This window comes from Clostridium sp. DMHC 10, from assembly GCF_001270375.1.
Taxonomy (GTDB): domain Bacteria; phylum Bacillota; class Clostridia; order Clostridiales; family Clostridiaceae; genus Clostridium_S; species Clostridium_S guangxiense.
Genome location: NZ_LGVB01000015.1, coordinates 3,114,259 through 3,171,929 on the forward strand (window position 1 = coordinate 3,114,259; position 57,671 = coordinate 3,171,929).

Annotated in this window: 67 protein-coding genes, 2 tRNA genes, 1 pseudogene and 1 riboswitch (2 of these 71 only partly in view); of the genes and pseudogenes, 35 read left to right on the forward strand and 35 right to left on the reverse strand. The window is 31.6% G+C overall.

The genetic code is table 11. The features are described 5' to 3' along the window. A protein-coding gene (locus AGR56_RS16965) for a hypothetical protein (protein ID WP_053243197.1) crosses the window boundary here: on the reverse strand, positions 1 to 326 show its 5' portion. The gene continues 1 nt to the left of window position 1, outside the view; 326 of the gene's 327 nt are visible here — the first part of the coding sequence; the start codon lies at positions 324 to 326; its stop codon straddles the left edge of the window (only 2 of its three bases are visible, at positions 1 to 2). 335 nt (positions 327 to 661) lie between these two features. Next, positions 662 to 767: riboswitch (THF riboswitch) on the forward strand. Positions 768 to 834: 67 nt separating this feature from the next. Here AGR56_RS16965 and AGR56_RS16975 point away from each other — a divergent pair. The 3 genes from AGR56_RS16975 to AGR56_RS16985 all read left to right on the forward strand — a co-directional run bounded on the left by AGR56_RS16975 (position 835) and on the right by AGR56_RS16985 (position 2,876). Further along, positions 835 to 1,434, forward strand: a complete 600-nt coding sequence (locus tag AGR56_RS16975) for a folate family ECF transporter S component (protein WP_053243199.1) — start codon at positions 835 to 837, stop codon at positions 1,432 to 1,434. Positions 1,435 to 1,605: 171 nt separating this feature from the next. Further along, positions 1,606 to 2,397 carry a thymidylate synthase gene (locus AGR56_RS16980; RefSeq protein ID WP_053243200.1) on the forward strand — a complete coding sequence of 264 codons (792 nt, stop codon included), beginning with the start codon at positions 1,606 to 1,608 and terminating at the stop codon, positions 2,395 to 2,397. Continuing rightward, on the forward strand, positions 2,397 to 2,876 hold the full coding sequence (locus AGR56_RS16985; RefSeq protein ID WP_053243201.1) for a dihydrofolate reductase: 480 nt from the start codon (positions 2,397 to 2,399) through the stop codon (positions 2,874 to 2,876). Before AGR56_RS16980 ends, AGR56_RS16985 begins: the two co-directional genes overlap by 1 nt. Before the next feature lie 87 nt (positions 2,877 to 2,963). Here AGR56_RS16985 and AGR56_RS16990 read toward each other — a convergent pair whose 3' ends face one another. From AGR56_RS16990 to AGR56_RS17005, 4 genes are all read right to left on the reverse strand, one after another. Continuing rightward, positions 2,964 to 4,358 (reverse strand): MFS transporter, encoded by a 1,395-nt coding sequence (locus tag AGR56_RS16990; protein WP_053243202.1) that lies wholly within the window; start codon positions 4,356 to 4,358, stop codon positions 2,964 to 2,966. A gap of 84 nt (positions 4,359 to 4,442) precedes the next feature. Continuing rightward, positions 4,443 to 4,745 carry a helix-turn-helix domain-containing protein gene (locus AGR56_RS16995; RefSeq protein ID WP_278279675.1) on the reverse strand — a complete coding sequence of 101 codons (303 nt, stop codon included), beginning with the start codon at positions 4,743 to 4,745 and terminating at the stop codon, positions 4,443 to 4,445. Then, a complete protein-coding gene (locus tag AGR56_RS17000) occupies positions 4,706 to 5,122 on the reverse strand; it encodes a hypothetical protein (RefSeq protein ID WP_053243204.1) in 417 nt (138 codons plus the stop codon). The genes AGR56_RS16995 and AGR56_RS17000 overlap by 40 nt, the downstream gene beginning before the upstream one ends. 75 nt (positions 5,123 to 5,197) lie before the next feature. Next, positions 5,198 to 7,552, reverse strand: a complete 2,355-nt coding sequence (locus AGR56_RS17005; RefSeq protein WP_053243205.1) for a hypothetical protein — start codon at positions 7,550 to 7,552, stop codon at positions 5,198 to 5,200. 302 nt (positions 7,553 to 7,854) lie between these two features. On the opposite strand from AGR56_RS17005, the gene AGR56_RS17010 reads away from it, so the two are divergent. The 5 genes from AGR56_RS17010 to AGR56_RS17030 are packed head-to-tail and all read left to right on the forward strand — an operon-like array spanning position 7,855 to position 11,565. Then, positions 7,855 to 8,127 carry a hypothetical protein gene (locus AGR56_RS17010; protein WP_053243206.1) on the forward strand — a complete coding sequence of 91 codons (273 nt, stop codon included), beginning with the start codon at positions 7,855 to 7,857 and terminating at the stop codon, positions 8,125 to 8,127. After that, a complete protein-coding gene (locus AGR56_RS17015) occupies positions 8,120 to 8,386 on the forward strand; it encodes a hypothetical protein (RefSeq protein ID WP_157055800.1) in 267 nt (88 codons plus the stop codon). The genes AGR56_RS17010 and AGR56_RS17015 overlap by 8 nt, the downstream gene beginning before the upstream one ends. Beyond that, positions 8,322 to 9,215, forward strand: coding sequence for an ABC transporter ATP-binding protein (locus AGR56_RS17020; protein WP_198150074.1), 894 nt, complete (start codon positions 8,322 to 8,324; stop codon positions 9,213 to 9,215). Before AGR56_RS17015 ends, AGR56_RS17020 begins: the two co-directional genes overlap by 65 nt. Before the next feature lie 14 nt (positions 9,216 to 9,229). Then, the gene (locus AGR56_RS17025) at positions 9,230 to 9,859 is read left to right on the forward strand and encodes an ATP-binding cassette domain-containing protein (RefSeq protein WP_242851585.1); all 630 of its coding nucleotides are present in this window, start codon (positions 9,230 to 9,232) and stop codon (positions 9,857 to 9,859) included. Next, positions 9,856 to 11,565, forward strand: coding sequence for an ABC transporter ATP-binding protein (locus AGR56_RS17030; protein ID WP_053243210.1), 1,710 nt, complete (start codon positions 9,856 to 9,858; stop codon positions 11,563 to 11,565). Before AGR56_RS17025 ends, AGR56_RS17030 begins: the two co-directional genes overlap by 4 nt. Before the next feature lie 97 nt (positions 11,566 to 11,662). Here AGR56_RS17030 and AGR56_RS17035 read toward each other — a convergent pair whose 3' ends face one another. The 27 genes from AGR56_RS17035 to AGR56_RS17160 all read right to left on the reverse strand — a co-directional run bounded on the left by AGR56_RS17035 (position 11,663) and on the right by AGR56_RS17160 (position 27,199). After that, the gene (locus AGR56_RS17035; protein ID WP_053243211.1) at positions 11,663 to 12,910 is read right to left on the reverse strand and encodes a glycoside hydrolase family 13 protein; all 1,248 of its coding nucleotides are present in this window, start codon (positions 12,908 to 12,910) and stop codon (positions 11,663 to 11,665) included. Next, positions 12,907 to 13,722 (reverse strand): carbohydrate ABC transporter permease, encoded by an 816-nt coding sequence (locus tag AGR56_RS17040; protein ID WP_231016483.1) that lies wholly within the window; start codon positions 13,720 to 13,722, stop codon positions 12,907 to 12,909. The genes AGR56_RS17035 and AGR56_RS17040 overlap by 4 nt, the downstream gene beginning before the upstream one ends. Next, on the reverse strand, positions 13,722 to 14,597 hold the full coding sequence (locus tag AGR56_RS17045; protein ID WP_053243213.1) for a sugar ABC transporter permease: 876 nt from the start codon (positions 14,595 to 14,597) through the stop codon (positions 13,722 to 13,724). Before AGR56_RS17045 ends, AGR56_RS17040 begins: the two co-directional genes overlap by 1 nt. A gap of 112 nt (positions 14,598 to 14,709) precedes the next feature. After that, positions 14,710 to 15,993 carry an ABC transporter substrate-binding protein gene (locus AGR56_RS17050; RefSeq protein WP_053243214.1) on the reverse strand — a complete coding sequence of 428 codons (1,284 nt, stop codon included), beginning with the start codon at positions 15,991 to 15,993 and terminating at the stop codon, positions 14,710 to 14,712. Positions 15,994 to 16,173: 180 nt separating this feature from the next. Next, the gene (locus tag AGR56_RS17055; RefSeq protein ID WP_053243215.1) at positions 16,174 to 17,121 is read right to left on the reverse strand and encodes a LacI family DNA-binding transcriptional regulator; all 948 of its coding nucleotides are present in this window, start codon (positions 17,119 to 17,121) and stop codon (positions 16,174 to 16,176) included. A 505-nt stretch (positions 17,122 to 17,626) separates the two neighbouring features. Beyond that, positions 17,627 to 18,013, reverse strand: coding sequence for a hypothetical protein (locus AGR56_RS17060; protein WP_053243216.1), 387 nt, complete (start codon positions 18,011 to 18,013; stop codon positions 17,627 to 17,629). A 50-nt stretch (positions 18,014 to 18,063) separates the two neighbouring features. Next, the gene (locus tag AGR56_RS20480) at positions 18,064 to 18,237 is read right to left on the reverse strand and encodes a hypothetical protein (RefSeq protein ID WP_157055801.1); all 174 of its coding nucleotides are present in this window, start codon (positions 18,235 to 18,237) and stop codon (positions 18,064 to 18,066) included. A gap of 81 nt (positions 18,238 to 18,318) precedes the next feature. Beyond that, positions 18,319 to 18,612 (reverse strand): hypothetical protein, encoded by a 294-nt coding sequence (locus AGR56_RS17065; RefSeq protein ID WP_053243217.1) that lies wholly within the window; start codon positions 18,610 to 18,612, stop codon positions 18,319 to 18,321. Positions 18,613 to 18,656: 44 nt separating this feature from the next. Beyond that, complete coding sequence (locus AGR56_RS17070) at positions 18,657 to 18,860, reverse strand: hypothetical protein (protein WP_053243218.1); 204 nt, start codon at positions 18,858 to 18,860, stop codon at positions 18,657 to 18,659. A 68-nt stretch (positions 18,861 to 18,928) separates the two neighbouring features. Continuing rightward, positions 18,929 to 19,297, reverse strand: a complete 369-nt coding sequence (locus tag AGR56_RS17075; RefSeq protein ID WP_053243219.1) for a hypothetical protein — start codon at positions 19,295 to 19,297, stop codon at positions 18,929 to 18,931. Between the two features lie 14 nt (positions 19,298 to 19,311). After that, positions 19,312 to 19,968 carry a metallophosphoesterase family protein gene (locus tag AGR56_RS17080; protein ID WP_053243220.1) on the reverse strand — a complete coding sequence of 219 codons (657 nt, stop codon included), beginning with the start codon at positions 19,966 to 19,968 and terminating at the stop codon, positions 19,312 to 19,314. Beyond that, the gene (locus AGR56_RS20485; protein WP_157055802.1) at positions 19,961 to 20,134 is read right to left on the reverse strand and encodes a hypothetical protein; all 174 of its coding nucleotides are present in this window, start codon (positions 20,132 to 20,134) and stop codon (positions 19,961 to 19,963) included. The genes AGR56_RS17080 and AGR56_RS20485 overlap by 8 nt, the downstream gene beginning before the upstream one ends. Positions 20,135 to 20,168: 34 nt before the next feature. Next, positions 20,169 to 20,375 (reverse strand): hypothetical protein, encoded by a 207-nt coding sequence (locus tag AGR56_RS17085; protein ID WP_053243221.1) that lies wholly within the window; start codon positions 20,373 to 20,375, stop codon positions 20,169 to 20,171. A gap of 24 nt (positions 20,376 to 20,399) precedes the next feature. Then, on the reverse strand, positions 20,400 to 20,693 hold the full coding sequence (locus tag AGR56_RS17090; RefSeq protein ID WP_053243222.1) for a hypothetical protein: 294 nt from the start codon (positions 20,691 to 20,693) through the stop codon (positions 20,400 to 20,402). A gap of 5 nt (positions 20,694 to 20,698) precedes the next feature. Next, positions 20,699 to 20,947, reverse strand: coding sequence for a hypothetical protein (locus tag AGR56_RS17095; protein ID WP_053243223.1), 249 nt, complete (start codon positions 20,945 to 20,947; stop codon positions 20,699 to 20,701). 62 nt (positions 20,948 to 21,009) lie between these two features. Next, positions 21,010 to 21,570 carry a hypothetical protein gene (locus tag AGR56_RS17100; RefSeq protein ID WP_053243224.1) on the reverse strand — a complete coding sequence of 187 codons (561 nt, stop codon included), beginning with the start codon at positions 21,568 to 21,570 and terminating at the stop codon, positions 21,010 to 21,012. A gap of 78 nt (positions 21,571 to 21,648) precedes the next feature. After that, positions 21,649 to 21,921, reverse strand: coding sequence for a hypothetical protein (locus tag AGR56_RS17105; protein ID WP_053243225.1), 273 nt, complete (start codon positions 21,919 to 21,921; stop codon positions 21,649 to 21,651). Continuing rightward, the gene (locus AGR56_RS17110; RefSeq protein WP_053243226.1) at positions 21,914 to 22,093 is read right to left on the reverse strand and encodes a hypothetical protein; all 180 of its coding nucleotides are present in this window, start codon (positions 22,091 to 22,093) and stop codon (positions 21,914 to 21,916) included. The genes AGR56_RS17105 and AGR56_RS17110 overlap by 8 nt, the downstream gene beginning before the upstream one ends. A gap of 152 nt (positions 22,094 to 22,245) precedes the next feature. Then, the gene (locus AGR56_RS17115; RefSeq protein ID WP_053243227.1) at positions 22,246 to 22,746 is read right to left on the reverse strand and encodes a hypothetical protein; all 501 of its coding nucleotides are present in this window, start codon (positions 22,744 to 22,746) and stop codon (positions 22,246 to 22,248) included. A gap of 185 nt (positions 22,747 to 22,931) precedes the next feature. Further along, positions 22,932 to 23,207: a hypothetical protein gene (locus AGR56_RS17120; protein ID WP_053243228.1), complete on the reverse strand. Its 276-nt coding sequence runs from the start codon at positions 23,205 to 23,207 to the stop codon at positions 22,932 to 22,934. A gap of 297 nt (positions 23,208 to 23,504) precedes the next feature. Further along, the gene (locus tag AGR56_RS20490; protein ID WP_157055803.1) at positions 23,505 to 23,663 is read right to left on the reverse strand and encodes a hypothetical protein; all 159 of its coding nucleotides are present in this window, start codon (positions 23,661 to 23,663) and stop codon (positions 23,505 to 23,507) included. A 15-nt stretch (positions 23,664 to 23,678) separates the two neighbouring features. Continuing rightward, complete coding sequence (locus tag AGR56_RS17130) at positions 23,679 to 24,965, reverse strand: helix-turn-helix transcriptional regulator (RefSeq protein ID WP_053243230.1); 1,287 nt, start codon at positions 24,963 to 24,965, stop codon at positions 23,679 to 23,681. Positions 24,966 to 25,287: 322 nt separating this feature from the next. Beyond that, on the reverse strand, positions 25,288 to 25,521 hold the full coding sequence (locus AGR56_RS17135) for a hypothetical protein (RefSeq protein WP_053243231.1): 234 nt from the start codon (positions 25,519 to 25,521) through the stop codon (positions 25,288 to 25,290). 256 nt (positions 25,522 to 25,777) lie between these two features. Next, complete coding sequence (locus tag AGR56_RS17140; protein WP_053243232.1) at positions 25,778 to 26,083, reverse strand: hypothetical protein; 306 nt, start codon at positions 26,081 to 26,083, stop codon at positions 25,778 to 25,780. Between the two features lie 142 nt (positions 26,084 to 26,225). Next, positions 26,226 to 26,861, reverse strand: coding sequence for a hypothetical protein (locus tag AGR56_RS17145; protein ID WP_157055804.1), 636 nt, complete (start codon positions 26,859 to 26,861; stop codon positions 26,226 to 26,228). 173 nt (positions 26,862 to 27,034) lie between these two features. Then, a tRNA-Val gene (locus tag AGR56_RS17155) sits at positions 27,035 to 27,110 on the reverse strand. 14 nt (positions 27,111 to 27,124) lie between these two features. Further along, positions 27,125 to 27,199, reverse strand: a tRNA-Glu gene (locus AGR56_RS17160). Between the two features lie 595 nt (positions 27,200 to 27,794). Here AGR56_RS17160 and AGR56_RS17165 point away from each other — a divergent pair. Beyond that, positions 27,795 to 29,573: a YhgE/Pip domain-containing protein gene (locus AGR56_RS17165; protein WP_242851520.1), complete on the forward strand. Its 1,779-nt coding sequence runs from the start codon at positions 27,795 to 27,797 to the stop codon at positions 29,571 to 29,573. Next, positions 29,564 to 30,118: a YhgE/Pip family protein gene (locus AGR56_RS22320; protein ID WP_242851521.1), complete on the forward strand. Its 555-nt coding sequence runs from the start codon at positions 29,564 to 29,566 to the stop codon at positions 30,116 to 30,118. Before AGR56_RS17165 ends, AGR56_RS22320 begins: the two co-directional genes overlap by 10 nt. A 147-nt stretch (positions 30,119 to 30,265) precedes the next feature. Here the strand turns inward: AGR56_RS22320 and AGR56_RS17170 are convergent, their stop codons facing one another. Next, positions 30,266 to 31,387: a glycoside hydrolase family 88 protein gene (locus tag AGR56_RS17170; RefSeq protein WP_053243234.1), complete on the reverse strand. Its 1,122-nt coding sequence runs from the start codon at positions 31,385 to 31,387 to the stop codon at positions 30,266 to 30,268. Between the two features lie 122 nt (positions 31,388 to 31,509). On the opposite strand from AGR56_RS17170, the gene AGR56_RS17175 reads away from it, so the two are divergent. Beyond that, entirely contained in the window at positions 31,510 to 32,298 is a 789-nt protein-coding gene (locus tag AGR56_RS17175; protein ID WP_053243235.1) for a helix-turn-helix transcriptional regulator, read from the forward strand. A gap of 128 nt (positions 32,299 to 32,426) precedes the next feature. Here the strand turns inward: AGR56_RS17175 and AGR56_RS22325 are convergent, their stop codons facing one another. Both AGR56_RS22325 and AGR56_RS17180 read right to left on the reverse strand, forming a co-directional pair. After that, complete coding sequence (locus tag AGR56_RS22325) at positions 32,427 to 32,795, reverse strand: hypothetical protein (protein ID WP_242851522.1); 369 nt, start codon at positions 32,793 to 32,795, stop codon at positions 32,427 to 32,429. Continuing rightward, positions 32,773 to 34,317, reverse strand: a complete 1,545-nt coding sequence (locus tag AGR56_RS17180; protein WP_242851523.1) for a heparinase II/III family protein — start codon at positions 34,315 to 34,317, stop codon at positions 32,773 to 32,775. Before AGR56_RS17180 ends, AGR56_RS22325 begins: the two co-directional genes overlap by 23 nt. 381 nt (positions 34,318 to 34,698) lie before the next feature. Here AGR56_RS17180 and AGR56_RS17185 point away from each other — a divergent pair, with 381 nt between their 5' ends. The 24 genes and pseudogenes from AGR56_RS17185 to AGR56_RS17295 all read left to right on the forward strand — a co-directional run. Continuing rightward, positions 34,699 to 35,916 carry an NAD(P)/FAD-dependent oxidoreductase gene (locus AGR56_RS17185; RefSeq protein WP_053243236.1) on the forward strand — a complete coding sequence of 406 codons (1,218 nt, stop codon included), beginning with the start codon at positions 34,699 to 34,701 and terminating at the stop codon, positions 35,914 to 35,916. A 293-nt stretch (positions 35,917 to 36,209) separates the two neighbouring features. Next, the gene (locus tag AGR56_RS17190) at positions 36,210 to 37,160 is read left to right on the forward strand and encodes a glycosyltransferase family 2 protein (protein WP_157055805.1); all 951 of its coding nucleotides are present in this window, start codon (positions 36,210 to 36,212) and stop codon (positions 37,158 to 37,160) included. Further along, positions 37,150 to 37,578 (forward strand): GtrA family protein, encoded by a 429-nt coding sequence (locus AGR56_RS17195; RefSeq protein ID WP_053243238.1) that lies wholly within the window; start codon positions 37,150 to 37,152, stop codon positions 37,576 to 37,578. The genes AGR56_RS17190 and AGR56_RS17195 overlap by 11 nt, the downstream gene beginning before the upstream one ends. 16 nt (positions 37,579 to 37,594) lie before the next feature. After that, positions 37,595 to 39,292, forward strand: coding sequence for a glycosyltransferase family 39 protein (locus AGR56_RS17200; RefSeq protein WP_053243239.1), 1,698 nt, complete (start codon positions 37,595 to 37,597; stop codon positions 39,290 to 39,292). After that, positions 39,288 to 41,534, forward strand: coding sequence for a glycosyltransferase family 39 protein (locus AGR56_RS17205; RefSeq protein WP_053243363.1), 2,247 nt, complete (start codon positions 39,288 to 39,290; stop codon positions 41,532 to 41,534). The genes AGR56_RS17200 and AGR56_RS17205 overlap by 5 nt, the downstream gene beginning before the upstream one ends. A 439-nt stretch (positions 41,535 to 41,973) precedes the next feature. Next, positions 41,974 to 43,602 (forward strand): ABC transporter substrate-binding protein, encoded by a 1,629-nt coding sequence (locus tag AGR56_RS17210; protein WP_053243240.1) that lies wholly within the window; start codon positions 41,974 to 41,976, stop codon positions 43,600 to 43,602. A gap of 251 nt (positions 43,603 to 43,853) precedes the next feature. Then, a complete protein-coding gene (locus AGR56_RS17215; RefSeq protein ID WP_242851524.1) occupies positions 43,854 to 44,954 on the forward strand; it encodes a M20 family metallopeptidase in 1,101 nt (366 codons plus the stop codon). 587 nt (positions 44,955 to 45,541) lie between these two features. After that, on the forward strand, positions 45,542 to 45,847 hold the full coding sequence (locus AGR56_RS17220) for a PadR family transcriptional regulator (protein WP_053243241.1): 306 nt from the start codon (positions 45,542 to 45,544) through the stop codon (positions 45,845 to 45,847). After that, entirely contained in the window at positions 45,847 to 46,194 is a 348-nt protein-coding gene (locus tag AGR56_RS17225; protein WP_053243242.1) for a DUF1048 domain-containing protein, read from the forward strand. The genes AGR56_RS17220 and AGR56_RS17225 overlap by 1 nt, the downstream gene beginning before the upstream one ends. Before the next feature lie 9 nt (positions 46,195 to 46,203). Beyond that, a complete protein-coding gene (locus AGR56_RS17230) occupies positions 46,204 to 46,554 on the forward strand; it encodes a DUF1048 domain-containing protein (RefSeq protein ID WP_053243243.1) in 351 nt (116 codons plus the stop codon). A 17-nt stretch (positions 46,555 to 46,571) separates the two neighbouring features. Continuing rightward, a complete protein-coding gene (locus AGR56_RS17235; RefSeq protein WP_053243244.1) occupies positions 46,572 to 47,330 on the forward strand; it encodes an ATP-binding cassette domain-containing protein in 759 nt (252 codons plus the stop codon). Continuing rightward, positions 47,331 to 48,101, forward strand: coding sequence for an ABC transporter permease (locus AGR56_RS17240; protein ID WP_053243245.1), 771 nt, complete (start codon positions 47,331 to 47,333; stop codon positions 48,099 to 48,101). 557 nt (positions 48,102 to 48,658) lie between these two features. Next, positions 48,659 to 49,864: a MerR family transcriptional regulator gene (locus AGR56_RS17245; RefSeq protein WP_053243246.1), complete on the forward strand. Its 1,206-nt coding sequence runs from the start codon at positions 48,659 to 48,661 to the stop codon at positions 49,862 to 49,864. Positions 49,865 to 50,096: 232 nt separating this feature from the next. Further along, positions 50,097 to 50,495, forward strand: coding sequence for a MerR family transcriptional regulator (locus tag AGR56_RS17250; protein ID WP_053243247.1), 399 nt, complete (start codon positions 50,097 to 50,099; stop codon positions 50,493 to 50,495). Between the two features lie 73 nt (positions 50,496 to 50,568). Continuing rightward, on the forward strand, positions 50,569 to 51,780 hold the full coding sequence (locus AGR56_RS17255; RefSeq protein WP_053243248.1) for an MFS transporter: 1,212 nt from the start codon (positions 50,569 to 50,571) through the stop codon (positions 51,778 to 51,780). A gap of 126 nt (positions 51,781 to 51,906) precedes the next feature. After that, positions 51,907 to 52,427: pseudogene (dcd, locus tag AGR56_RS17260) on the forward strand (dCTP deaminase). Positions 52,428 to 52,792: 365 nt separating this feature from the next. Continuing rightward, positions 52,793 to 54,022, forward strand: a complete 1,230-nt coding sequence (locus AGR56_RS17265) for an aminopeptidase (protein WP_053243249.1) — start codon at positions 52,793 to 52,795, stop codon at positions 54,020 to 54,022. A gap of 411 nt (positions 54,023 to 54,433) precedes the next feature. Then, on the forward strand, positions 54,434 to 54,667 hold the full coding sequence (locus AGR56_RS17270) for a hypothetical protein (RefSeq protein ID WP_053243250.1): 234 nt from the start codon (positions 54,434 to 54,436) through the stop codon (positions 54,665 to 54,667). Then, complete coding sequence (locus tag AGR56_RS17275; RefSeq protein WP_053243251.1) at positions 54,648 to 55,337, forward strand: hypothetical protein; 690 nt, start codon at positions 54,648 to 54,650, stop codon at positions 55,335 to 55,337. Before AGR56_RS17270 ends, AGR56_RS17275 begins: the two co-directional genes overlap by 20 nt. Positions 55,338 to 55,356: 19 nt before the next feature. Then, positions 55,357 to 56,070, forward strand: coding sequence for an MFS transporter (locus AGR56_RS17280; protein WP_053243252.1), 714 nt, complete (start codon positions 55,357 to 55,359; stop codon positions 56,068 to 56,070). A 79-nt stretch (positions 56,071 to 56,149) separates the two neighbouring features. Continuing rightward, entirely contained in the window at positions 56,150 to 56,572 is a 423-nt protein-coding gene (locus AGR56_RS17285; RefSeq protein ID WP_053243253.1) for a hypothetical protein, read from the forward strand. Between the two features lie 15 nt (positions 56,573 to 56,587). Beyond that, positions 56,588 to 57,229, forward strand: a complete 642-nt coding sequence (locus tag AGR56_RS17290) for a hypothetical protein (protein WP_053243254.1) — start codon at positions 56,588 to 56,590, stop codon at positions 57,227 to 57,229. 14 nt (positions 57,230 to 57,243) lie between these two features. Continuing rightward, complete coding sequence (locus tag AGR56_RS20495) at positions 57,244 to 57,405, forward strand: hypothetical protein (protein WP_157055808.1); 162 nt, start codon at positions 57,244 to 57,246, stop codon at positions 57,403 to 57,405. Between the two features lie 164 nt (positions 57,406 to 57,569). Continuing rightward, a protein-coding gene (locus AGR56_RS17295) for a site-specific integrase (protein WP_053243255.1) crosses the window boundary here: on the forward strand, positions 57,570 to 57,671 show its start. 339 nt of this gene lie beyond the right edge of the window; the window shows 102 of its 441 coding nt (coding positions 1-102); the start codon lies at positions 57,570 to 57,572; its stop codon lies beyond the right edge, outside the window.

Consider the following 57,671-nt stretch of genomic DNA (forward strand, 5'->3'; position numbering starts at 1 on the left):
TATTCTCGTCTCAAAATTTCCTTTGGTGGCTCTATTTCATTTGCTATCGTATGTTCAGTAAGTTCCGATAAAAGCTTAAGCTTTTGATTTACAATCGGCCGCATACAATTTGGCAGATGCTCCTGATGTGCCCTGTGGATTGCAACACATTCTTTACAATTCCCATGATATCGACAAGCCTTTTTGCATGAACAATGATCTTTTTCTTTATATTCCTCTCGAAATTGCGATGCAAATTCTTCCTGCAATTTCAAACCTTCTGTTCTGTTTCCTTTATAAAAAGCTTTCATAGCCTCTTTTTCTTTTAAATTACCATCGATAACCATTATAATTTTACCCCTTCAAATTTCTGTTTGTCCTCATTCTATCATTCATAATGAAGCAATGTCAATATTCTAGAACATTAAGCAAAACCAACAAACCTAAGATAAATATAATCAAAATCCTAAGAGTTTTCAATAACTCACTAATGCTTAAACAACTGAAATTTTTAAGTCTTTTTATTATATTTTTCTAAAATTTTCAATATTTTATTAAAACTATTTTTAATACTATTACTTCACTAAGTTTTAAGATATTTAACACTAATATACATAACATGACATTATATTGCTTGTCTTGATTTTTATATATTAATATTATATAATTAGTTAAAATACATGGCAGAGTAGGTAGTTGTGGGTTACGTGCCTGAAAGACGGGGAGTTGCTTTCGGGACGAAAAACCAAGTAGTATGGTTTGCCGTACAATTACCGCATCCCGCTGCTGCATATCGGAGTTCTTACCTTCTTTATGTGGCTGTATGAATATGCCATATTTTAAGGAGGTATTTTTATGGAAAAACCGGCTCTCTCAATCTTTACATTGAAATATTGGGTTACATCATCTTCAGAACTAAAAAAATTACGTACTCTTACTTTTGCAGGTATAACAATAGCACTTAGTATTGTACTTAATTCCTTTTATATCCCTGTAGGAGAAAACCTTCATATTTCATTTGTATTTTTAGTACTTTCTCTTGGTGCTTTAATTTTCGGGCCCGTTACTGGTTTATTTGTTGGCGCAATTTATGATATATTAGGTTTTGTAATTCATCCTTCCGGAACTTTTTTTCCAGGATATACGTTATCTACAATGCTTGAATTCTTCATTTATGGACTCTTTTTGTATCGCAGTCGTATTACAATTTTAAGAGTTTTTCTTGCAAAATTTATCGTGAATTATGGTATTCATGTAGGTCTCGGTTGCCTTTGGAGCAAATTTCTATTTAACAAAGGTTATCTTTACTTTTTTACAACAAGCATTATTAAAAACACTATTATGCTGCCAATAGAAGTTATCCTACTGGTTTTACTGCTTCAACTTTTGATCCCAGCACTCACACACATGGGCATTGTACAAAAGCAAAACTCTAGGCACATACCATTTATATAATCATACGCGGGGTTTGGGCATTGCCCATTATCCTTCTATAATTATAAAAAGTCTCTCTCCCAGCAACATAAAATACTGAAGATAATTACTAACTAATAACACGGGGTTTGGGCATCATCCCATTATCCTTCTACAATTATAAAAAATATTTATCAATTGGAGGAACTTAAAATGAATATAGCCGATAATCAATATCTAGATATAGTTGAAAGTATATTAAAGAACGGATACTATAGTCAAAATAGAACTGGAATAGCTACATATAAACTTCCTCATCAAACTATGCAATTTGATTTATCTGAAGCTTTTCCAATACTAACAACAAAATTCGTTGCTTTTAAAACAGCCGTTAAAGAACTTCTTTGGATATATAAAGATCAATCGAATGATGTAAAAAGATTGCAGGCTCAAAATGTTCATATATGGGATGAATGGATGCGAGATGACGGAACCATCGGAAAGGCCTATGGATATCAAGTAGCAAAATTTAAACAAATTGATAAATTGATTAACACATTAAAAACTGATCCGCAAAATAGAAGAATGATAATATCTCTTTGGAACATAGAAGATTTACCAGATATGGCTTTAGAGCCTTGCTGCTACGAAACACTTTGGGATGTTACAGACAACAAACTCAACTGTATGCTTGTTCAAAGAAGTGGAGATTTTCCTCTTGGTGTTCCATTCAATATGTGCCAATATGCTGTTCTAGTTCATCTTATTGCACAAGTAACAGGGTTTAAACCTGGAATATTTACTCATATTATAAATAATGCTCATATTTATGAAAATCAAGTAGAAGGCATGAAACTTCAGCTCACTCGAAAAGATGCAGCTTATGATGCTCCCAAGCTCTGGATAAACCCTAAAATAAAAGACTTTTACAGCTTTACAATAAACGACATAAAACTTATAGATTATAAGCATCATGATAAAATAAATATGGAGGTGGCTGTGTAATGCTAAGTATAATTGCAGCCCTTAATGAAAACCTCGTTATTGGCAAAGATAACAAACTTCCGTGGCATATACCTGAGGACTTAAAAAGATTCAAAAAATTAACCACAGGCAAAACAATTATAATGGGCCGAAAAACTTTTGAATCTTTACCTGTAATTCTTCCAAATAGAAAGCATATAATCATAACAGGAAATATGGACTATAATTATGACAATGATAATGTAGAAATAGTTCATAATATAGATGAGATTCTCAAATATGAAGATTGCAAAGATGAGGTTTTTATTATAGGTGGCGGAAAGATATATGAAGAATTTTTGCCACACTGCAAAAAATTATATCTTACAAAAGTACATTTAAAACAAAGCGGAGATACTTACTTTCCTAAATTTAATATGAGCGATTACAAAATACTTAAAAATGAAAAACACGAAGCAGACGGCATTACATACACTTTTTTAACTTTAAGTGCTGTATAACTTTATGCAGGTGATTCTAACTAATATAATCTAAAATCACCTGCATTACTTTAGCCCTTTAAATCTATCTTTTCTAAAATGCTTATATTATTTAGTATTAACTGAACCCCTATGCATTTGCAATTCTTGTTTAACACTTTCTTCATTCTTTTCATATTTAAAATAAAAGATCATTATTAGCGCTCCTAGAAGAAAACAAATTGCTGGTAACCATACAAATGAAAAGTGAATAGCTACAAGTGATGAAGCTGTTTGTTCGTGGTTTGGAACGTATCCAAACTTCTCCATAATCTTTGATGGTAAGAAGCCTCCAATTCCAGACCCCATTTTAATACAAAAGGAACTTCCAATAGCAGTTAAGAATCCACTTGCTCGAATACCATTTTTCCATTCCCCATAATCGACAGTGTCAGAAAGCATCGCAAATGGCATGGACACTGCAATGCCTGTTCCAAGTGCAGCAAATATCCATGATGCTGAAATCAATGTAAAATTGTTTCCAGACAAACCAATAAAAATTTGTCCTAGTGAGGCAATAACTAGTCCCAAAATCATTGTAGCTGTTTTTGAAAGTTTACGCACAATAAATGGAATTAAAGCAACACCAACAACCTGAGCTAAAACTAGACCATTTAAAACAGATGCATAGTTTTTATTCCCTAAATTGTATTGTGAATAATAAATAACGGTAGATGTACGAACTGTATTTCCCAACCAGTAACAGATGTTTCCCAAAACAATGATTACCCATGGCCAGTTTGATTTTATAGCTTTAAAGCTGTCACGAATTGGTAAGGATTGCTCCGAAACAGTGTTAACTTCTTTTGTTTTTACAAAAGCGAACCAGAACATCAAAGCAGCAATAATTCCGTAGATTAAAACAGTAATTGAAAATCCTTTTTGAGCATTTCCTTTACCGAAAAACGCAACAAGAGGTAAGGTAAATGAAGCTGTTACAAAATACCCCAAATTACCACCGATCATTCGATAGGAGTTTAGCTTAACACGTTCATCGGAATCATTACTTAAATTTGGCAAAATCGCAGTAATTGGTGTTGAAATTCCTGTGTAAAGAATACCTGTTATAAGATACGTAATTAGCGCATAAATTGCCTTTTGCCCTGTAGAAAAGTCTGGTGTAATAAATGAAAGAATCATAAAGAGTGAAAATGGCACTGATAGCCACAAAAACCAAGGTCTACTTTGGCCATACTTTGAGTGGGTGTGATCTATAATAAGTCCCCAAATAGGAGCATCAAAAGAATCAAAAATTCTAGCAATTAACAAAATCGTGCCTGCTGCTCCAACTGAAATACCAAATACATCTGTGTAGAAGTAAAGGACAAAGCTTGTCAAGGTACAATACAATAGATTTCCAGCTGTATCTGTACTTGCATAAGCAAGTTTATTAATAAGCGTAAGTTTGTTGTTTTTTTTATTCATATCTTCTTGTATATCAAATTTAATCAATTCAATATACATTCTCCTTTCTTAATTTTTAGTATCTTTAACTGTCGTAGCCTTTTCATGGTTGTAACTACATTTAAAAATGAAATTTAATTAAACCTATGATTTGTACTGCTTACGATAATAACTTGGAGAAATACCTTCATGTTTTCTAAATTGTCCTGAAAAATAAACATCTGTACTGTATCCAACAAGTCTTGCTATTTCTTCCACGCTTTTATCCGTGCGAAGCAGATATTTTTTTGCCGCATTCATCCTAATTTCTGTAAGCATCTCCATTGCAGTTTTTCCAAAAATCTCTTTCATGGATTCAGCAATATAATTGCAATGAAGATGGAATACCTTTGATAAAATTTGCGTAGTTATCTTTTGATGGAAATTATTTTCAAGATAAAGCAACACTTTTTCTGCGATACTTGCCTTGCGGCTCTTATAGGTTCCTTGATTTTCAATAAACTGCAAGAAACGCAGAAACAATTCTTCTGTTTTCCAAATACCAGCTGCATCATCACCCTCTGTACTTTGTAAAGTAAGAGAATGAGCATTTTATTCGCTCCTACTTCGTATTTATCTCCCTCTTCTTCCAAATAGAGTGTTCCACTTTTTATAAACAACATATCAAAATATCCAAGATTACATCTGTTCGGATGTAACTGCCCCTTTTGAAACGTAATATAATTTCCTTCAATAAAATCTGGAAATGGTGGCATCGAAATAGATATGATTTTTTCGGCCATTTTTAAGTCTCCTTTTCCTATGAAAGTACTTATAATATACATTATTTTCCCTCATCATAAAGTAGAATTAGTTTAACCAAGTACCTAATATTTCAAACCTCATTTTTCTCTGTGTATCTACAAACTTATAGTTATTGTTGTCTCTTTTGCAGGATTATCAAGTTCTGTTGTAAAACCATCTTTTACAAGATAAAACTTCTTCGCGTAAGGAGCAAAGCTAGTCACCTTTAGTTTAGAACCGTTTTTTTCAAACGTTCCATTAATAACTTCCACTTCATCGTAAGAAACTAGTATAAACGTTTTTTGACCAAAGCCATCAAGATATGCAACAAGTTCCTCACCCATATCCCAGTCAGGAGTTTGGTCATCATTTGTAAATAAACGAGCAAAAATTCCACCATCTCTAAAAAAAGTTGCCTGTCCAAAACGCTCACGTGAAAGATCTGGACGATTAATATGTGGACCCGCTACGGCATACGTTGATCCTGCCATTCCTTTGCCTAATGAAAGTGTTGCTGTTGAATGAGTATCATAACAATAAAGAATACCTGCTGTTGCTCGATAACTTGCCTTCAAATATTCTGGATCCTTCAAAAACTCATAAACCTTAAAAGCAGCTGACGCAGTTACACCACCCCAAAGTGAGTGAATCATATAAGTTAGCGCTTCCCACCAGCGATCCGGATTTTGTGCACGAAAATCATTTGAATATCCGATATTAGCCAAAATGAGTTCTCCATAACGCATTGCTCCTTCCTTCAATCCAGATTCACTTAAGGCGCCAGCAGCTGGTCCAAAACCTGCATTGTCAAAATAGTGTTCTGTGATGGCTGAAGCATAATTTAAACTGCGTTCATTAACACGCTTTGTTGTATTTTTCCAAAGTCGTTTAATTGTATTATACTTTTCAACAAATCCATGTGCCTTGAGCTTTTCTAACAAATCCCTAATGTAGAGAAAATACACACCCAGCATTTGTGCTTCTTCTTTTCCACGCTCATCTTTATGCAAATCAGGATTTACACGCAAATTGAAAACATCTGCTGCCCATTCTAAATAGATTTCTGGCGAATTTAATTGCAAAACATCCCCATTAAATTCTGACAATAAGTAAAACAAATGACCAATATATTCAAAATCCATACACCTATAAAATTCACCATAAAGCTTGCGAGGCTTTTTAAAATTCCCATCAATGAACCATTTTGGGCGAACATAATTCACTGCACTCGCTTCAACTTTACGTACTTGCTCTAGATCAAGCCTCCCTAGGAGATTTTTCTTCAATACAAGATTTAATTTTCCAAGAGACTCTCCTTGATTAGAAATAGGTTGAAAAGCATATGGAATTTCTCCATCTGGTCCATTATAAAGCGTATCGCAAATATATTTAGTACGTTCCTCAATTACCTTTGCTAAGTCATCCATGACATTTATAACAATAAAGTCCTCTGAACCGTCTTCAAACTTAAAAACAATTTTGTGTTCACCTAAATGAAGAAGTCTAGTAATTAATACCGATTTATTGCCAAATGTTTTTAACTTATCTGACACATCTATTTCTTTCTCCTCATTTTGTTCCACATAATGAATTTCAGCACAAACAAGTGGATTAATAACAGTTGATGTTATCTCGACACGTGTTGAGTCTCCCAATACGTTTAGCGGAACATACTTAATTTTGGGATGTCCTAACATGAAACCATTTTCATAAAATTCATCTTTTGATTCGTTTGGTTTAATTGCATATTTCCATTTCTTCGTTTCATTTGCTTCAAGTTCAATTTGTTCTTTTGAATAAATCCAATCACGACTATTAAAGTCCTCAGGATAACCACCTGAAAGAATAAGTTTGTGGTAAACCACACCATCCAATGAAGGAGAAACGTTTTCAAAAAACAAATTCTGGTACTCACAATAGGTTCCAACAGATAATGTTTTTCCACTTGTTTGGTAAACTCCTAAATTTGTTCCGACATTTCCTCTCCTTACAGTATTAATTTTTGTAAAATTGGTAGAAATTGAAGGAAAAACCGCTGCAGAATTATGAATATTACGCAATACATTTTTATCACGGAACATCACATAGGCGAAAGATGCCCAAACGCCAAAATTTTCAAGTCTTACTTTATAATTAAGTTTATTTTTCACACGAATATTCCAATTCAACGCCAGTTGATCTCTTCCTAAATCATATTCTAAATAAACAACTGCTTTAGGAAAATCAAATGTAACGTCAATCTTTTCATCTATTTCACAAATAATTGGCTTAACAGACATACTTGTATAAGTTGAACCATTAATTGTTAAATCAAAATGACCAAATAACTTTTCTAACGATGTATATCCAACTTCTTTTAAATATGCTTCATCAATTACCCAATTCATCTTATAAGGGTCTCCCTTTACCTCAAGAGATTCTACATTTCCGTTTTGGGAAAGTGCTAGTCGGAATTTTTCATTTTCGATCATGTAAGCGCCTCCTAGTATAATAATGATATAGCCACTAAGGGCTATTCTTTTCTTCATAAATTTCTAAACTGAGTAACGGAAGAAGGACTTCCTCCTTCATCAGATGTGCAAATGAAAAAATGCTTTCAGAAAAGGAAAGGTAAACTTTATATTAAAGTTGTAAAAAATGACGTTCATATAAATATACTTAATAAGGATGAAGAAGAAACCGCATATAGGACATTTTAAATAAAAAAATAATTAAAAAGCAAGGAGAAAATTTAAAATCCAATGTAACTGTTTTTAGTAAAGAAGAATATGGAATGCTAAAAAAAGAAATTGAAGTAATAAAAAATATGATGGATGTAAATTTGTTTAAGAGAATATGGGGCAATGTATTAAATGAATTGTATAAGACATCAAAAACTATAGATAGAAAGGAAATCCAAGAAGATGCTTGCACACTTTTTGATATTTTACAAAAGTATGCTGTTGAATATTTAAAGAACAATGATTTGATAAGTGTCCCTAAAGATGAAAATGAATTTATGGATAATATTTATTTTGTTATAGAAAGAATTGATGAAAATGAATAAAAGTGATTTAAAGAGACTTATGTTAAGCTTAAAACCATATTATCTAATTATGTTTGTATCCAGCATAGTTTTACTTTGTGATGCAGTTATAAAAGTTGGAATTCAATATGGAATTCAGAAGATTATGGATGGTGTAGCTAATAAAAATAATAGTGTTTTTATTAACTATTTGTGCTTTTTAATAATATTAACTGTTGTGGGTATGTTTACGGCTTATTTTTCAAAATACCTTTCAGAAAAAATTTTGCAACTTATTTAGCTATAATACTAAAAATAAGCTTATTTCACATGTGCAGAAGTTGCCGATCTATGTTTTGAAAAAATATTCTAGTGGAGATTTAATTTCAAGAGTAAACAATGATTTGCCAATCTTAATTCAATTTCTAAATGGAATTTTGCAGTTCTTATTTAATGTAGTACTAATAGTTTTAGCTTCAACTTACATGATTTACATTAGTCCTAAGCTTTATTTAGTTACCTTCATATTAATGCCGTTATCAACTGTAATTTATGACAAAATAAATAAACCAGCGCAAGCCTATTCAGCAAAATTAATGCAAGATTCCTCAAAGGTAAATAATATACTTCAAGATGTTGTTAATGGAAGGTATGTTTTAAAATCATTTAGACTTGAGAAAATATTTTCTGAAAAGTTTGAAGATATTTCAAAAAGTATAAAATTTAAAAGGCTTAAAGTTGATAAATTAAATGCATATTTAACACCAATTTTTTTAATAGTTAAGTTAGCACCCCAGTTAATATATATAACTTATGGAGGTTACCTTGCTATTCATGGAGAAATGTCAGTTGGAGGTCTTTTTGCATTTTCTACTCTTGTTTTTTATGTTGCAGGGCCAGTAGAAATTATTTTAAACTTTATAGGAAGTGCAAGACAATCTATTCCAGCAGTAAGCAGGATATTTGAAATTATGGATTTAAAAGTGGAAGAAAATAATAAAAAGGATATAGAAGTTAATTTTCAAAGTGATCCAATTGAATTTGAAAATGCAGTATTTTCTTATGATGGGAAGAATAATATTTTCAAAATATTTCATTTAAAGCTCCCAAATCAAGTTATACAGCTTTAGTTGGAAGCAGTGGAATTGGCAAAAGTACAATATTAAAGCTTATATGTGGTTTTTACAATTTAAGCAGCGGAAAAATAAGGATATTTGGAAATGACATTAGAGACGTAAACCTTAAGAGTGTAAGAAAATTTATAACTTATATGTCACAGGAAAGTTATCTTTATCCTATTACAATCTCTGAGAATATAGCTGTGGGAAAAGAAAATGCTTCTATGGAGGAAATAATATGTGCGGCTAAACTTGCAAATGCTCATGAATTTATAGAAAAATTACCAAATGGTTATGATACTTTAATTGGAGAAGGGGGAGGCGGAATTTCTGGTGGGCAATGTCAGAGAATTGCTTTAGCACGCATGATACTTAAAGATGCTCCAATAGTACTTTTAGACGAACCAACGGCAGCACTAGATGCTAAGGCAGAAGCAATATTAAGTGAAAGCTTAGAAAAAATAACTAAGAATAAAACTATAATAGTTGTGGCACATAAATTAGCAACTATAAAAAATGCTTCAAACATAATTGTATTTGATAAAAATGGCATTATAGAAATGGGAACTCATAGAAAATTAATGGAAAATAAGGGAATATATAAAAGATTATATGAAAGTAGTTTTGGTGCAGATAAGGGAGACTTAGCAATATGATAAATAGTGAATTAAATCAAATTTTATCTCTTATGGGAAAAAGAAAAAAACTATATGTTTTTTCAATGATAGTGGAAAATGCAGTGACTTCCATTTGTTTTAATTTAATAATTGCTTTTATTACTCAAGATGTATTTAATGGCATTATATATGGTAAAATGGGATTAGTAAGAGAGGCTTTATTACTTGCAGCTTTCTCCTTTGTTATAGGAATAATAATAGATCCTATTGCTTCTTACATTAGACATTTGTGTATTAGAAAAACTATGTATGAAGTAAGAAATTCAGCTTTTAATAAATTAGAAAAAATTAAAATTAGTGAATTTGATAAAGAGCACAGTGGAAAATTTATTTCAATTTTAACTAATGATATTAATAATATTGAAGATGCATATGTGACTCAGATAAGATTGCTTTTTTTTGCAGTAATACATAGTTTTACTGCACTTTCAATTATATTTTATATGCAGTGGCAGTTAGCACTAATTATAATTACATTTGGAATTGCTACAATAGTAGTGAACAAATTATTATCACTAAAAATCAGTTTGTTAAATGATAATATGCAAAAAATAATTGGGAAAATTACAGAAAGAATAATAGATTTAATAAATAGCAGTGCGATTACAAAAATGTTTCTTAAGGAAAATAAGGTATATAGCTATTATAAAAAAGAAAGTGACAAGTGCTATGATGTTTCAATGAAGCTTACAAAATTTGATGCTTTATTTGAAGGTAGCAATGTATTTTTGTCAAGCTTTCAATATATGGGAGTTTTAGCTATTGCCCTTTACATTGTATATAAAGGCTATATTCTTGTTGGTACTGTTGCAGCAGTAGTACAGCTTATGGGAAATGCAAATTATGTGTTTCAAAGCATTGGAAATTTTATGAAGGACATTAAAAAGTCATCAGCTTCATTAAAAAGACTTAATGCTTTTATGGAGCTTAAGGAAGAAGCTTTGGAAGGAGAAGAAATATTATTAAATGAAAAAGATGAAAGTTTTGATATAGAGTTAAAAAATTTATATTTTGCTTATGAGGATAAATTAATATTAAATGGAGTGAATTTAGCAGCAAGAAAGGGAAAAATGACTGCCATTGTTGGGTCTAGTGGATGTGGTAAAAGTACTATAATAAAGCTTTTATTGGGTTTTTATAGTGCCGATAAGGGCAATATTTATATGCATTGTAGTGATTTGAGTTCAATTAGAGAAAAAATAGCTTACGTTCCACAAAATCCATATTTGTTTAATGCAACTATTGAAGAAAATATAGCTTATGGAAAAGAAGGAGCTTTAAAAGAAGAAATAATAAATGCAGCAAAAAAAGCAAATGCACATGATTTTATAATGAAGCTTTCAAAAGGCTATGGAACTGTAATTGAGAAAAATGGAGAAAATTTGTCAGGTGGACAAAAACAGCGTATAGCTTTAGCAAGAGCACTACTTAAAAATGCACCTATAATGCTTTTGGATGAACCAACTTCAGCTTTGGACACAGAATCGGAGAAATTAATTGTAGCTTCTCTTGATAAAGCCTGCAAAGATAAAACTTTAATTGTAATAGCTCATAGATTGCTTACAATTAAAAATGCAGATAAGATATATGTTATGGATAGTGGCAAGGTAGTTGAAGAGGGAACACATGAATTTCTTATGAAAAAACAATCGCAGTATAAAAAATTATATCAGCTTCAAATATAATAAAAAATCATCATTGAAAGATGCTTCTGTTCGTCTTTCAATGATGATTTTCATATTTAAATAATGGGGAAATTAATTAAATATGCTTAATCTTTTATTAAATAAACTTAAAACTCATAGGTTCAATCACTGATCCATTGATGATTTCTGATTGAAAACCAAAATTTATAATAACACTTATGCTTTTTTTATTATCATATCTTGTGATGATTAAAACTCTTTCTCCTAGACTGGTTAATTTCACCTTGCCGTCTTTGAAAACTTCATTCGTATTATTAATATTAGCTAGTTCTTTTATATTATTGTATATTTCCTTATTCCAGTTATATTTGTCCCAATCCATGCAGCCTCTGCAATAAGGGTCATTTTCACCTTTAAGACCTATCTCATCACCATAATAAATTAGGGGGATTCCTGGTAATGAAAATAAGAAGGCATAAAAAATTTTTTCTTTATTAATGTTATTTTGACATAAAGTATATATTCTTTCCGTATCATGGGAACCAGCTAAATTTACCATAGAATTTATGTTATCACCATACATGCTATATATAGTATTCCATTCATCAACAAACATTTTTGAAGTAATGCATTGGTTAACTACAGCTTTTTTAATAAGATCCCTTAGTAGATAGTTAGTAACCCCGTCGAAATATCTTGGAACGTAGTCTCCGCCATATCCCCAGATTTCTCCAATCAAATAAAGCTTGGTTTCTTCTCTTATTCTTTTTAGCAATGAAGGTTCAATTTCAAAGGGAACATCAAATCTTATTCCATCGATGCCTTTTCCTTCCCAAAATTTCACAATACTGATTATATAGTTTTGTACTTCTAGATTCTTAGTATTTAATTTTGGTAAAAATGATGCACCTCCACAGGCTTTATATGGCGGGGGAGTTGTTACTACAACAGGGTAATTAAGTATGTGATACCAATTGATGTATTTTGATTTCTCTTGATTAATTAGTATGTCCTTAAATGCGAAAAATTCAGTACTTGTATGATTAAAAACACCATCAATAATAATTTTTATATTTTTTTTATGACATTCCGTAACAAGATTCTCAAAGTCCTTTACTGTTCCAAATGAATCATCTATCTTAAAATAATCAGAAGTATCATATTTATGATTTGAGGGAGACTGAAAAATTGGATTTAAATATATAGCAGTAGCCCCTAAAGCTTTTATATAATCAAGCTTGCTGATAATTCCTTCTAAATCGCCGCCCATGAAACATTCTCTGTCAACTGGACTGTTCCATTTTTTTGAGTTTTGAGGATTATTTAATTCGTTACCATCGCAAAATCTGTCCGGAAATATTTGATATATTATGTCTCTTGTCATTCTTTAACTCCTCCAGTCATCATTCCTTCAATAAATTGTTTTTGACCCAATATAAACACAATAAATACAGGAAGTACTGAAGTTACTGTGCCGGCCATAAGGTAAGGCCATAGTGTGCCATATTTTCCTGAAAAATTTGCTATTCCTACTTGAACAGTGGTAAATTCAGGCCTTGTAGTTACTAATAGGGGCCATAAGAAATCATTCCATCCAAATAAGAAGGTAAATATTGCGAGAGAAGCTGTAGCTGGCTTTGCAAGCGGAAGAATTATTTTCCAGAATATATAAAACTTATTACAACCATCTATTTCTGCTGCTTCATCTAGTTCTTTAGGTATGGTTAAAAAATACTGCCTAAAAAGAAATATACCAAATGGACTAAATAGTCTTGGAATTATAAGCGCTCTGCGCGTGTCTATCCATCCTATTTTCTGAATTATATTGTAAAGAGGTATTATCTCAACATAAAATGGTATCATCATTGTACCTAAAAATAGATAAAATAGAAAGTTTTTGCCTTTAAAGTTTAATCTTGCAAATGGGTATGCTGCCATTGCGGAAATTATTATTGTACCAATCGTTATTGATATTGATACGATAAAACTATTTTTATAATAATTTAAAAATGGAGCAGATTGCCATGCTGTTATATAATTTTTTATTTCAAAATTCTGTGGTATCAAATAAGGAGGACTATAACTAGCTTTCAAGGGTTTTAATGAAGTAGTAATCATCCATAAAAAGGGCAGTATCATAATAAAAGCACCTAAAATTACAATAATATAAGTTAAAATACTACCAAATTTTTTCACTATAATTCTCCTCCTTTATTACTTATTTTAAATTGTACAATAGTAGCTATAAATATGAATAAGAATATAACCCATCCTACTGCAGAGGCATAACCAACATTTCCAGAAGCAAAACCTTCTCTATACATGTAAAGTCCAAGTACATCGCTTGCTCCAACAGGTCCGCCATTAGTCATGACATATACTTGATCAAAGACCTGAAAAGAATCAATAAAGCACATTATTATAAGAAGTAAAGTTGTCGGCTTTAACATAGGAATCGTAATATGTTTAAACTTTTCAAATTTTGTAGCACCATCAATGTCGGCAGATTCATATAAACTATTAGGAATACTTTGCATGGCAGATAAGTATATTACCATGTTATAACCTATTCGCTTCCATATTCCAACGAGTGAAATAGATATAATTACCCAAAAAGGATTTGTGAGCCATGGAATAGATGAAATATGAACATAGTTTAAAAATTTATTAACTATACCTTGAGATGGATCAAGCATATACTTCCATACAACGCCGGCAGCAGCAGTAGCAGTAATTACTGGTATAAAATAAGCGATTCTAAAAATAGATTTAAATTTCAGTTCTTTATTTAATAAATTTGCTAAAAACATACTTATTAATATACTTCCTAAAGTTACTAAGATTGTATAGATAATTGTAATAAATAGAGAATTATAAAAGTTTTTATTGGTAAAGATGTTAATATAATTTTTTATTCCTATAAATTCTTTGTCAATACTAAAACCATTCCACTTCATGGTGCTTAAATAAAATGAATACACTATGGGTATAACGCTAAATAGCATAAACAAGACTATTGCTGGTAACAAAAATGTGTAGGATACAAGATTCTGATTCTTACTTTTTCCCATAATATCACCTCAATCGGTATAAAAATATATTGATTTATTAAGATAATAAATATAAAATATTGTTTGAGAGTTATTTTTGCGCTATAACTCTCAAACGTAATTAATCTTTTTACTAATTATCCAATGCACTATTAACTGCTTTTTCGGCATTTGATAGTGCTTCTTTTACGCTTGCTTTGCCAAAATAAGCTTTTTCTATTTCTTTTGCAAAGTTTAATGATGCTGCAGGATACTGCATCATTGAAGGTCTGGCATGAGCATACTGCTGCTGTTCAACAAAAGGCATAAGTCTTGCATCTGTGCTTTTTACCCATTTTACATAGTCAGCATCCGCTGCTATTTCTTTACTTACAGGCATAAAGAATGTTTTTTCATCCCATTGAATTTGTGTTTTTTTGCTGGTCATATAAGCTATAAATTTTGCAGCAGCCTTATTTTCTTCAGAACTTTTATTAAAAGCAAATATTTGTTCACCACCCATATTCGTAGCGTTTTTTCCACCAGCTGGAGTAGGTATCATATCTGTACCAAAATCAAAATTTAAAGAGTCTTTCCATATTCCGACCATCCATGAACCATCCACTACCATAGCGCATTTACCTTTAGCAAAATCATCCCAAGAACCTACAGGTGCTAATTTTTTATTGATTAGGTTTACTAGAAAGCTTAATGATTTTTCACCTTTTTCATTATTAAAAGCGGCTTTGCCATTTTTAATAAAATCTGCCCCTGATTGCCATAAGTATGGCTGAAGCTGCCAGGTTAATCCTTCACCATTGTCACCTACTTGAGTGTAAAACTCGAAGCCATAAGTTCCAGGAATACTATTTGCTATTTTTTCAGAATAAGATTGAAGTTCATCCCAAGTTTTCGGTGCTTTGTTAGGGTCTAAACCAGCTTTTTTAAATAAGTCCTTATTATAAAATAAAGCAAGGTTGTTTGTGCTAACAGGAAGAGAATAAAGTTTACCATTTTCCTTTCCATATTCTAAAAGTGATGGATAAAAGCTTCCTACATTTATGTTGTTATCCTTTACATATTGGTCAAGCTGAAGTAAGGCACCAGATGATCTAAGTTTAGCCATTCCTGATATATCTGCTGCTGCTAATTCAGGAGTGGTTTTAGAGGTAATTGCCATTTGAAGTTTTGTCATAAGCTGATCATTAGGGATGAACACAGGTTTGACTTCTATATCTTTATTTTCTGAGTTAAATTTTTTTACAAGCTCATTTATTGCCTTACCATTATTTCCATCCCAGTAATGCCAAAACTCAACAACTGTTTTCCTATTACTTTTGCTTCTATCGGTTTTACTTGTAGATTTACATGCTGATAAACCAATTAAAGTGGCAGTACATAAAAACATAGATACTAATTTTATAGCTCTCTTTTTCATGATTTTCCTCCTTTTAGTGTTTTATAAAAATTTTTTATATTATTAAATTGAAATCTTAATTTTACCATAGATAATCTCTTGAAATTTAAAGCTTTACGGAATTTACCTATATTTTAACTAAATAATTCGCCTCCTCTAGGTATTATTGTAAAATATAAGATATCAATTTATTTCAAAACCTTATGTTGAAGATCTTATATTTATAGATACAGGAACTTTTATACTTCTAGCATCATTTGAATTATCTTTTAGTTTTCTTAATATTTCATTTCCAGCCTGAATTCCAACTTCATATAAATCTGTTTCAATATTGGTGATTGGTGGTTCAACATATTCAGCTAAAGGATAGTTGTCAAAGGTAATAATTCCAATATCATTAGGAATTTTTTTCCCTAATTTCTTGCACTTTAACATGATTTTATATGCATATATATTATCAATACAAATTATTGAATCTACATTGCTAAAGGATTCATTTGGGACAATGGGAATCAATCCCTTTTCTTTAATGTATTTTTTATATCCTATATATCTGTCATTAGCAAAAATTTTATTTGGATCAATACCTGCAAATGCAATTTTTTTGTATCCCTTTTCATACAAATGCTGTGCACATATATACCCAGCATTAAAGTTATCTATATCCACACTGCTTATATTATATTTTTTGTCAAGTTTACCTATTGCAACTATTGGAAGTTTATATTTCTCTATGTTATCTAAATAATTAGATACTATTAAATGGTTTTGAAGAATTAATCCATCGACCATTTTACCATGAAGTACATTTTCAACTGCTAATTTTCCATTTTGTCTTGTATTTTTTCCTAGTAAAAGAAGATTATAACCACCTTCATAAACACTTTTTTCTATGCCTCTAAAAACCTCATATATGAAAGGATTAGCATATACTTTATCCATTGTATTGTCCATTATTAATCCTATGGTATGCGTTGAATAGGTAGCAAGCCCACGAGCTAAATTACTTGGATAATAATTTAATTTATTAATTGCAGCTAAGACCTTTTGTTTAGTTTCATTAGATACTAAGGGACTATTATTTATAACTCTAGATACTGTTGTAGTACCAACTCCAGCCATTTTTGCAACATCATTTATGGTAGCCATTAAAAGACCTCCTTATGCTATGGTAGCGCTTCCAATAATATTGTATTATATTTTTAAATTTATGTAAAATAATTTTTTGTTTGATTTTATAAAAATTAAGTTGCTTAAGTACCGTATTCTTAGTTTTGCTTCAATTATCTTTAAATTAGCTTGTTGCGATAGTTAATTCTATAGTGAAACTAGCTCAACTATAAACTATATATTCACCATAATCCCTTGAAAATTGGTGGTTTGGTACAAATAAACTTTAAAATTGCAATCTCCAAATTTATCCTGATAAACTGGAATTTGTCGAGCACTATAGTGAAGGGTTTTAACTCACTTCGTTTGTTAAAAGACTAAGGTTTTCGCTATGCGAAAGGTGAAGGGTTTTTTGACAGTTAGTCAAAAGGTTTATTAAAGTTAACCTTTTTTAATCTCATAAAAATAATAATTATTTTTTATTTCTTATTGACATTTCTTAGCTGGACTTAATTATTCATATCACTGGTCTTTGAATTGTGTATTAAGATATCATGCTTAATAATGTGTCAAATAAAGGTTTATGTTCTTTTATGATTTCATCAAGTAATTTTTCATTATATTCTATTACGCCGTTATGGTCACATTCAAATGCTCTTACTGATTCCCTTTCAATAATAAAGTAATTTCCAGATTCTTTTCTTAGTACAAATAATAAATTTTCGTGTCCAAAGCTTGTAGACCCTTTATGATAAAAGCATTGAACCCTATTCCAGTTTGTACTCTTACCATCTATAATATAGGTATTATCATTGTTTTTTCTTCTACCATCATATTTTTTTATATCAATACTTTTCATATATTCTTCAAATATTTTTGCTAATTGTTTTGTTTCACAAGTTTTCCAAAGCTTTATCAACTTTTCTTGCATTTTTATTCTCCTTTCATAGACCAGCTATGCCTTATTTGAATTCTAAACTATTAACCAATAATAAACATACCTACTACGGTTTTTATTGAACTATAATATTTCCCTATTTCAAGATACCAAAAATCATGCTTTTCATGATTTTTGCACAAATAGAATGGTAAATATAAAGTTGCAATTAACCACGCTATAAGCGTTATAAAATAATACAATATTTTTCTTATCATTTAACTTTATCACCTCATTTGCGACGTATTTTATTCAGCTCTTGAAACTGTTTTTGAATTCTGAAATTAAATTTATGAACTTTACTCTTCTGGAAGATCATAAGTATCTTGTTTATTTTTAGCATGAGATTCTAGCTTCACAGAAAGTCCATCAATAATCTTATACAATTCATCGATCTTATTACAAACCACTTGGAAATCCTTCAAGCCAGTGCCTATTATTTCATCATTAACCATTCCTTTTAAAGCACCTTGTGGCGTTGTATAGTAACCTAGTCTCTTCCACTGTTCTTCACCTTTAACTACCATCTTTTTAAGGATGCATATATTTCTATCATCTACAGCCTCAATTTTAATATCATTACTTATTTTCATTTTTTTCATCCTCCTTGTCTTTAAAATTTAAAAAATGTTTTTTATCAAAATAATGTCAACTGTTCATTAATTTGAGTAGGCTTATTGGTCCAACTAGAGCATCCCATTGTTTTAAGCTCATTGTCCGACTGTATCCACCCGCATATTTTTCCTCTTTTATCCGACCTGCATCCGTACATATAACAAGTTCCATCTATTTTCTTTTCATCTTTATTTAAATTTGTGCAACCATGACAGCAATACTCCATTCGATCCACCATCCTTTATTATTTTTATAAATAAAAGGACATCTAAGTGTAGACATCCTTTTATCTTTTTATAAATTCTTCAATTCAATTCCTGTTTTAGGATCATATCCTAAACGTTGCCTTAATTCTGTAAATCCCCATGCACATTTGCCTGTACGATTAGTATATTCTTCAGCAAAACACCTTTTGTAAAGTCTTATATCATCAGGAGTTATATCATTGTTTAATAATTTTTTATTTACTATATCGGCAATTCTCTTGTTTAATTGCTTTTTACCATCTTCAGTTTTACCATTTATTTTTATGTTTTTATCCTTTCTGTCGTAGTATTCAGTTTTTATTGAACTAGCTATACAACTTACTTGAATATAAGAGAACTGTTTTATAGACATTGAATTCATATACTCTAGGATATTTTTAGTAACCCGTCCTTTCATACCAACTGCCTCCTTTAAACATAGAACTCCTTCATATCATCAAGCCTTAAACATGCTAATTTGCCACCTTGAAAACAGCTACCACAATCAATATAAATTGTTCCCTGTCTTTTTAATATTTGAGGTGTATTAGAATTATCTAATATAGCCTGCACAGGAGTATGACCACATATTACGGTATAATCTTTATATTGCTTCTCGATACCTATGTTATCTCTTGTCCACAAACAGTTTTGTTCATCCTGTTTTAGAAATTGTTCAAGCTCTATTGAGCTATAGTTACCTGAAAACTTCAAACCTGCATGAACCAATATAAATTTATCGACTACTTTAATAATCGGCAGTCTCTTAATATAGTTATAAATCAGCAGTTCCTTATCAAATCCTTCTTTTAATAAACTGAAATGCGTGACTTGTCCTCCATTGCAGTACCATAAATTATAATTACCTGTTTCAACGGCTTCTTCAAACATTTTTTCGTGATTACCTTTAAGCAAAGTTATGTTTTTGTGCCCTACTACATAATCTAATATTTTTAATGATCCCGGTCCTCTATCAAATATGTCACCTATTATATACAATTCATCATTGTTTGTGAAATTAATTAATTTCAACATACTTATAAATTTTTCATAACATCCATGTATATCTGACATAACGTATTTACTCATCCTTATCTCTCCCATCATTAAGATTAAAAAGTTCTTCAATTTCACCATCTTCTGCAAACCAATCATCATTTTCACAACGTACTGCACCAAATTCATAATTAAGTTTACCACCACATTCTGGACATCTAAAATTATCAAAATCACTCTGTTTATAATTACCTTCCATAAGCACCGTCCTCCTTATAAAAAAGAGCAGCTACCTACTCAAATTTCATAGACAGCTGTTCTCCCTTTTTTTCTTTTATTTCTTGATTATTTTTGGCTAATAAGCATACTGGATAAGTATATGCACTTTTGTCAACTGTTATATTTACAGTGTCGCCGTTATTATATATTGAACGAACATATCCTTCTAATATTTCTCCTTTATATTGAAATTTAACTTTCTTACCTATATAAACATCCATATTGAAGTACTTCCTCTCAATCTATCATATCCAAATTTCTACGATTACAGGATCGTCGCTTTTAAATCTATCAATTTTATAAAGACCCTCCGGCAGTGAATTTCTACATTCCTCTAATGTGCCTTTAACTACGCAATATTTTGTAGCAAATGAATTGCCAAGCTGTCTATTGATTTCCCATAGCCTAACAACGTACTTGTTTGCAAAGTCTTTTGGGTTTTTATATATGGTAAACAATGCGATATTACCTTTTATACAAATTCTTTTTGCATGATAGAAATTTATGCCTTTAAAATTTTGTAAAATTACATTTTTCAAAATATTCACCTCATTTTACAAAAATATTTTTTTAAATTGTATAAAACTTTGTTTAATTTACAGCGATATTTTTCAAATGTATAACTTAGTATTATTCTTTGGAAAATATTTAGTTTTACATAATTTTCTATAAAATCAACTCCCATGTGTACTTTTTTATTTCTTGCCATTCCACATTTATATTCGACAATATCACCAGGTTCTGCAAATACTCCATATGGTGACTTTATTTGCTTTATTACTTTTAACTTCATTCTTACCCCTCCAATAAAAAAGGATTAACATTGAAAGTTAATCCTCCTAGTTTTTATACTTATTAATCCACTACTCCTGTACCATAGAATTCACCCATAGTTAAGCCTCTTTTTAACTTAAAAGCTTCACTAACCATGATCCTTCCGTATTTTTCATCATTGTTTTCCCAATAAACCATTTTCCAATTGTATTTTGGATTGTCATATTGTTTGTCTTTATAATCAACATCCTTATAGCCTTTATATTCCTTCCATTTACTTTCATCAACCGCTATGTGCTTTTGATCTTTAAAATCATTTATACTAATATTTTTGGTCTCTTTCGCTTTATTAACAAATTCTAGTTGTTTAATTTCATTAAGTGACAACTGTATTTCATGAATATTTCTCCTATTGGTACAACCATCTGCATAACAACAATAGCCATCAAGTGTCTCTTTAAAATCATTAAGATTGATATTCCAATTTACTTTTTGAGCACACTCTTCACAAATATAACCCCATGCATATTTTATGTTTCCAACTGGTATATCCTTGTTTAATTTACTTATGTCAAAAACTTTTCCATTCCCTGTTTCTACTGTAAATTCATCAAAAGTCACGCCCTTATATTTTACTTTCATAATAAAAACTGACCTCCTATTCATTTTTTATTTAAAATTATCAACGTTTCTTTAATAAAAAAGGACTAACTTTGAAAGTTAATCCTCCTTAATATTTTGATTAAATATTTCGCACCACTTATTATACAATTCTTTCTTCTTTTTAATTTTCAAAGCCTTTTCCTTAAGCTGCTTAAGTGAAGTCATATCTTCAATACTCAAAACATCATCAATATTTATAGTATCAAAAGATGCATCATTTAAGTATCTTCCAGCAAATTCACTTCCATGCTCCAAAGCTTCATGAAGTTCATTCCAATTTGGATATACATCCTTACATTGACTTTTGAATTCTTCTGAATAATTAATCATTTTTACTCCTCCTTGATCGAAATTTTCCTAGTTTTCTTCTTTTCTGTGAAAGCTTGTATCTATTCCATTCACGCTTCCAGTGTTTAGCTTTAACTGGATTAATTGCAACACATGCAGCTTTTAGAATGTTTTTCTTTACTCTTTTTTCAAGCCATTGATTTATGCTTAACATTTTAATCTCTCTCCTTTAAAATTTTAATTCTATAAAAATAGAGAAGCCAAAGCTCCTCTCTCAAATGTGACAGTCAACTATGGTTAAGTTCAGCTCTGGATCTGCTTTATCAATAAAGGCTTCTTTGAAGCTTTTATTCCATTTCTTAGCTTCTACATCCGTTTCTGAACTACAACCAAACCTGCCCAAGTTCCAACGTATGAAAGCATTTTTTTATCACTGGTATAGAAATCTCCACTACCTTGTCCGTTGCCTACAGCTGTTAGCAGTGATAGGGGATGTAAAATCCAACCATCATCATATGAAGGCAAAGCTTCCATATCTATAAATTGCTTTTTATCATGGTTTAAAATATACTTTGATAATTTTTTTGTAGGTTTAGCCTTAATCTTTTTGAATGTACCATCAGAAGTACAATCATATAAATTGCCTTTGTATCCTTCAGGTATAAACAGACCATCATCAGCATAATCACCAGCCCACACAATTTTATCTTTATACCATTTTCCATCAGGTTGAAGTAATCCTTCAACTGCAAGCATATACTCATTTGGTCTAAATGAATGTTCTGTAATCTTTGAAAATGAATTATAATCCATATGATCTACAAATTCTCCCTTTGTAATATTTACTGCTTTAAAGTATTGTCCCATAGATAATTCCTCCTTTAAATTTAAACAAAATAAAAAACCGCATATAAGCAGAAAATGCCTACACACAGTTTTGTTAGCCAATTTGACCTAAAAATAATTTGTTGCTAAAAAGAATAGCAAATACTAAATGTATCTACTATTCTTTATATGTCATTTTTCGGGTTTTATCAGAGGAATTTATATAATTATTTTTTGCTTCGATTTTCATTTTTATCAGAATCAACTAATCCCTCTACATATTCTATTTCTTTCTTTATTTCAGTTATTTCTTTATTTGTAATTACAAATTTATTATTATCAATTTTATAATTGATTTCAAAAAACTTATTATAAAGATCTACCAGCTTTTCAGCAAATTCTCTTGATAATTCATCATTAAATAATGAAATAACATAATCTTTTATGCTGCTCCACTCACTAATAATAAACCTTTTCTTAACTGGTGTATCTGAATTTAGCATAGTTAAATTTGATTCGGCATTTTGGCAGCAAGATCCTAAGTTATCTATTAATTATCATTATTAATAAAAAGGCAGGTTAATTCCTGTCTTTTTTATTAACCTTTCTCAAAGTGTTTTTTTTATTTAGATACATAAAAAAGGTAGCTAGAAAGGTAACTCAACCAATTGCTCTTATATTAATTTCTGCCTTTAAACTCTTTAATTATTCTAAAATATCCTTATACAGAGTTTGCAAAACACAAAAATCTTATAATAAAAAAGCAACTTGGTTTTGTGCTCCAAATTGCTTTTACTTCGTTAAAATATAAATGGAATTACTTTTACAGCCTTAGCCATAGCACCTCCTGTTATATAAGCAATATTACTTGTAATTTGTGTATTTACACCTATAAATACAAACATAAGCAGCATACAAGTAAACAATAGTAATGCTTTCTTACGACTTAATTTTGACATATTCAACACCTCCCATTAATTTGTTTTAAGTACAAAGTTTATAAGTTCCTTAGCCGTTTCAACGTTATTATCAATATAAAAAAGCACCAATTTGTGAACTAGCATATGATTTATATTCCCCTGTTTATTAAACAAAGAAAATAACGTGTACTTTATACTGTTCATTTCCTTTACTTTGTTTTCAACTGTATACATTTCTATTAAATCACATAATATGTCATTTTCCAAAACATAGTTTTTTTGTTTTTCACATAAATTCAAAGCTTTTGAATAAAATTGCTCAGATTTTTCTTCATTACCAAAACTTCTATAAAATTTACCAACATGAAAATAAATTTCTGATAAATAAGGACTATCATTATTGACACTATTTAGCCTTTCAATAACACAATTAAAGTTTTCAAGAGCTTTATCCTTTTCCTGCATGTCTAAATAAACATTTACGATATTCAATAACACTGTTACATACCTATCTACATAATTACTTTTAACCAAGCTTATCAGTTCATCAAATACCTGTAATGCCTCACTATAACGCTTCATTGAACACAAACAAACAGCCTTGCTATCTAGTATTTTAAATAATTTTAAATTATCATTTCTATCTACTAATTTTTCAGATATCTCAAGGTTTTGCAAAGTCTTTTCAAAATTATTCATATAAAAATAAGATAAAGCATTGTTATATGTAAAAATCACTTTATCATTAACTGAAATATCATCAAAGCGATTTAATATAAACTCACAACATTCAATGCTTTTTTTATAGTCACCTATATATACATAAACCATGGATAGTTTCCTTGAAAGTGGTATTAATTCTCTATCTAAAAACACCCGATTAATTAATGCTAAAGCTTTTTCATAATATACAGCACCTTTATACATCTCATTATTATTACAATAATAATCTCCGGCTATTTTATATATCTTTAATTTTTTATCTTTTATGTCCCAGTCAATTAAAAAACTTTCTGCTTCTTTGAGTGTTTTAATAAAGCTATCACCCTTAGAAATGCTTAAAGTGTTTAGCTCTTCTATATAATTATCAAGAGCTTTATTAGCTTGTACAATTTGATTTTCCATTAAATAATCAACGGTCTCATCAACTTCAAAGCGCCTTTTTTTAGCCAATGCGGTTAAGTTTTTTATAACAACCTCTGCCGTTTTTTTAGTAATACTTGCTTTATTAGTTTCAATCTCACTTATAAGATTTCTTGTTATCTCACTTCCCGTAATTTCTTCCTGTTTCAAACCATACTTTCTTCTAATTTCCTTTAACTTATCACCGTCCGATAGCACTATATTTTTTTTTCATTTAAAAACCCTCTCATTTTGTAAATTTGTAACTATTTATATAAATTATACCACATGTATTTTTTTATGTAAATAGCTTCTATTACAATTACATTCCTTGGCTAAATAAGCCATTATAAAAAGCAGCTGGATGATATACTATCCAACTGCTCTTATACTAATGTGCTATTCGAGGAGGAGATATTTATGCATAAAATAGGAGGTAAACCAGATAAATGTACTTACCAATGTACTATTTGTGGTGAAATTGCAGTTCTTGATGATGATAGTGATCTTTACCACTATACTCAAAGTATCATAAAACTACTTATAATAAGTTATAAACAAAAAAGCATCCGCTTAAATTAATAAGTGGCTGCTTAAATACTAACTCATTTTTTTCTTTTAAATTCTGAATTTCTTCTTCTGATAATTCTGTCGTTTTTGCTACTAATTCAATACGCATCTCCATTTTCAATAGGTTTTCCGCAACTTTAATTACACCTGATTTAATCATTGTATTTTTGTCATGAAGCTCAGCTTCTCTAGCTTCATAAGCCATTCTTACTTTTTATCCTTACTTATTATTTCTAGATAGTTATAAGTATCTTTAATATCTGTGCTTTTCTTTGCAAGTATCAATTATCAATTTATTATATGGTATTCTTACTAAATCACCTTTACGATTGTTCTACTACACATACTGTTTAATGACTTCTACATGTGCTTGGTGAAGCCTTATCATTACAGCCACAGCAATGTATTCCATCGCATCCTGCACTGTCTACAATATCTGTAGTATTTTTGTGAATTAATTTTTATAACTTTTTACCTGTTAGTTCCTTAATGAGTTTATCAAATATTTCTTGCCTATTCATATTCTTTAAGTTTCTAATGGTTACGTGTTTACTAAAAGTATCTTGTATGAATTTCTTAACTGAATAATCAATGTCCCTTGTAACCTGTAGCAAGTCTTTCATTGAGTTTATTGAATAAGTAGCAATAAATTTTGGGTCAAGCGATTTAGAGGCAACATCAATGGCATTATTAATATTTAAAGATTTAGAATTTGGGTTTTCTGCTATCCACTGTGATAATATATCTTCATCAAAACCAATTTTCAAAGCTAAACATAATCCAGTAGGAAGCTATAATTTAGCATGAAGACTTTCTTAATAAAAAGAATATTATTTCATAAAGATATATTACACTAGATAAAATAGAATATAATAGGACAGGTTTAAATGCCCGTCCTATTTCTTTACATTAAAGATAAAATTCTGTGTAAACACTTTCAGGATCATTACTTACAGCCACTAATCCAATAGGAGTGATTAGATAGTCTGTTATAATTCCATCTACATTAGTAGCTAATGTCCTTGAACTATCAATAATACTATAATTACTACTTTGTTGAGACCAAGAGAAAGTAACTGTATTACCAGATAAATAGCTTGTTATGTTACTACAAGATGAAAATCTATTACTAACATAACTATACTGAACTCTAACATGAAAACTAGTACCTACCATTGGACCTCCATTAACCTTATCTTGAGTACCTGTACTCATGGTGTAAACTGTACCATCAGGTTTTATTTGATTTGAAGAATTGATTTTTGCATTGGCGTTAAATTTTTTGAGTGTACTTTTAAATGAATTATTAACCTCATCTACAACTTTTTCGGCTTCTGCAAGACTTTTCACTGTTGTTGGTTTTACATTTGCAGGTAATTTACTATAAGGAATAACTTGTCCAGTATATTTACCCACTTTTACAGTACTTCCTATTTTAGATGTTGTGGCAGCGCTAACAGTATTTTTAGCGGGCACAACGGCAACGGTAGTCGATAGAATTAACACTGATAAAATAATACTAAATACTTTTTTCAAATTAACCATCTCCTTTTACATAATATTACATTATTCTTTTTGAAAAGTAAACATTTTTTTTTAAATTTATAAAATTTTTCAAGTAAATATTGAATAGTATATATAGGAAGGGGATCGAACCCTCGACCTCTGGCGTGACAGGCCAGCACTCTAACCAGCTGAGCTACCAAGCCGCAATATTGTGGTGGGCACTACAGGGCTCGAACCTGTGACCCTCTGCTTGTAAGGCAGATGCTCTCCCAGCTGAGCTAAGCGCCCACAATATTTTTAAATGGTGACCCGTACGGGATTCGAACCCATGATACCACCGTGAAAGGGTGGTGTCTTAACCGCTTGACCAACGGGCCATATGTTATTCATTTAATCCGGCCTCGCGACCCGACAAGTAATATAATACAAAAAAAATCATCATGTGTCAACATATTTTTTAAATTTTTTTATTTAAATTTATAAAAAGCTATTTTTGAACTAAAATACGGTAGAAACTAATACTTATATTCCCATCATAGTATTATATGCCCATTTAATTCTACATTATTAATTTAATCTCATCAAAACTTTATTTTAAAGATAGATTTTTATATATTCCATCACTTCTCTATTTCTTTTTAGTAAAATGCTAGGTCACATCTATAGGAGGATGGGAAAAATCTGAAAACTTAATGCTTACGCAATTTCACCACATATGGTGTTCAGTGCAGCTGACATTATATAATTTCCAATATTCACCTGAGTAAAACGAAAGGTAAATCCACATTCACTCTACTCTGTACTCTGAATCAAAAAGTATACAAAAATTTTAAAAATAAACTTAATGGCTTAAATACTAACTTTTAAGATTTATAAACGTTTTCCTGGAAATTGCCGCCTAGTGCAAAAATCAAAAAGTTATGCTATTTTTATACTGACCAGTAAGTACAAAAACAAGAGAGGAGGAAAATTATGGAGTCAAAACAATCAAAATTCAATAAAAGTTTCTTGTGGAAAATTATAGCCATAGTTACTTTCGCAATTATGTTTATTCCTATGATGTATTCACTTTTTTATTTAGGTGCATTTTGGGACCCTTACGGAAGTTTAAAAGACGTTCCTGTAGCATTTGTTAATCTTGATGAACCTTATATGAAAGATGGCAAAGATTATACTTATGGAAAAGATTTAGAAAAAAAGCTTAAAGATAATGATTCCTTTAAATGGGAATTTATAAGCTACAATAAAGCTAAGAAAGGTGTAGATGGTGCATCTTATTATGCTATGATAGTAGTTCCTAAAGACTTTTCTAAAAAATTAGCAAATTCAACAAGTGGTGATTTTCAAAAGCCGCAAATAATATATAGAGCTAATAAAGGAAGAAACTTTATATTCTCTCAACTTTCATTAAAAGGTGCGGAGAGCATTCAAAATCAAATATCAAGTAATATTTCAAAAGAAACCTCTAAAGTTTTAGTTGACAAATTATATGAGGTTAAAGCTTCATTAAAAGATGCTAGTGATGCACAAAATAAGATTCAAGATGGAACACAAAAGTTACTTGACGGAAGTGGTACTCTTGCCACAAACTTAGTTACTGCTTTTGATGGATCAAATAAACTTAAAACAGGGTTAGACAGTGCAGTAACTGCTTCAAGTACTTTAAAAAGCGGATTAGACCAACTATTCAACGGAAGTATAACTCTTAACAATGGTTTAAATTCTGCTTATAGTGGTTCGACGGCTCTCAGCGGATTAAGCGCACTTGCCGAAGGTCAAAAAAGAGTAGTTGGTGGCTTAAATGATTTAAGTAATAACTTAACTCAATTTAAAACAACCATTAATGTACCTGGCGGAGACATGGATACTTTAATTAACAGTTCTAAATCAGCAAGCAATATAGCTGATGGGCTTAATACTGGAGTAAAAAATCTTAATGACGCAGTTTCAACCAATCTCGAAGATGCTGCTAGTGGAGTTGATAATGTCAATCAAAATATAGATTCAGTTGATCAGCTTTTGCAAAGAGCAATGGATGAGCTTTCAACAGATCCATCACAAGCAAAGGAAGACATGGAAAAAGCAAAAAATACTACAGCTGCTCTTAAACAAATCACTCCTCAAATCTCTGAGCGCCTAAGAGCTAGTAAAAATGTTGTTAGTGACAATCTTTCAACTGCTGCAGCTGGCTTAAAGCAATACAACGCAGGAATATATGCCGGTACTTTAAAAGCCCAAGCTAAAACCTCTGGCACTATAGACAAATTTATAGGCGGAATTAAACCTCTTCAAGATGGAAGCTCAACTATTTATACTAATTTAAACGCTGCAGCTTCAAAGACAAGTGATTTTACAAATGGTTTATCACAATTAAGCAATGGTTCAAAGAATCTTATGACAGGTCTTGGAGCTGCAAGTAACGGAGCAGGTCAACTTACAAGTGGATTAAATACGGCAACTTCAAGTACTGGTACCTTAGCAAGCGGTTTAGGTCAGTTAAGCGATGGAGCAAAAACTTTAAATTCAGGCTTAGGAACTTTAAATGATGGAACTACTAAATTAAAAACTGGATTAAATGATGGATATAGCAAACTCAATGACAACTTAAAATTTACTTCTAATGATATGTCAAAGTTTGTTTCTGACCCAGTTAAGTTAAGTGATCAATCTATAAATGATGTAAAAAATACGGTGAAGGACTTGCACCATACTTCATTTCACTTTCCTTATGGCTTGGCGCTATGTTTGTAAACATCATCTTAACCTTGGTAGATAAGTTTAAATTAACTGAGAATAAATTTCTTAATAGTTTCATAGGTAAGTTTATAGCTGGAGTAGCTTTAGTATCTGTACAAGCTATAATATTAGCATTATCATTAAATGCTGGTTTGGGCTTAGATGCCGTAAATACAACTTACTTATATTTAAATAACATATTTACTTCATTAGTTTTCTTTAGCGTAATGTACGGGCTATCAGCAGCATTCGGGATCATGTCAACACCAATATCCTTTGTGTTACTCATATTGCAATTATCTTCCTGTGCAGGTACATTTCCTATAGAAACAGCACCATTATTCTATAGAGTTGTTAGTAAGTTCATACCTATGACTTATACTGTTAAAGTAGTGAGAATGATACTTAGTGGAATAGACCACTCTGGACTTATGCAAAACATTTCAATACTTTTAACATTTATGTTTACATTCCTCATAGGTGGTTTCTTAATACAAACTCTTAGAACAAAGCTTTCAGAAAAATTTGCTTCTAAGAAAACTGCTGAAGAAGCAGCTTAATAATAACCTGTACTGATAAAAAAGCTTCTGCACAATTTAGTTGTGCGGAAAACTTTTTTTTATCTCACAAGATGGAGACTGCGGTGATTTCACCCTTTTCACCATATATTTTATACCCCAAATAAATATGCGTGACTTTTTTACTTATTACCACATAAATGATTCTTGACCTGTTAATTTCCAAATTGCTTCTATGAAATAATAATCTCCATAAATAAGCGAATTCTCATGACTTTTATCATGGTAAGTTACAGTACACTTTTCAACAATATTGTCTGTATTTTCATTCCAGTTGCACCTATAAGTACTTAATGCCATCAGCAGCTTCAATGCTGCATTATGATATATATGTTTTTCATTTTCCTCCATATATTTTTCTATTTCTAACATACCACATGCTGCAATGGCAGCTGCTGACGAATCTTCCCACACACAGTCCTTTGGTTGACGAAAATCCACTGGTATGAAACCATCTTCTGGTATATTCGAAATAAAGTAATTTGCGACTTTCTTTGCAGTATCCAAATATTCTTTATTTTTTGTATGAATATAACTAAGTATAAATCCATAAAGTGCCCATGACTGTCCTCTTGTCCATGATGATCCTTCTTTATATCCCTGACCTCCATCTGTGCGGATAACCTCACCTGTTAATGGATTAAATACAACAATATGATTTACAGACCCATCTTCTCTTACGAATTTCTTTTGTGCCATATCAGCATGTATTGTTGCTATATGCAAAAATCTAGGATCGTTAATTTCCTCGTATGCCCAATATAATAGTGGTAAATTCATCATACAGTCGATGATTGCAATTCCTGCGTTACATCCATCTCCATTATCATTCCAAGCTCGAAGATAGTTTCCTGCTGGATTTAGGCGACCTGCTAAATTTCCAGCTGCAACAATTGCAAGATTAAATGCCTCTTTGCTTCCGGTTAAACGATAATCTGCAACTGCTGTTAGTAGCCATCTAAACCCATTGTCATGATCAATGCCTCTATAATCGATAAGGTTCCTTTTAAGTTTTCTTTCATTATATCTGGCTATTTCACAGTAAATATCATCACCTGTTGCATGATACATCTGCCACATAATGCCTCCCCAAAATCCATTTGTCCACCAGAAAATATCACTTTCTGATAAATCATCAAATTCACCATTGTTCGTTGTATATGGTATTTTATCACGATTTCTTTTTGCTACAACTTCTATTTTCTTCTGTATCTTTTTTGCAATACTTTTTATCCATTCATTTTCATCCATACGAAATTCTCCAATCCATTTCTTTTTTCTGTATTATAAACATTTGACATATAAATTTTAATATCCTATAATGTGATTTACTAACCTTTTCTGTTACTTTTTCTTAGGAGGTATATTATAATATGTTTTATGTTCTAATGGGTGGTTCTAATGCAAAACATCCTCCATCATTTTTTATGTCACGACCAAGAGGATTAAACCACTATCTTTTTTTGCTTGTAAAAGTCAACGCTCAATTTACTGTTGATAATAGAACTTTTGCAGTAAATCCAAACAGTGCAATTATAATTGATCGTAATACACCATATGAATATTCAAATCCAAATGGTTATTACATTGATGACTGGATTCATTTTGACACAACATGTGAGTATGAGTTTCGTTCTTCTGGAATTGCATTTAATGAGGCTTATCCAATTAGTAATCCTTCAATTTTAACATCATACCTACAACAGATTATGTGGGAACAAAACTATACCTCCCCTAGATTTAAAGCTGCTAACATTGATATGCTTCTTCATATATTAATGAACAAGCTAATCTTGGCATACGAAGAAAAAGACCGAGTCCGTCAATACAATCCTTATCATACAAAACTGCAAAAACTTCGTCTGTCTTTATTATCTGCACCATATAAAAAAAGTACTCCAGCAGCAGCTGCTGATTCTTTAGGCATAAGCATTTCTTATTTTCAGCATTTATATAAAGATTTTTTCGGCATATCATTCCAGACCGACTTAATAAATATGCGAATCGAATATGCAAAGGAATTAATCACAACAACAAATTTATCCATAGAACAAATTTCTGAGCATTGTGGTTATTCAAATGAAGTACATTTCTATCGTCAGTTCCACAAAAAAACAGGAATGACACCATTAGCATATCGTAGTATGCGACAAGGTAATTAGTATTCACCAATTTAATACTTCACCTACAAGGTAATCTCTATCTTTATCAAATACAATCACATTGCCATATCCCATACAACCATCTGCTTCTACCAAATCTGTAGGTGAATTCACTTCTTGATGGCATATTATAATAACATATGTTTTTCATTGCATATTATTTTAAGACCTTCTGCCATAGTATCGTCATAATAACTTCCCTTTAATGCTGATTTCACTCCAATCTTATCAACTGTAAATTTTTGCTTTGCATCAGCATTGATAACTGTAATAAGACTTGTAAATCCTATATTCTGTCTAACAATTTTACATATCATATTATTCTCTTCTTGATTATAATTTCTAGAAATATGTCCCTCTTGTAAATTTACCTTAATATCTGCTGACATAAAATAAAAATCTACACATGCATTTTTTCCTGTATAATTGATTTTATTATTCTCGTCTTTTGTATATTTTACTTTACCATAATTACTAAAATGAAAAAAATTGTTCATATTCATGCTTTTCACTCGTATACATTTCATCAACAATTATATAAATATCTTTACCAATATTAATTATTTTTCTATTAACATATACTCCACCAGGAATATCCATGTATCCTAAATGTCCAGCCTGTACAAACTCACAATTTTGCGTTTTTGAATATCCCTGTTTTACTGGCTGTGATAATTTAGAGCATAACCATGAATCCTTGCATACTGTAAAATATTTATTATCAACAGTTATTGTATTATGTGCATCAGGATTTTTATATTCAAATCTTTTTGGTCCATACACATATGTATATCGTCCACTATCCATAAGCACATCTTCACCGTTAACTACTAAATCTATGTGTAGTTGATCAGAATGTCCATGACCTGCTCCTAAAGTCCCTGCATGAAAATGTAAAAGATTAGCCCTCTCCGACCAGTCTGAACGTAAATATGTGTTGCCACTATCACCTAGCATTATTGATGTAACCTCTGGTTCTTTTGACTGAATATTTTCATATTCTTTTTCCGCTTTTATGCCAAGGTCCCAAATACTTTCAAAATCAAATTTTTCATATCCTCCAAATTTAAGTACTGGATCATTATAAATATATGCTGCAGTGCTTACTAAATCTCTTATATCAGTATCATCGCTGTCCCCCATCATAAATTGATTATGATTTGGCTTCATCCAAGCAACATTTGCCAATGCCATCTTTTTTACCCTCTCATAAATACTATCAGGGATTGTAACATTATTTCTTGAAGCTAGAATTAATACATCAAGATAACAATGGAATACTTCATTATGATACATTGGTGATTGTTCCCACTGAACACCATCATTCATTATTTGCATTCTTGCTTCAATTTCTAAATTTTTTAATGCTATATTTATATATTCATTTGTTCGTTTATGTGGCGGAAGACATATTGCAATTTCAAACAAACCATGATTTTGTAAAACTCCCCAGTTGCTTATATAACAATAATTAGAATGACTCTCAATTAAATATTCTGCATGCTGTATCATACAATTATAAAATTTATCTAAAAATTCTTCAGTTACATAAGGACTATCTTTGAAGTAGCGTAATGCCTTATTCCATGTTTCTCCACGTAATCCAACCTCTAAAGTACGCCATGGACCAGCTTTGTATTCATCTGTAAGTGGAACATTATCAATCCAATCTTCTGTCAATTCTACATATGCTTTTGCATATTTTTCATCACCTGTAAGCAAATATGCCTGTCCAAGACATATGAAAAAGCGATGTCGATTAAATTGGTATACAAATTCCGGATCACCATATGGTATATAATTCCAATATATTGTTCCTTTAAATGTAACTGGATCATACGTTCTTTCCATATCCCATTTAAGGTCAAAAACAAAATAGTGCTTACAAACTTCATCAGCTACTCGAATAATATGTTTTACATCTTCTTTGCAATTCTCCATACAATATTCTGCAATAGCATCCCCATCGTCAAAAAAATAACATGAATTATCACGATTAAAAAAATCTTCTTTCTTCATGATTTCTCCTTTCTTAAATTCATTTAATATTTATTAAATTTTATATAATGTTCTGTTTTTATTTGCAATATCATTTTTCCATATATAAATACTTAAAGTCAATAAACTATATTGTTATAAAGTAACCAATTTGTCTTTCTTTCTGTTTATATCGTCAAAACATCCTGTTATAATGAATGGAATATCCATTGGTTTCTGTCAAAAATATTATCCTAATAATCAGTAATACATTTATAACTGGATCTTGTTTTTGATTTGTTAAATTCAAAGGTGAAATACATAACAATAAAAATTTACAAATAATCTAGCTTTAATATTAATTCTGATGTAAAATATATTGAAGTTTTAATATATTTAAATTTATCTTGAGGAGAGATTTTAATGAAGGTAATTGTAATTGGCGGCGGTGCAGCTGGAATAACGGCAGCAATTTCTGCTAAGGATTCTGGCTATGATGTTTCAATAATTGAAAGAAATGATAGAATAGGCAAAAAAATATTGATTACAGGCAATGGCAGGTGCAACATAACAAACGAAAATATAAATGAAGCTAGATATCATAGTCAAAACAATGGCTTTTTTAAATATGCCCTAGATAAATTCAATAAAGACAGTACTATAGATTTTTTCAGTATGCTTGGGCTTCCACTTACAACTTTAGAAAGTGGTAAGATGTATCCAATGTCTCTCCAAGCCTCATCTGTTCTTGATATACTAAGGCTTGCACTTGAAGATAGGGATATCCCTGTACATACGAATTCAAAAGTAATTAAAATAGAGAAATCAAAGAACACTTTTAAAATATACGATTCAAACGATAAACTTTATGAATGTGATAAAGTTATACTTGCATGTGGTGGCAAATCTGCGCCTAAAACCGGTTCTGATGGCTTTGGCTTTAAACTAGGTACAAATATGGGTCACAGCATAGTAACTCCTCTTCCTGCCATAGTACAACTAAAATTAGTGCATAATAGTCTTAGAGCTTTATCTGGAATAAGATTTGATGCTAACACTAAAATTTTCGTCAGCGACGAATTAGAAAGAACAGAATTTGGTGAAATTCTATTCACTGATTATGGAATATCTGGTCCTGCTATACTTCAGCTCAGCAGAATAGCATCTATCGGAATTGAAAAGAACAAAAATGTTGTTTTACAAGTGGATATTTTACCTAACATAGAAGAAAATAAAATTCAGGAATTCTTTGAGAATCATTGGGGAATGTTCTACTATAGAAGTGTATTTGACTCTCTTGTAGGAGTTATACATAAAAAACTTATACCTATACTTCTTAAAGAAGCCAACATATCAAATATTCACAAACAGTGCTGTGATTTAACGTGGGAAGAAAAATCAAATATAGTAAGCCTTCTTAAAAAATGGAATTTCGTTGTTAGTGGAACGAATTCATTTGAAAATTCACAGGCTACCGCAGGAGGCATAAATACTAGGGAAGTCGACGAAAAAACTCTTCAATCAAAACTTGTTTCTGGTTTATACTTCTGCGGAGAAATACTAGATGTTGATGGAGATTGCGGTGGATTTAACCTTCAATGGGCATGGAGTTCTGGATTTTTAGCAGGACAAGTGAAGTGACAGTATTTTGCGATATGTTATAGATGAACAAGCTGAAAGCTTAAAATTAGTACCATCAAATTCATCCAGTTAAATTGGAATTTGTCGAGCACTATAGTGAAGGGTTTTAACTCACTTCGTTTGTTAAAAGACTAAGGTTTTCGCTATGCGAAAGGTGAAGGGTTTTACGGTGCTGTGCACGTAAAATTGTAACTATTCGAATATATTAAAAGATATGAGTTTTAATGTTCGTTAGGAATCATGATAGTTTTCTATCGAATGTTATGACTACATTATACAAGGAGGTTATGAAAATGAGTAAGTCAGAAATTCAGTATTCAATAGTAGTTCCGGTTTACAATGAAGAACTTGTAATAGGAGAAACCTACAAAAGGCTTAAAAAAGTTATGGATTCTACAAAGGAAGCCTACGAAATAATTTTTGTAAATGATGGAAGTAAAGATGGAACAGTAGAAATAGCAAAAACCATTTGCAGTATGGATAAAAATATAAAATTACTTAGCTTTTCTAGAAACTTTGGGCATCAGTTAGCAATTTCAGCAGGAATGGATTATTCAAGTGGAAATGCAGTAGTTGTTATAGATGCTGACCTTCAGGATCCCCCAGAGGTTATATTAAAGATGATTGAAAAATGGAAGGAAGGTTATGATGTAGTTTATGGAAAGAGGGCTAAAAGAGAGGGAGAAACCTTCTTTAAAAAATTTACAGCAAAAGCTTTCTACAGAACTTTAAAAAGTATGACAGATATTGATATCCCTGTAGATACAGGAGACTTTAGATTAATAGATAGAAAGGTATGCGATAAGTTAAAGTCAATTCCAGAGCATAACAGGTATGTACGTGGACTTGTTAGCTGGATTGGATATAAGCAGACAGGAGTTCAGTTTGTAAGGCATGAAAGATTTGCTGGTGAAACAAAGTATCCACTTAAAAAAATGCTTAAATTTGCTTCAGATGGTATAGCCTCATTTTCATATAAGCCATTGAAATTTCCTTTATACATTGGAGGAGTAGTTAGTGCAATTAGTTTTTTATACTTTATATTTGAATTATTAAAAGATGTTTTCACAAGCAATAGTGTTTCAGGATTAAGTTTAGCTATTTCAATGATTTTCTTTTTAATAGGGATTATATTTGTAGTGTTGGGAGTGATGGGTGAGTATATAAGTCGTATGAGTGATGAAGCTAAAGGAAGACCTCTTTATATTATAGGCGAGAAGGAGGGCTTTAAAGATGAAGATTAAGCAGCTGTATAAGAAATATAAGTCAATTATAAAGTTTGGAATTGTGGGATGTATTAATACAGGAGTGGATTTTTTGACTTTTACGCTTCTCTTAAGCATATTTGGCATTGATAAACTTGTATGTCAAGTTGGTGGCTACAGCATGGGTGTGATCAATAGTTTTGTGCTTAATAAATTGTGGACTTTTAATGATAAGAAAGAAAAAGTAAATCCTATAGTGCAGTTTGCAAAGTTTGTAATTACCAACATAACTTCACTTGGAATTTCCCTTGTTGGACTTAATATTTTAAGCAATAAACTTTATATAAATGTATATGTTTCAAAGGTTATTGTCACTTTGTTTCTGCAAGTATTTAATTATGTGGTATACAAATTGTTTATATTTAAGGGAAAAGCTAATAAGCAGTTGGCGGCATAAAGTAAGGAGAGGAAAAATGAATAACTATAAAAGAAGTATACTAATTAAAGCGAGTTTAATCCTTGTCCTTGTGTTATTAATGTTTTCAAGTGGGTATGAAATATATAAGCTAAAAGGCAGTTCATCGTCTAATCAGTTAAGAGTTGGCTTTCAAGGAATGATGCCAAATAGCTCAGGGCAAAATAAAAACTTTAATGGTGGAATGTCGCAAGGGCAAAGTAATAATTCACAAAAACAGATGTCAAATGGAAATTTATCTAGCATGCCTAATGGAAAGAGCAGTAGTTCAAGTACACAGTCCACTAAGGCGCCCTCAAATTGGAATGGTAATAAACAAAGGACACCTAATTTTGGAGGAAATCAAAGTGGAAATAGGATGCCTTCAAATATGAGAAGAGGTGGAAATTCACAATCTAATAGCTACTCTGTAGAAGTCATTATATATTCAATCATATTTATAGTTTCTGCTATTTCATTATTTGTCATGGTAATTCGTAATCAAATAAAGGACTTTGAAGTTAGCACTAAATTTTTGGTTCCAGTTTTAGTTTTGATAGCATTGTTTTTAAGATTATTTATAGCAGTATTGTTACCAGAATACTCATCAGATTTAAATCTCTTTAAGAGCTGGGCAGTATCGGCTGCTAATGATTTGACAAAGGTGTATTCAAGTGCAAGAAATGCAGATTATCCACCATTGTATATGTATGTACTGGCAATTATAGGTAAGATAGGTGGTACATCGGTTTTTAGTTCATATTTTAATCTGTTTTTAAAGTTACCTTCAATATTTGCTGATATTTTAACATCGCTCATTATATATAAGTTAGCAAATAAGCGTTTATCTAGAGCTATGAGTATTATACTTGCAGCATTTTACTTATTTAACCCAGCTGTTTTGGTTAATTCAAGCGTTTGGGGTCAAGTAGATTCCTTCTTTACATTGCTTCTTGTTCTAGCAGTTTTTATGCTCTCAGAAGGAAAGGTAGGAATTGCATCGGTATTCTTTACAGCAGCGGTCCTTATGAAGCCTCAGGGAATAATCTTTTTCCCAATATTATTATTTGAACTCGTGAGACTTAAAAGTGTAAAGGAATTTGTAAAGGCAGCTTTCATTAGTTTATGTACGGCAGTATTGATAGCACTTCCATTTGTGATTACTAATGGATTTACATGGATATTTAAGTTATACTCTAGTACCGTGGGAGAGTATCCATATGCATCAGTTAATGGTTTTAATTTCTTTAGTTTAATAGGAAAAAATTATGTGAAAGATACTGGAACAATACTTGGAATAAGTTATCATAATCTAGGCATGGCGGCTATCGTATTAATAACAATATTAGCCTTTGTTATTTATCTCAAAGGAAATAGTAAAGAGTTAGCTCCAGCAGTTGCAATGCTTGAAATTTCAGGTGTATTTACATTTGCTAGTAGCATGCACGAAAGATATTTATTTCCAGCCGCTGCATTATCAATTTTAGCTTATATATATCTTAAGGATAAGAGAATATTAACACTTATAATAGGCTTTAGCATTACAATTTTCTCAAATACGTATTATGTTTTAATGCAGGGGATAGGTCGTTCTAACTCCACAGGATACACACCAGTTTTAGCAGTTACATCTGCATTAAATATTTTATTATTTGTATATTGTGTCAAAATATTAGTAAACATTTCGAGAAATAGAGGAGGCGTCAAAGTTGATTGAAAAAATAAAATTTACCAAGGAAAGAATTGCAATAACCTTAATTTTAATATTGTCAGCAGTACTTAATTTTGTAAATATAGGAATAGAGGGATACGGAAATTCATACTATGCAGCAGGTGTAAAAAGCATGACCATGAGCTTAAAGAACTTCTTCTTTGTAGCTTTTGATCCAACAGGATATGTAACCATAGATAAACCTCCTTTAGGCTTTTGGCTTCAGGCAATTTCGGCTAAGATCTTTGGTTTTAGTGGCTGGAGTATATTGCTTCCACAAGCTGTTGCAGGAGTAGTTTCAGTTTGGGTTTTATATAGAATTGTAAAGAGATCCTTTGGAAGTCCAGCAGCATTAATTTCAGCTCTATGCCTTTCAATAACACCTGTTTTCGTTGCAGTAAGCAGAAACAATACAATAGACAATACGTTAGTTATGACATTATTATTTGCATGCTGGGCACTTTCTATAGCAGCTGAAAAAGGAAAAATGAAATATATAATAATAAGTCTAGCTTTGGTTGGTGTTGGTTTTAACATAAAAATGCTTGAAGCTTATATGGTGATTCCAGCAATATATATAGTTTATCTTTTATGCAGCACAGTTTCATTTAAGAAAAGAATAGTACATTTGTTTATAGGAACTTTAGTTTTGGTTTTAGTTTCATTTTCTTGGGCAACAGTTGTAGACTTAGTACCAGCTTCAAGCAGACCATATGTAGGAAGTAGTACTAATAATAGTGAGATAGAGTTAATAATTGGGCATAATGGAGTAGAAAGATTGAGCAGCAGCGCTTCTGGAATGGGCGGCGGTGGAATGCCAAATGGTGCACGAGGTGAAAGACCAAGCGGGATGTCTGGTGGTAAATTTAATGGAAAACAAGGGCAATTATCAAATGGTCAAGCGAGTGGAGCATCAAGTGGAACACAAGGTCAATCGCCAAGTGGGCAGCTAGGTCAAGGACCAAACGGAAATCAAGGTCAGATGTCAGGTAATCAGAGTAGTTCAAGTTCGTCCAAGTCTGCATCAGGAAGCAGCAGTAAAGGAATGAATGGAGCGCCTCAAGGCTTTAATGGTGAAATGCCAAGTGGTGCACGTAATGGAAGTCAAAACGGTGGTGGCGGTGGATTCGGAGGTTCATCAGGACTTACAGGTACGTTTGGAGGTCAAACAACTGCAGGACTTCAAAGATTATTTTCTAAAAATATATTGTCTGATCAAATAATGTGGTTTTTACCTATAGCATTTATAGGATTTATAGCAGCAGCATTTAAGGAAAAATTAAAAATTAAACTTGATAATAGTAAAAAAGCATCTATAGTAATGTGGTTTATGTGGTTATTTCCTGAATTTATATACTTCAGCTTCACAAAGGGTTTGTTTCATAATTATTACTTGACTATGATGGCAGCACCAGCAGCAGCTTTAACAGGTATAGGTATTTGTTCTATGTGGAAGCTTTATAATGAAGTTGGATGGAAGCGCTGGATTTTACCTGCTGCTCTTATGATAAATAGTGCAGCTCAAGCGCTTGAATTATCATATTTTACAAGCAGTCTTTCAACTACAGTAAAAGTTATTGCAGAAGCTTCAATTGTTTTAACCTTTGTATTTTCAATAGGGCTTTGTGTATTAAGGCTTATTAAAAATCAAAGCATACAATTGAAAAAAGGAGCCGCAGCTCTTGCATTTATAGGAATTCTCATTATACCATTTATGGGCTCAGCAGCAACTTTAAAATATGCGGTATCAAACAATATGCCAGCTGCAGGATTAGAATTGTTGATGAATACTAGCAGCAGTAACGGTGGTAATAAACAAATGGGAGGCATGGGTCAAGGAAAAGAAGGAAATAGCAGTAGTAATTCAAAGTTAGTAACTTTCCTTAAAAAGAATATTACTGATGAGAAATATGCGCTTGTAGTTTCATCTTCTCAAAGTGCTGACAGTCTCATAATAAATAATAACTTAAAGGTAATGACCCTTGGGGGGTTCTCTGGCAGCGATAAAACAATAACTTTAGCTCAGTTTAAAGAACTAGTAAAAAAAGGTGAAGTAAGATATGTATTAAGTGGAGGCATGGGAGGCAGCAGCAATAACGAAATAATGCAGTGGGTCCAGAAAAATGGTAAAGTTGTAAGCTCAAGTGAATGGAGTAATTCAAATTCAAATAGCAGCAGTGAACGTATGCAGGGAATGGGTGGCTCAAGCAGTGAACAATTGTATGATTTGAAAGGAGTAGTTAAATAAAAACATTGCAAAGTAACAGTGTCTTGTAACATTAAAAAGTAATCCATAAATCTAAGGTGAAAAAATCGTAAAATTTTAAGATATTTCAATAACTAGCTGAATGCTCAGGCAGCTTGAAATATCTAAATATTTTAGATTTTTTTATCAAGATTTATTGTAGGCTACCATTTCATAATGTTAATTTTAATGGTGAAAGTTATGTATTTATTTTACATAGGAGTGTGTTTTTGCTTCGCAATAATGCAAATTTTATGAATATCAACTATAATAAAAAATAAATTTATCAATAAAATACAAAATATATTGACAATATTATTTTTATAAAGTAATATTATTATAAAATATTAACGAAATAGATTAAAAAAATATAAAATTTATTTTTGTGCACTTGGGGCTCTGTGCATTTAAAAATATCTTAAAAAAATAGGGGGGGCTAATAATGAAATCAAGAATTTTAAAAACGCTGGTAATTGCAATAACTTGCACAGCTACTATTGGATTATCAGCATGTGGAAGCAGCGGAGGAAGTAGTGAAAGTAAAAAAACTACTAGTTCAGCAAAAAAAATAATAAACGTTGGCATAATGAATGCTCCAAGTGGATTTAATGCCATTGATTCTTCTGACGTAGCACAGAATGACATGACACAAATTCTATTTAAACCTCTTGTAGAGCTTGACAGCAGCTTTAAATTTGTATCATCACTTGCAGATTCTATTGAAACGACTGATAACAAGACTTTTACTGTAAAATTGAATAAGAAGGCGAAATGGACAGACGGAAAGCCAGTAACAGCAGATGACACCATGTTTACACTAGCACTTATAACAAATCCTAAAGTATCATCTACTATTGCATCTAAATTTAATATACTAGCAGGATTAAATGATGCAGGAAAAAATACAAATGGTACAGATAACTTTGACGGAGCAAAAAAAGTGGACGACCATACAATACAGATTATTACAAAAGATCACGTTGATAAGACAGTATTTGAAGATTTAGTTGGACAATATTTAAAAACTGTTCCCAAACATATACTTAAAGATGTACCAGTTGATCAAGTATTCAAAGCATCCTTCTTCCAGAATCCTACTGTAACAGATGGACCATTTAAACTTGTTACATATAAGAAAGATCAATATGTTCAAATGGCAGCAAACAAAGATTACTTTAGAGGAGCACCTAAACTTACTCAGCTTAATTTCAAAATAATGCAAGGAACTGAAATAACTGTACAGCTTCAAAGCGGCGAAATTGATATGAATGATCCTCAAATAGGTTTAATTCCTAACGATGATGTTGATAAGGTTAAAGCAATGAAAAATATTAAGGTTGAAATAGATAAGGTTTCAAGTGGTGTTCAAACATTACAGATAAATGTAAAGAGTATACCTGATGCAAAAGTAAGAAGAGCCATTTCTTACGCAATAAACAGGAAACAGATAATAAAGAACTTGCTAAAAGGAGCAGGAGAAGAGTTTATTGGAGCATACGCACCATCAAGCCAGTTCTTTGACAAGGATATCGATTATGCAAGCTATGATCCAGCGAAGGCAAAGGCTTTGTTAAAAGAAGCAAATTGGGATTCAAGCAAAGTATTAAAATTTAATGTTCCTGTTGGAAACACAGCTCGTGAGCAAGCAGCTAACGTTATAGCTCAAAACCTTCAAGATGTCGGAATAAAGGTTCAGATTCAAAAATATGACTTTGTTACAAGTTTAGCGCTTGGTAAGAAACATCAATTTGATTTATATATAGTTGGACTTACATCAGATCCAGTTAATCCTGATATTTCAGCATATATAGGTACTGGTCAGGCTTTAGACCTAAGTGGATATAGCAATCCAGAATTAGATGCTCTCCTTCAACAAGGAAAGACAACTGTAGATAAAACAAAACGTACTGAAATTTATAATAAAGTTCAAGAAATATATTCTACTGATTCACCAAGTCCAGGTGTTTATGCACCTCTTGGCGTAGGAGCTGTTAACAAGAGAGTAACATATGGCTCTCCAAAAGGAATAGGAATGTATGTAGATATTGAAAAATGGGATGTTTCAAAGTAACAGTATTTTGGAATATTAAATAAAATCAATAAATCTAAGGATGATATCTTTAAAATTCTAAGAAGTTTCAATAACTCACTATCGTTTAGCTAGATTGGAATTCCAAAGGCTTTTAAAGATATTATCCTCAGATTTTTAAGATTTTATTTAAATTGTTCCTTCAATACTGTTACTTTGCTTCAACGGATAAGATAGGAGAAAAATTGCTATACATAATTTTAATTAATTGTTAAATAAGGAGATATATTTATATGAACACATTAGATGAAGCAAAAAAGATTGAAAAATGGATAGTTGAAATAAGAAGAGATTTTCATATGAATCCAGAACCATCATTTAAGGAAATACGAACATGTAAAATTGTTAAAGAGAAGTTGATAGAGCTCGGAATAGAAGTAAGTTCAATTGGAAAGACAGGAATTTTGGGGATTCTCAAAGGAAAAAATCCTGGAAAAACAATAGCTCTTCGTGCAGATATGGATGCGCTTTCGGTTGCGGAAGAAACTAATCTTTCATTTAAATCTAAAAATCTAGGGTTTATGCATGCATGTGGACATGATGCACATATGGCTATGCTTCTTGGGGCAGCTAAGATATTAACGAATATGAAAGATGAAATTGATGGAAATGTTAAATTTATTTTTCAACCAGCAGAAGAAGCAAGTGGAGGGTCGACAACAATGATTGAAAATGGAGTGCTTGAAAACCCTAAGGTAGACATGATTTATGGAATGCATATATTTTCACTTTTGGAATGTGGAAAAGCAGCAGTTATGGAAGGAAGTGTAATGTCTGCAGTGGATGAATGGAAACTTACTATAAAAGGTAAGTCTTGTCATGGATCAACTCCTTGGGACGGTCACGATGCAGTAATGTGTGCTGTGGCAGTAATAAGTGGACTTCAAACCATTGTAAGCAGAGTTAATGATGCTAGAAATCCCATAGGAATTAATGTTGGAACAATAAATGGTGGTGAAAGATCAAATGTAATTCCAGGTAAGGTTAAAATTACAGGCAGCAACAGAGCGTTTACACAAGAATCCCATGATATGCTTCCAACATGGATGGAAAAAATAATTAAAAGTACTTGTGAGGCATATGATTGCGAATATGATTTTATGTATAAAGTTGGGTGTGATGCAGTTACTAACCATAAGAATGCAGTTGAATTTGTAAGGGAATCTGTAAAAAAGGTTATGGGAGATGAAAATGTAGTAAAAATTCCACAAAGAATGTCTTCTGATGATTTTGGAATGTACCTTAAGAAAGTTCCTGGTATGTACATGTTTCTTGGAGCAGGAAATCAGAAAAAAAAGGTTGCTGCCATCCTCATCACTCAAATAATTTTATGATAGATGAAGACAGTCTTATAAAAGGAGCTGCATGTCATGCGCAGGTTGCTATTGATTTCCTTAAATAATAATATTTAAAATTGATAAAAATATAGTGTGTACAGCTAAAAATTGTTAACTGATTACGTTTATTAATTTTTTACAAAAATCCGCTTTAAAACAAAAAGTTTTACATTTAACACTATAAAATATAAAAACAATAAAAATACCACAATTAAATTGACAAATGTATTATATTAATATATTATTGTATATGTATGTAACTATTCGAATATATTAAAAGATATGAGTTTTAATGTTCGTTAGGAATCATGATAGTTTTCTATCGAATGTTATGACTACATTATACAAGGAGGATGTCTAAGGAAATACATAAATAGTTTATTTCATACAACATGGAATTGCAAGTAGCCATACACTTGTACTGCTTGCTGTTTAGCACCTTGCGTTTTAGATGAAATTTGTTATGAGAGCAATCCTTATTGACAAAACGTCTATTGCGTGTTACTATATAGCGGTAGTAAGTAATACTGCATACAAGTTATACAATATAGTAAGGAGTGATTGTACTGGAAAACTTAACGGAAATGCTCAAAGGTGCGCTTGAGGGCTGTGTCCTTGAAATTATAAGTCGCGGAGAAACCTACGGCTACGAAATAACGCGAAGGCTGAATGCTCTCGGTTTCACAGATGTTGTGGAAGGAACGGTCTACACCATTTTGGTGCGACTTGAGAAGAATAAACTTGTGGATATAGAAAAAAAACCGTCCGATATGGGACCTCCGCGCAAGTTTTTCGTGCTCAACGACGTGGGGCGCAAGGAACTACAGAAGTTTTGGAAAAAATGGGAGTTTGTATCATCAAAAATTAACGAGTTAAAGGAGAAGAAATAATGAATTTTTTAGAAAAAATCACAGGCAGTGATATGACTAAAGAAATGAGAACCTTTGAAGTGCGAGTCAAAAAGCTGCCTACTGATTATCAAGCGGCATGGAAAAAAATTAATGACAATCTTTGGTCACACTCAGATTTCACCGGTCGTAATCTCATGCCAATTCTTGACGGTGTGCTTGGATTGCTCGAAGAAACGGCGGCGGACGGTCAGAGTGCCCAAGAGGTTTTTGGTGAGGATATAAAAGGCTTTTGTTCAGCGCTGGTCGGCGAAGAAGGGGAAAAGTCTTTTCGCGATAAGTGGCGAAAGCAACTCAACAATAATATCGCTAAAAAATTAGGTAAATAGGAGGATAAAATGAAAATACAAGATATCATCGAAGGCAAAAAAGAGTGGCGAGCGCACGTGGGGCGTGTCAAAGCGCTCCCGCAAGATTATCAGATTGTTTATAAAGAGATTCAAAAATATCTCTTTAAGGTCGGTCCTGTTGAGCTAACTGAAGGGATTGATTTGCTCTCCGGGATTATCGATCTTTTTGAAGAGGGCGCGGCCTTAGGGAAAGGCGTGCTCGAAGTGACGGGTAGTGACGTAGCGGCTTTCTGTGACGATCTAATCAAAGATTCAAAAACTTACGCTGACGCATATCAAGAATCTGTTGACCAAGAAGTTAACATGGCCATGAAAAATGTTACGGATAAAACAAATTAAAAGGAGGGGATATCAGGATGAAAAAAGCAATTGAAGTGAAAGGTCTGCGAAAGTCTTTTAAGGACATAGAAGTTCTAAAAGGCGTCAATTTTGAAGTGAAGCGAGGCGAGGTTTTTGCTCTGCTCGGCTCCAACGGCGCGGGCAAGACGACGATTGTAAAAATCCTCACCACGCTGCTCAAACAGGACAGCGGAACTACCACCGTCAACGGTTTTGATGTTGCGTCAAAGCCCGACAATGTGCGTCAATCAATCAGTCTTGCCGGGCAATTCGCCGCCGTGGACGAGATTTTGACCGGACGAGAAAATTTGATTATGATTGCCAAACTTCGACACCTCAAAAATCCGCGTCAGGTGGCAGATGATTTACTAAATCGCTTCGGCTTGGCCGACGCTGCGGAACGCAGGGTGTCCACATATTCGGGAGGTATGCGCCGCAGGCTTGACATTTCCATGAGCCTGATTGGAAAACCGCAGCTTATTTTTCTCGACGAACCGACTACCGGGCTTGATCCTAAGGCGCGCATCGAGGTTTGGAAGACAATCAAAGAGCTTGCCGAGAACGGTACAACGGTATTTTTGACAACGCAGTATCTGGAGGAAGCCGAGCGGCTTGCCGACCAAATTGCCATTCTGCATGAGGGAAGGATTATCGTGAGCGGCACGCTCGAGGAACTGAAAAAACTGTTTCCTCCTACAAAGGTGGAATACATTGAAAAACAGCCAAGCTTAGAGGAAATATTCCTTGCAATTATTGGCAAGAAGGAGGAAAAGTAAATGGAAGCTACTAAGAGACATTTTTTCAGTGATATGGGCGTTATGCTCGGACGTTCCATGCGTCATATTTTCCGCAGCATGAATACAATCATCACGGTCACTATCACTCCGATCGCCATGATGCTGCTGTTCGTTTATGTGTTTGGCGGCGCGATTCAAACCGGAACGGACAACTATGTTAATTATCTGCTGCCTGGCATCCTGTTGATTGCAATTGCAAGTGGCATATCCTATACGGCTTACCGTCTGTTTATGGATATGCAAAGTGGCATCTTCGAACGATTCCACTCCATGCCAATTGCGCGTTCGGCTGCGCTGTGGGGGCATGTGCTGACATCACTGGTATCCAATGCAATTTCGATTGTTGTAATTATTCTTGTGGCGTTCATTATGGGCTTCCGCTCGTCGGCAGGAGTATTGTCATGGCTTGCTGTGATCGGTATACTGGTCCTGTTTACGCTGGCTCTGACATGGATTGCGGCCATTGCCGGACTGTCTGCAAAATCGGTGGATGGTGCAGGTGCCTTTTCATACCCGCTTATCTTTCTTCCATTTATCAGCTCGGCCTTTGTGCCAACCGCTTCTATGCCGGGACCTGTTCGTGCTTTTGCTGAAAACCAGCCAGTTACCTCCATCGTGGATGCTATTCGTGCACTGCTGTTAGGTCAGCCAGTTGGCAATGATATATGGGTTGCTCTTTTATGGTGTGTCGGAATTATGCTTGTAGCTTATATCTTTGCGATGAGAGCGTATAGACGTAAAGCAGCTTAATGTTTGCAGGCATTAAAATGTAAAACAACTTAATATATCAGTTATAAAAGAGCCAGACGCTATATTCAAGGTACTTAGTGACTCGGTAGCTCATATTAGACGAACTATTCGAACGCAACGAGCTAACCTTGTATAAGCTTACGGCATATTTAATTATGAAGTATAAATTCAACATTTGGCGTTAGGGGATAGCTAAACATTTATCTGTATTAGATGATGCAGGACGTGTAAAATCAAAACGAAAAGGAAAATATTGAGCACTTATTTTTAGCAATGAACCACTTAAAAATTTGCTGAAAGGATGGATAGAATAATTTTATAAATCAAACTAATAAACAAATGTTTTATGGGTTTTTTGAGAATAATTTCAGAAGGCCCGTTTTTTGCATATATATTTATGATCTTGAAATATACTAATAAATTTCAAAACAGTGTTGACCATAACATTATGTTATAGTGTAATATAAAAATAGAGATTAAAATGCTAACGAAAACTCACAGCCGGCAGAGTATAAGCCTGCATTTATAGCTCTAAAATCAAAGTTAGAGGTGAAGTTATGAGAACAGTAAAACAAGTTTCGGATTTAACGGGAATAAGTGTGCGTATGCTGCGTCACTACGATAAAATTGGACTACTAAAACCAACTAAATTAACGGAAGCAGGCTACAGGCTTTATGATGATGAAGCACTTGAAACCCTACAGCAGATTTTATTTTTTAAAGAACTTGATTTACCACTTAAAGATATTAAGGAAATCATAACTAGCCCTAATTTTGATAAGATGAAAGCTCTAGAAAGTCATAAAAAGCTAATCATTTTAAAAAGAGATAGACTAAATGGAATTATAGAGCTTATAAATAAAACCTTAAAAGGAGCGAATTCCATGAGTTTTAAAGAATTTGATATGACCGAATATTATAATGCACTAGAAGATTTTAAAACAGAACACGAAGATAAGGTAATTAAAATGTATGGAAGTGTAGAAAAATATAATGAATTTGTTGAAAAATGTAGGGCTAAAGAAGTTGATATTGCTAAAGAAGCTGTAAAGCATTATGGAAGTATAAAAAAGTTTGCTGAAGCCATAAAGAAAAATTTAAATAGTGATGCAATTACTAAAGCAGAACAAATTGATGAGTTTAAAAAAGATTGTCTTTATGATAGGAATTCAAAATTAAGGAAACTGTATAAAAAAATAACAGCTGACTTGAGCAAAGATCCTTCTTCAAAGGAGATTCAACAAATTGCTGGAGAAATAACTAATATAGTTAAAAGAGACTATAAGGTTTTTAAAAATGAACTTGGAGATTATTATTGGTATACTTTGGTAAGAAATTGCTTGGAGTTTCCTAAAGGTTTAGTGAAAAACTATGATGGAAGTGGTGTGTCATGGTTAGAGGCAATAGATATAAAGTATGGTGAAGGTGCCGCTAAATTTACAGGAAAAGCTTTGAAAATTTACTTGGGAGATTACGAGCCTAAAATAGAAAAGCTATATAAAAAGCTTAGAGCCGATTTAAGTAAAGATCCTACTTCAAATGAAATTCAACAAATTGTTTTTGAGATAGCAAAAGAAACTAGAAGACAAAATGAAGTTCTGAAGGTAGATAGTGGAGAGAATTTTTTTGGATATATGGCAGATTTTTATTTATCAAAGCCTACATTTATCAAAGCAACAGATAAAAAATATGGAGAGGGTGCAGCAAAATTTATTGGGGAAGCTTTCAAATTTTATTCTCAAAATAAAATTGAGATGAAATAATAATATTTGGAGATGTTAAACGGAAGTTATGAATCTAAGATTTATTAGCTTCCATTTAAACCATCTCTTCAATAGTTACTTTTAATGTCTTTCGCCTTAATAAGAGCAAAGCATATTTAAATGTTAAATATAAGATGTAAATGCCTAAGCAGATTTTTAAATATTAATTGACAATAAAAAAATAAATGCTAATATACATTTAACGTTAACGTTAAATAAGGGAGTGAACTACGTGAGTTACAAAATTGGGGAAATAGCTAAGCTTACTAATTTGACAACTAGAACAATTCGATATTATGAAGGTCTTGGATTATTAGGAGCTAGAGAAAAAAGGTCTCAGGGTCAGCTTAGGTTATTTGATAATCACGATATTAAGCGTTTAAAAAAAATTCAGATGCTAAAAGATCTTGGGTTAACTTTAGAAGAAATTAGTAAAGTAATTGAACTATACTTTACAGATGGCCAAGTTTTGGAAGGGAAACGTCGTGTAATTAATATTTTAAAGGAGCATATCAAAACTGCTGAAGAAAAAATTAAAGAATTAAATACATTTAAAAAGGAATGTGAAGAAAATATCTTAAAACTAGAATTGATTATTGAAAAGTCACATATGCAAGAGAAAAACAAATAGGGATTTTCATATTTGTTTTTTACTTACTATTTTACGTTTACGTTAAAGTTATATAATTGGAGGATTAATCTTAATGAATCAGTATGAAAAAATAAATATTCAACAAAAATTTAAACTAAGCCGCTTTCTTGTTGTTTTAATGTCAATAGCTAGCGGCATTACTGTAGCTAACTTATATTATTCTCAGCCGTTATTGGAAAATTTTTCAAGGTTTTTTAATGTATCTTCAACCATGATTGGAATTTCAGCTATGTTAATACAAATTGGTTATGCAATTGGGCTAATTTTTTTAGTTCCGTTAGGAGACATTATAGAACATCGCTTTTTAATTATGACGATGCTGTTTTGTTCTATGGCAGCGCTAATTGGACTTTCTTTTGCTTCAAACGTGAAATGGCTATTTGTTGGATCTTTATTAGTTGGGATGACTTCAATTACACCAATGCTCATTGTGACTTTAGCAGCGCATTTGGCGGAGCCTGCTTATAGAGGTCGTGTAATTGGAAACGTCATGAGTGGATTGTTGATTGGCATGTTGCTGTCTCGGACATTTAGTGGCGTTGTTGGATCAGCTTTAGGTTGGCAAGTTGTTTATCGTATAGCAGCTGTGATGATGGGGCTACTTATTTTAATATTTTACTTTTTACTACCCGAAATTTCCTCGGATACAGTAATGAGTTATGGAAAATTACTTAAGTCTTTAGTAGGTTTACTTAAAAAGCAAGCTGTATTAAGAAGAGCTTCATTAATTGGTGCAATGATGTTTGCCACCTTTAGTGATTTTTGGACTACACTCTCATTTTTGTTGAAATCCCCAACCTACAATATGGGGGCTCAAGCTGCTGGAATATTTGGTTTGCTGGGAGTAGTAGGAGCCTTAGCAGCTTCTATTGTAGGGAGAATTTCTGATAAAAAGGGTCCGCGCTTTACTTTAACCATAGCAATTGTATTTTCTTTTGCGTCATATATTTGCCTTTGGGTTTTTGGATATAATATGTGGGGACTTATTATCGGCATAATTTTATTAGACTTAGGTGTGCAATCTGGTCAAATTTCTAATCAAGCGGGCATTAATGATTTAGATGCTGCAGCACGTAGTCGTAATAACGCTGTATACATGGCTTTTTATTTTATAGGTGGAGCAGTGGGATCTTTTCTTGGTTCATATTTCTGGGGATTGTTTGGTTGGACAGGAGTATGTGCAGTAGGAATAGTTTTTCAAATTATTGCGGCTGTGACCCATATTATAGGTACAAGGCGAAGAGAATCTAAAATTTTATTTTGAAAACAAAAACAGTGCGGATTTTTGTAATTAATAAAATTTTATTATAAAGCTAATAATAAAGAGTCATTATGTTATAATTATAAAAACAATATTTTTGGGAAATATACAAAGGTTAGGAGGATTTTTATGATTCTTTCAGGAAAAAAATAAAAGAAGAATTAGGAAAAGAAATAATAATAGAGCCTTTTAATGAAAAACAGCTTAATCCAAATAGTTATAACTTAAAATTGCATAATGAACTTCTTGTTTACGATGAAGAAGTTTTAGATATGAAGAAGGAAAATAAAGCAAGTAAGCTTATAATACCAGAGGAGGGAATAGTTTTACAGCCAAGGAAACTGTATCTTGGAAGAACTATGGAATATACGGAAACAGATAAATATGTGCCTATGCTTGAAGGAAGGTCATCTGTTGGAAGACTAGGGCTTTTCATACATGTAACAGCAGGATTTGGAGACGTTGGTTTTCATGGATATTGGACGCTTGAAATATTCTGTGTTCAGCCTATAAGAATTTATTCTGGAGTGGAAATTTGCCAAATTTATTATCATGATATTGATGGAGAGTATGATAAATATTCTAGTGGCAAGTACCAAAATAATGAGGGTATTCAGCCAAGTTTGCTTTATAAAGATTTCAATAAATAAAAGTATAGTAAACTACTAGAAGATTTAGAAATATATTTTGTGAGGTTTGGCAAGTAATTTATAAATATTAAGAGCACAAAGTACAGAGGACAGAGTACAGTGAAGGATGATTTTTTTCTCCACTATCGCTTTGAAAAATCTAAAACTTAATGCTAACGCAGTGGCAGCATATATGGGAATCAGCGCAGCTGACAAATATATAAGTTCTAAGATTTACCTAAGTGAAACGAAAGGTAAATCTACCTTAACTCTACTCTCTAATCTTTACTCTCTACTCTGTATAAAAGTTAAGTGTTACTAAAAAATTTTTAGTTGATTTAAGAGTTGTATGTAATTTTGAAAAACGTGGAAGTGAGGGTTTAATAATGGAACAAAATTTATTAAAAAAGTATGCAGAGCTCGTAGTTAAAATAGGAGTTAACATACAAAAGAATCAAACACTTGTTGTAAGTTCTCCTATTGAGTGTGCTGACTTTGTTAGAGAAATATCCGAAGAGGCATATAAGTGTGGAGCTAGAGATGTTGAGGTAAGATGGAAGGATGATAAGCTTTCAAGAATAAAATACCTTAATGCTCCAGAAGAAATTTTTGAAGAATTTCCTGAATGGCAGAAGGAATTTTATATATCCTATGCTAGAGGAGGAGCAGCTTTTCTTAGTATAGCTGCATCAGATCCAGAAGCGCTTAAAGGGGTAGATCCAGACAGAATGGTAAAAGCAGAAAAAGCCACTGATGCTGCAATAAAGGAATATGTAGAAAGAATGATGAGTGATAAGAATTCATGGTGCGTAGTATCTATGCCTACAAAAAAATGGGCGCAAAAAGTTTTTCCTAATGTTTCAGAGGAAGAAGCAGTTAAAAAATTGGGAGAAGCAATAGCAAAGACTATAAGGCTTAATGAAGAAGATCCTGTAAGTGCGTGGATGAAACATAAGGATAATATGATTAAAAATGCAGAGTTTTTAAATAAATATAAATTTAAATACCTTAAATATAAAAATTCCTTGGGAACAGATTTAAAGATAGAGTTGCCAGAAAGTCATATGTGGCTTGCAGCTTCGTCAAAAACTCCAGAGGGAATAGAATTTATACCTAATATGCCAACAGAAGAAGTATTCACTCTTCCTAAGAAAACAGGGGTAGACGGAAAGGTTGTTAGCTCAAAACCTTTAAATTATAATGGAAATTTAATTGACAATTTTTCAATTACCTTTAAAGCTGGAAGAATTGTAGATTATGCTGCTGAAAAGGGTTATGAAAATTTAAAGAGCATGATAGAAACAGATGAAGGATCTCATTATCTTGGAGAGGTAGCTTTGGTTCCATATGATTCTCCAATTTCAAACTCAAACATATTATTTTATAATACTTTATTTGATGAAAATGCTTCATGCCATTTAGCAATAGGAAAGGCTTACCCAACATGTATAAAGGATGGTAGTGATATGTCAAAAGAAGAACTTGAAGCTTTGGGTGTAAATGATTCTATAACACATGTGGATTTTATGGTAGGAACAAGCGACTTAAGTATAGTAGGAGTTACGGAAAGTGGAGAAGAAGTAACTGTATTTAAAGATGGAAACTTTAATATCTAAATGGAATTTTATGAATGATGCTGAGGTTATTCATAGTTTAAAAATATTGCGAACTAATTCGAGTTAAGGGTTTTAACTTGCCTTGCTCGTTAAAAGACTAACTTTTTCACTTATGTGAAAAGTGAAGGGTTTGACGATGCTTTGCACGTCAAAGGTGAACTTTTCGTCTAAAGCCAAAAGTTAAGGTGATTTTTCCTTCTCTATATAATAATAAATTAATGTATATATAATATGCTAGGAGGTGATAGAATGAAGAGAATAAGGAAACAAAGTAAAAAAATGTCCGTGGTTTCATGTAAAGTAATTACGGGAGAAGAAATCACAATTTCCCCAAAGGTAAATAAAAATTAAATTTGTTGTTCAAAGGATATATAAATTTTTATATATCCTTTGACATTAGAGGTGCATGTTATGAAAATTGAATTTTTGCATGGAACTGAAAATGATTTAGATGATATTATCAAAATTGAATCTGAAGCATATAAAAAAATATCCAAAAACAATTTAAGTAAGAGAACATTTAAAGAAATTAAGATGTTTTATGAACAATGTCCAGATGGGTTTTTTGTTTCAAAATGCAATGATGAAAAATGTAGGATTTATTTTTACAAGAAATTGGGGGACTATGGGATGGTCAGGACCTAGTGCTATTTATCCTGACTTTCAGAAAATGGGAATAGGAAAAAAATTATTAGATATGAGTTCAAATTTTTTAAATATAAATAAATGTAATTATTATGGATTTGAAACAATTCCACAAAATTTAAATATTTATACTAGATGCAATTCTATACCAACTACACCAACACTTATAATGAAAAAAAAATTAAAACTAGCTTCTTTAGAAAGTTCTAAAAAAGATCTAATAATTAGAAAAGCAAAATTTAAGAGTGATTATGAAAATATTTATAACTTTGCAGAAAAAATTATACATGGCATTGATTTAGCCAATGGAATTACGTTAGGAGAATTATATTTAAATTATAATGTGTTTTTGATAAATTATAATGATTATTTAAACGGTTTTTTTATAACCAAATTAAATGATAAAAATTCTCTATATATACCTATAATTATTTTGTCATTAAATCATGGGTTGAAATTCAAAGATTACATATCATTAATTGAAAGATATTTTTACGAAAATAAAATTTCGTCTTTGACTTATCCAATTAATTGCTCAAATATAAAATTGGTATTATTTATGAAGGAACATGGATATAAATCGGTGGCATATTCATTAAGAATGATTAATGACAAGTCAAAAGAATTTAACCCTAATAATGGAGTCTTTTTATATTTATGGGGTACTTAATATGTGGAGGAAGAATAAAATGAAAAATGAAATTATAAAAAATAAAGCATTCATGAAATTGTGGCTAGGAAGTACAGTCTCAAATTTAGGGGATTCTATGGATAATATTGTATTTATAATGTTAGCAATTAAATTAACTAATTCACCATCGGCTACTGGAATTTTAATGATGATAATATCATTACCAAATTTTATTTTTTCAATTCTAGGCGGAACAGTTGCAGACAATTATGAAAAGAAAAAAATTATGTTATATGCTAATTTAGGACAAGGGCTTGTTACATTAATAATACTTATATTAGTTATGTTTGACAAAATGACATTTTTAGCGTTATGTATTCTCCTGTTTATTGTAGAAAGTTTATCTAGATTTAATACTCCAGCATATATGGCATTACTTCCTAGCATAGTAGAAAAAAAGTTGTTTGTTAATGCAAGAGCGTTTTCTTTATCAACACAAAGTGTAATAGGAATGGTAGGACCATCTATTGCAGCTATACTAATTAATAATGGATACACTTTACCAATTGCATTTGATGCTTTTAGCTATATTTTTGCAGCATTTATGATAGGAATTACTTCTATAAAAGTTAGTATATTAAAAAAAACAAAAGTCAAAAATATTTTTACAAAAGAGTTTATGAATGATATTATAGACGGATTTAAGTACTTAAAATTAAATAAAAATTTATTAAGCATTTTTTCGTTGATTTTTTTATTAATTTATTTTTAGGATTTTTGATGTTGCATTACCTTTTTATGTAAAAATAAATTTAAGGTTACCTACTCAATATTATGGATATTTAAAAACTATGGCAATTGGAACATTTGTGTTTGCCAGTTTTATAATTACAAAGAGTACAATATTAAAACCAGGAAAAATAAGTGTATTATCAATTTTTCCAATGGGAATAAGTTTAATTGTTTTTGGTTTGTCTAAAAACTTTTTTATATCAAGTATATTCTGGATAGTTGCATCTATATTTAGATGCTTTATTGTTTTAATGTTAAATTCATTTTATGGTTTAATAGGAGATGATCAATATAGAGGAAGAATCATGGGAATGAGTACAATGTTATACGCTACGATAGTACCAATTTCTAATGGACTATCAGGAATAATGGTACAAAGTTTTACGGCATCAGTAATATTTATTTTATCAGGTTTTGGCTTATTATTAGTTGCAATAGTTTATCTATTTAATAGAAGTTTATTACAATATAAGATTAATTAAGTTGAGGAGGTTAATATGAACACTGAAGAAATAATGGATATTTCGCTTAAAATGTCTGGACTAAAAAAAATTCCTTGCGATTCAGAAATAATTGTTAGAGGAGATAACATAAATAGTATATTATTTGGGGTAGATGCAACTATTTCTGAATTATTAATGGCTAAACAATTATCAATTGATTGTGTTATAAGTCATCATCCCGTGGGAATAAGCTCAATACTAAATTTTTCTGGCATTTTGAATGCACAAATTGAATGTATGGTTAAAGCTGGTGTTCCAATAAATAAAGCCTGCAAATTATTAAAAGATAAGATAAATAAAATCAATTTTGAAAATGCAGCCATTAATTTTAGTAGAAATGCATCATCTGCAAAATTATTAAATATACCTTATATTAATATTCATACTCCAGCTGATATTATATCTGAAAAGATTGTTCAAAAACATTTGGATATGAAATTTAAATATAATTCAAAGGTGAGGCTCTACGAAATAATAGAATCATTACTTGAAATAGATGAATATAATAGATCACCTTTAAAACCTAGTATTAGAGTAGGTTCAAAAGATGATTTTGCAGGAAGAATATTAGTGTTAATGGCAGGCGGTACTATAGCTAGTGGAGAGGTTTTAAAAGCGTATTTGATGCAGGAATAGGAACAATAATATGTATGTATTTACCAGATGATATTAGGATGGAAGTGGAAGAACAGAATATAGGAAATATAATTGAAGCCGGTCATATGGCAAGTGATTCTATTGGAATTAATAGGATAATAGACAAATTGGAAGAAGGTGGTGTTAAGGTAGTGAAAACATCAGGAATAATATAGCGTATTGATTTTATCATTTGCAATCCGTATCAACCACAATAATATTCATATATTATTATCATGAATAAATTTAATATATAAATAAGGAGCTTTAACTGCCTCAATAACAGGTGGTTAAAGCTTTTTTATTTACTAAAAAATAAAATTATTAGGAGGAAGTAAAAATGTCAATAAATAAAACAAAGGAAATGTCTAAGGAAGAAATTACAGAAAGTGAAGATCCAGTAGAAGAAAAAGAAAAATCTAATTTTCACAAGAAGGCAGTT

Coding starts and splice junctions, on each gene's coding strand:
- AGR56_RS17275 (WP_053243251.1), top strand. CDS start 54,648: ATGGGATGGTCAGGACCTAGTGCTATTTATCCTGACTTTCAGAAAATG.
- AGR56_RS17235 (WP_053243244.1), top strand. CDS start 46,572: ATGAAAAAAGCAATTGAAGTGAAAGGTCTGCGAAAGTCTTTTAAGGAC.
- AGR56_RS17105 (WP_053243225.1), bottom strand. CDS start 21,921: ATGATTAATTATTCAGAAGAATTCAAAAGTCAATGTAAGGATGTATAT.
- AGR56_RS17210 (WP_053243240.1), top strand. CDS start 41,974: ATGAAATCAAGAATTTTAAAAACGCTGGTAATTGCAATAACTTGCACA.
- AGR56_RS17195 (WP_053243238.1), top strand. CDS start 37,150: ATGAAGATTAAGCAGCTGTATAAGAAATATAAGTCAATTATAAAGTTT.
- AGR56_RS17255 (WP_053243248.1), top strand. CDS start 50,569: ATGAATCAGTATGAAAAAATAAATATTCAACAAAAATTTAAACTAAGC.
- AGR56_RS17145 (WP_157055804.1), bottom strand. CDS start 26,861: ATGGTTAATTTGAAAAAAGTATTTAGTATTATTTTATCAGTGTTAATT.
- AGR56_RS17270 (WP_053243250.1), top strand. CDS start 54,434: ATGAAAATTGAATTTTTGCATGGAACTGAAAATGATTTAGATGATATT.
- AGR56_RS17035 (WP_053243211.1), bottom strand. CDS start 12,910: ATGACAAGAGACATAATATATCAAATATTTCCGGACAGATTTTGCGAT.
- AGR56_RS17045 (WP_053243213.1), bottom strand. CDS start 14,597: ATGGGAAAAAGTAAGAATCAGAATCTTGTATCCTACACATTTTTGTTA.
- AGR56_RS17100 (WP_053243224.1), bottom strand. CDS start 21,570: ATGAAAGTAAAATATAAGGGCGTGACTTTTGATGAATTTACAGTAGAA.
- AGR56_RS17095 (WP_053243223.1), bottom strand. CDS start 20,947: ATGAAGTTAAAAGTAATAAAGCAAATAAAGTCACCATATGGAGTATTT.
- AGR56_RS20480 (WP_157055801.1), bottom strand. CDS start 18,237: ATGATAAGAAAAATATTGTATTATTTTATAACGCTTATAGCGTGGTTA.
- AGR56_RS17225 (WP_053243242.1), top strand. CDS start 45,847: ATGAATTTTTTAGAAAAAATCACAGGCAGTGATATGACTAAAGAAATG.
- AGR56_RS17085 (WP_053243221.1), bottom strand. CDS start 20,375: ATGGATGTTTATATAGGTAAGAAAGTTAAATTTCAATATAAAGGAGAA.
- AGR56_RS16975 (WP_053243199.1), top strand. CDS start 835: ATGGAAAAACCGGCTCTCTCAATCTTTACATTGAAATATTGGGTTACA.
- AGR56_RS17240 (WP_053243245.1), top strand. CDS start 47,331: ATGGAAGCTACTAAGAGACATTTTTTCAGTGATATGGGCGTTATGCTC.
- AGR56_RS17110 (WP_053243226.1), bottom strand. CDS start 22,093: ATGTTAAGCATAAATCAATGGCTTGAAAAAAGAGTAAAGAAAAACATT.
- AGR56_RS17265 (WP_053243249.1), top strand. CDS start 52,793: ATGGAACAAAATTTATTAAAAAAGTATGCAGAGCTCGTAGTTAAAATA.
- AGR56_RS20485 (WP_157055802.1), bottom strand. CDS start 20,134: ATGGAAGGTAATTATAAACAGAGTGATTTTGATAATTTTAGATGTCCA.
- AGR56_RS17015 (WP_157055800.1), top strand. CDS start 8,120: ATGAATAAAAGTGATTTAAAGAGACTTATGTTAAGCTTAAAACCATAT.
- AGR56_RS17070 (WP_053243218.1), bottom strand. CDS start 18,860: ATGGAGTATTGCTGTCATGGTTGCACAAATTTAAATAAAGATGAAAAG.
- AGR56_RS17065 (WP_053243217.1), bottom strand. CDS start 18,612: ATGAAAATAAGTAATGATATTAAAATTGAGGCTGTAGATGATAGAAAT.
- AGR56_RS17230 (WP_053243243.1), top strand. CDS start 46,204: ATGAAAATACAAGATATCATCGAAGGCAAAAAAGAGTGGCGAGCGCAC.
- AGR56_RS17280 (WP_053243252.1), top strand. CDS start 55,357: ATGAAAAATGAAATTATAAAAAATAAAGCATTCATGAAATTGTGGCTA.
- AGR56_RS17180 (WP_242851523.1), bottom strand. CDS start 34,317: ATGAAGAAAGAAGATTTTTTTAATCGTGATAATTCATGTTATTTTTTT.
- AGR56_RS17005 (WP_053243205.1), bottom strand. CDS start 7,552: ATGATCGAAAATGAAAAATTCCGACTAGCACTTTCCCAAAACGGAAAT.
- AGR56_RS17170 (WP_053243234.1), bottom strand. CDS start 31,387: ATGGATGAAAATGAATGGATAAAAAGTATTGCAAAAAAGATACAGAAG.
- AGR56_RS17200 (WP_053243239.1), top strand. CDS start 37,595: ATGAATAACTATAAAAGAAGTATACTAATTAAAGCGAGTTTAATCCTT.
- AGR56_RS17290 (WP_053243254.1), top strand. CDS start 56,588: ATGAACACTGAAGAAATAATGGATATTTCGCTTAAAATGTCTGGACTA.
- AGR56_RS20495 (WP_157055808.1), top strand. CDS start 57,244: ATGTATTTACCAGATGATATTAGGATGGAAGTGGAAGAACAGAATATA.
- AGR56_RS17245 (WP_053243246.1), top strand. CDS start 48,659: ATGAGAACAGTAAAACAAGTTTCGGATTTAACGGGAATAAGTGTGCGT.
- AGR56_RS22320 (WP_242851521.1), top strand. CDS start 29,564: ATGTTTGTAAACATCATCTTAACCTTGGTAGATAAGTTTAAATTAACT.
- AGR56_RS17030 (WP_053243210.1), top strand. CDS start 9,856: ATGATAAATAGTGAATTAAATCAAATTTTATCTCTTATGGGAAAAAGA.
- AGR56_RS17175 (WP_053243235.1), top strand. CDS start 31,510: ATGTTTTATGTTCTAATGGGTGGTTCTAATGCAAAACATCCTCCATCA.
- AGR56_RS17190 (WP_157055805.1), top strand. CDS start 36,210: ATGAGTAAGTCAGAAATTCAGTATTCAATAGTAGTTCCGGTTTACAAT.
- AGR56_RS17075 (WP_053243219.1), bottom strand. CDS start 19,297: ATGAAAGGACGGGTTACTAAAAATATCCTAGAGTATATGAATTCAATG.
- AGR56_RS17185 (WP_053243236.1), top strand. CDS start 34,699: ATGAAGGTAATTGTAATTGGCGGCGGTGCAGCTGGAATAACGGCAGCA.
- AGR56_RS17215 (WP_242851524.1), top strand. CDS start 43,854: ATGAACACATTAGATGAAGCAAAAAAGATTGAAAAATGGATAGTTGAA.
- AGR56_RS16990 (WP_053243202.1), bottom strand. CDS start 4,358: ATGTATATTGAATTGATTAAATTTGATATACAAGAAGATATGAATAAA.
- AGR56_RS16980 (WP_053243200.1), top strand. CDS start 1,606: ATGAATATAGCCGATAATCAATATCTAGATATAGTTGAAAGTATATTA.
- AGR56_RS20490 (WP_157055803.1), bottom strand. CDS start 23,663: ATGTCAAAATTAAGTCGTAAGAAAGCATTACTATTGTTTACTTGTATG.
- AGR56_RS17115 (WP_053243227.1), bottom strand. CDS start 22,746: ATGGGACAATACTTTAAAGCAGTAAATATTACAAAGGGAGAATTTGTA.
- AGR56_RS22325 (WP_242851522.1), bottom strand. CDS start 32,795: ATGAACAATTTTTTTCATTTTAGTAATTATGGTAAAGTAAAATATACA.
- AGR56_RS17285 (WP_053243253.1), top strand. CDS start 56,150: ATGGCAATTGGAACATTTGTGTTTGCCAGTTTTATAATTACAAAGAGT.
- AGR56_RS16985 (WP_053243201.1), top strand. CDS start 2,397: ATGCTAAGTATAATTGCAGCCCTTAATGAAAACCTCGTTATTGGCAAA.
- AGR56_RS17135 (WP_053243231.1), bottom strand. CDS start 25,521: ATGGCTTATGAAGCTAGAGAAGCTGAGCTTCATGACAAAAATACAATG.
- AGR56_RS17055 (WP_053243215.1), bottom strand. CDS start 17,121: ATGGCTACCATAAATGATGTTGCAAAAATGGCTGGAGTTGGTACTACA.
- AGR56_RS17120 (WP_053243228.1), bottom strand. CDS start 23,207: ATGCTAAATTCAGATACACCAGTTAAGAAAAGGTTTATTATTAGTGAG.
- AGR56_RS17080 (WP_053243220.1), bottom strand. CDS start 19,968: ATGAGTAAATACGTTATGTCAGATATACATGGATGTTATGAAAAATTT.
- AGR56_RS17060 (WP_053243216.1), bottom strand. CDS start 18,013: ATGCAAGAAAAGTTGATAAAGCTTTGGAAAACTTGTGAAACAAAACAA.
- AGR56_RS17220 (WP_053243241.1), top strand. CDS start 45,542: ATGCTCAAAGGTGCGCTTGAGGGCTGTGTCCTTGAAATTATAAGTCGC.
- AGR56_RS17000 (WP_053243204.1), bottom strand. CDS start 5,122: ATGTATATTATAAGTACTTTCATAGGAAAAGGAGACTTAAAAATGGCC.
- AGR56_RS17165 (WP_242851520.1), top strand. CDS start 27,795: ATGGAGTCAAAACAATCAAAATTCAATAAAAGTTTCTTGTGGAAAATT.
- AGR56_RS17050 (WP_053243214.1), bottom strand. CDS start 15,993: ATGAAAAAGAGAGCTATAAAATTAGTATCTATGTTTTTATGTACTGCC.
- AGR56_RS17010 (WP_053243206.1), top strand. CDS start 7,855: ATGCTAAAAAAAGAAATTGAAGTAATAAAAAATATGATGGATGTAAAT.